The sequence below is a fragment of the Paraburkholderia phymatum genome (genome assembly GCF_040965635.1).
In the GTDB taxonomy this organism is placed as follows: Bacteria; Pseudomonadota; Gammaproteobacteria; order Burkholderiales; family Burkholderiaceae; genus Paraburkholderia; species Paraburkholderia phymatum_B.
Window position 1 is genome coordinate 55,993 of record NZ_JBFRCH010000026.1, and the last position, 46,333, is coordinate 102,325.

Annotated in this window: 41 protein-coding genes and 1 pseudogene (1 of these 42 cut by a window edge); 24 read left to right on the forward strand and 18 right to left on the reverse strand. The window is 64.5% G+C overall.

The window, feature by feature from the left end:
• Together AB4Y32_RS30365 and AB4Y32_RS30370 are read right to left on the reverse strand one after the other, a co-directional pair.
• Window positions 1–64 carry the start of an MFS transporter gene (locus tag AB4Y32_RS30365; protein WP_368724861.1) on the reverse strand. 1,205 nt of this gene lie to the left of the window's left edge, so only the first 64 of its 1,269 coding nucleotides appear in the window; it begins with the start codon at window positions 62–64; its stop codon lies off the left edge, out of view.
• Window positions 61–1,095 (reverse strand): PRC-barrel domain containing protein, encoded by a 1,035-nt coding sequence (locus tag AB4Y32_RS30370; RefSeq protein ID WP_368724862.1) that lies wholly within the window; start codon window positions 1,093–1,095, stop codon window positions 61–63. Before AB4Y32_RS30370 ends, AB4Y32_RS30365 begins: the two co-directional genes overlap by 4 nt.
• 602 nt (window positions 1,096–1,697) lie before the next feature.
• Between AB4Y32_RS30370 and AB4Y32_RS30375 the strand changes: the two genes are divergently transcribed.
• The 4 genes from AB4Y32_RS30375 (at window position 1,698) to AB4Y32_RS30390 (ending at window position 4,808) form a co-directional block, all read left to right on the forward strand.
• Window positions 1,698–3,092: an NCS2 family permease gene (locus tag AB4Y32_RS30375; protein ID WP_368724863.1), complete on the forward strand. Its 1,395-nt coding sequence runs from the start codon at window positions 1,698–1,700 to the stop codon at window positions 3,090–3,092.
• A 111-nt stretch (window positions 3,093–3,203) separates the two neighbouring features.
• Entirely contained in the window at window positions 3,204–3,626 is a 423-nt protein-coding gene (locus AB4Y32_RS30380; protein ID WP_368724864.1) for an ArsR/SmtB family transcription factor, read from the forward strand.
• Entirely contained in the window at window positions 3,533–3,961 is a 429-nt protein-coding gene (locus tag AB4Y32_RS30385) for an SRPBCC domain-containing protein (RefSeq protein WP_368724865.1), read from the forward strand. The genes AB4Y32_RS30380 and AB4Y32_RS30385 overlap by 94 nt, the downstream gene beginning before the upstream one ends.
• 73 nt (window positions 3,962–4,034) lie before the next feature.
• Window positions 4,035–4,808: a DUF899 domain-containing protein gene (locus tag AB4Y32_RS30390; RefSeq protein ID WP_368724899.1), complete on the forward strand. Its 774-nt coding sequence runs from the start codon at window positions 4,035–4,037 to the stop codon at window positions 4,806–4,808.
• 40 nt (window positions 4,809–4,848) lie between these two features.
• Here AB4Y32_RS30390 and AB4Y32_RS30395 read toward each other — a convergent pair whose 3' ends face one another.
• From AB4Y32_RS30395 to AB4Y32_RS30415, 5 genes and pseudogenes are all read right to left on the reverse strand, one after another.
• On the reverse strand, window positions 4,849–5,031 hold the full coding sequence (locus tag AB4Y32_RS30395; RefSeq protein WP_368724866.1) for a hypothetical protein: 183 nt from the start codon (window positions 5,029–5,031) through the stop codon (window positions 4,849–4,851).
• Window positions 5,032–5,163: 132 nt separating this feature from the next.
• Window positions 5,164–6,081, reverse strand: a complete 918-nt coding sequence (locus AB4Y32_RS30400; RefSeq protein ID WP_368724867.1) for an NAD-dependent epimerase/dehydratase family protein — start codon at window positions 6,079–6,081, stop codon at window positions 5,164–5,166.
• Between the two features lie 77 nt (window positions 6,082–6,158).
• Window positions 6,159–6,320 (reverse strand): hypothetical protein, encoded by a 162-nt coding sequence (locus AB4Y32_RS30405; protein ID WP_368724868.1) that lies wholly within the window; start codon window positions 6,318–6,320, stop codon window positions 6,159–6,161.
• Window positions 6,321–6,701: 381 nt separating this feature from the next.
• Entirely contained in the window at window positions 6,702–7,109 is a 408-nt protein-coding gene (locus tag AB4Y32_RS30410) for a hypothetical protein (RefSeq protein WP_368724869.1), read from the reverse strand.
• A 137-nt stretch (window positions 7,110–7,246) separates the two neighbouring features.
• Window positions 7,247–8,776, reverse strand: a pseudogene (locus AB4Y32_RS30415) (cholesterol oxidase substrate-binding domain-containing protein); the annotation flags it as partial.
• Between the two features lie 250 nt (window positions 8,777–9,026).
• Between AB4Y32_RS30415 and hutH the strand changes: the two are divergent.
• From hutH to AB4Y32_RS30455, 8 genes are all read left to right on the forward strand, one after another.
• A complete protein-coding gene (hutH, locus tag AB4Y32_RS30420) occupies window positions 9,027–10,550 on the forward strand; it encodes a histidine ammonia-lyase (protein ID WP_368724870.1) in 1,524 nt (507 codons plus the stop codon).
• Window positions 10,551–10,588: 38 nt separating this feature from the next.
• Entirely contained in the window at window positions 10,589–11,284 is a 696-nt protein-coding gene (gene hutC / locus AB4Y32_RS30425) for a histidine utilization repressor (RefSeq protein WP_368724871.1), read from the forward strand.
• 72 nt (window positions 11,285–11,356) lie between these two features.
• The gene (gene hutU, locus AB4Y32_RS30430; protein WP_368724872.1) at window positions 11,357–13,045 is read left to right on the forward strand and encodes a urocanate hydratase; all 1,689 of its coding nucleotides are present in this window, start codon (window positions 11,357–11,359) and stop codon (window positions 13,043–13,045) included.
• A 2-nt stretch (window positions 13,046–13,047) separates the two neighbouring features.
• Entirely contained in the window at window positions 13,048–13,710 is a 663-nt protein-coding gene (locus tag AB4Y32_RS30435; RefSeq protein WP_368724873.1) for a HutD family protein, read from the forward strand.
• A gap of 45 nt (window positions 13,711–13,755) precedes the next feature.
• Entirely contained in the window at window positions 13,756–14,973 is a 1,218-nt protein-coding gene (gene hutI / locus AB4Y32_RS30440) for an imidazolonepropionase (protein ID WP_368724874.1), read from the forward strand.
• 118 nt (window positions 14,974–15,091) lie between these two features.
• Window positions 15,092–16,495 carry a formimidoylglutamate deiminase gene (locus AB4Y32_RS30445; RefSeq protein ID WP_368724875.1) on the forward strand — a complete coding sequence of 468 codons (1,404 nt, stop codon included), beginning with the start codon at window positions 15,092–15,094 and terminating at the stop codon, window positions 16,493–16,495.
• Window positions 16,496–16,550: 55 nt separating this feature from the next.
• Entirely contained in the window at window positions 16,551–17,363 is an 813-nt protein-coding gene (gene hutG / locus AB4Y32_RS30450; protein ID WP_368724876.1) for an N-formylglutamate deformylase, read from the forward strand.
• Between the two features lie 303 nt (window positions 17,364–17,666).
• Complete coding sequence (locus tag AB4Y32_RS30455; protein ID WP_368724877.1) at window positions 17,667–18,329, forward strand: hypothetical protein; 663 nt, start codon at window positions 17,667–17,669, stop codon at window positions 18,327–18,329.
• Between the two features lie 34 nt (window positions 18,330–18,363).
• Here the strand turns inward: AB4Y32_RS30455 and AB4Y32_RS30460 are convergent, their stop codons facing one another.
• Together AB4Y32_RS30460 and AB4Y32_RS30465 are read right to left on the reverse strand one after the other, a co-directional pair.
• Window positions 18,364–19,140 (reverse strand): helix-turn-helix domain-containing protein, encoded by a 777-nt coding sequence (locus AB4Y32_RS30460; RefSeq protein WP_368724878.1) that lies wholly within the window; start codon window positions 19,138–19,140, stop codon window positions 18,364–18,366.
• A gap of 128 nt (window positions 19,141–19,268) precedes the next feature.
• Complete coding sequence (locus AB4Y32_RS30465; protein ID WP_368724879.1) at window positions 19,269–19,916, reverse strand: response regulator; 648 nt, start codon at window positions 19,914–19,916, stop codon at window positions 19,269–19,271.
• A 639-nt stretch (window positions 19,917–20,555) separates the two neighbouring features.
• On the opposite strand from AB4Y32_RS30465, the gene AB4Y32_RS30470 reads away from it, so the two are divergent.
• On the forward strand, window positions 20,556–21,479 hold the full coding sequence (locus AB4Y32_RS30470) for a LysR family transcriptional regulator (RefSeq protein ID WP_368724880.1): 924 nt from the start codon (window positions 20,556–20,558) through the stop codon (window positions 21,477–21,479).
• 9 nt (window positions 21,480–21,488) lie between these two features.
• Here the strand turns inward: AB4Y32_RS30470 and AB4Y32_RS30475 are convergent, their stop codons facing one another.
• The gene (locus tag AB4Y32_RS30475; protein WP_090861606.1) at window positions 21,489–22,343 is read right to left on the reverse strand and encodes a LysR substrate-binding domain-containing protein; all 855 of its coding nucleotides are present in this window, start codon (window positions 22,341–22,343) and stop codon (window positions 21,489–21,491) included.
• Between the two features lie 143 nt (window positions 22,344–22,486).
• On the opposite strand from AB4Y32_RS30475, the gene AB4Y32_RS30480 reads away from it, so the two are divergent.
• Window positions 22,487–23,758 carry an aminotransferase class I/II-fold pyridoxal phosphate-dependent enzyme gene (locus AB4Y32_RS30480; protein WP_368724881.1) on the forward strand — a complete coding sequence of 424 codons (1,272 nt, stop codon included), beginning with the start codon at window positions 22,487–22,489 and terminating at the stop codon, window positions 23,756–23,758.
• A gap of 123 nt (window positions 23,759–23,881) precedes the next feature.
• Complete coding sequence (locus AB4Y32_RS30485; protein WP_368724882.1) at window positions 23,882–25,270, forward strand: DHA2 family efflux MFS transporter permease subunit; 1,389 nt, start codon at window positions 23,882–23,884, stop codon at window positions 25,268–25,270.
• Window positions 25,271–25,280: 10 nt separating this feature from the next.
• On the opposite strand, the gene AB4Y32_RS30490 is transcribed toward AB4Y32_RS30485, so the two are convergent.
• A complete protein-coding gene (locus AB4Y32_RS30490) occupies window positions 25,281–25,829 on the reverse strand; it encodes a hypothetical protein (protein ID WP_368724883.1) in 549 nt (182 codons plus the stop codon).
• A gap of 136 nt (window positions 25,830–25,965) precedes the next feature.
• On the opposite strand from AB4Y32_RS30490, the gene AB4Y32_RS30495 reads away from it, so the two are divergent.
• Together AB4Y32_RS30495 and AB4Y32_RS30500 are read left to right on the forward strand one after the other, a co-directional pair.
• Window positions 25,966–26,904, forward strand: coding sequence for a helix-turn-helix transcriptional regulator (locus AB4Y32_RS30495; RefSeq protein WP_368724884.1), 939 nt, complete (start codon window positions 25,966–25,968; stop codon window positions 26,902–26,904).
• Window positions 26,901–28,793, forward strand: a complete 1,893-nt coding sequence (locus AB4Y32_RS30500; protein ID WP_368724885.1) for a DUF3857 domain-containing transglutaminase family protein — start codon at window positions 26,901–26,903, stop codon at window positions 28,791–28,793. The genes AB4Y32_RS30495 and AB4Y32_RS30500 overlap by 4 nt, the downstream gene beginning before the upstream one ends.
• Before the next feature lie 958 nt (window positions 28,794–29,751).
• Here the strand turns inward: AB4Y32_RS30500 and AB4Y32_RS30505 are convergent.
• The 5 genes from AB4Y32_RS30505 to glgC form a co-directional block, all read right to left on the reverse strand.
• Window positions 29,752–30,906, reverse strand: coding sequence for a branched-chain amino acid ABC transporter substrate-binding protein (locus tag AB4Y32_RS30505; RefSeq protein ID WP_368724886.1), 1,155 nt, complete (start codon window positions 30,904–30,906; stop codon window positions 29,752–29,754).
• A 530-nt stretch (window positions 30,907–31,436) separates the two neighbouring features.
• Window positions 31,437–31,898, reverse strand: coding sequence for a hypothetical protein (locus tag AB4Y32_RS30510; protein ID WP_368724887.1), 462 nt, complete (start codon window positions 31,896–31,898; stop codon window positions 31,437–31,439).
• 115 nt (window positions 31,899–32,013) lie between these two features.
• Window positions 32,014–32,877, reverse strand: a complete 864-nt coding sequence (pdxY, locus tag AB4Y32_RS30515; RefSeq protein WP_368724900.1) for a pyridoxal kinase PdxY — start codon at window positions 32,875–32,877, stop codon at window positions 32,014–32,016.
• A gap of 335 nt (window positions 32,878–33,212) precedes the next feature.
• Window positions 33,213–34,673 (reverse strand): glycogen synthase GlgA, encoded by a 1,461-nt coding sequence (glgA, locus tag AB4Y32_RS30520; protein WP_368724888.1) that lies wholly within the window; start codon window positions 34,671–34,673, stop codon window positions 33,213–33,215.
• A 73-nt stretch (window positions 34,674–34,746) separates the two neighbouring features.
• The gene (gene glgC / locus AB4Y32_RS30525; protein WP_368724889.1) at window positions 34,747–36,021 is read right to left on the reverse strand and encodes a glucose-1-phosphate adenylyltransferase; all 1,275 of its coding nucleotides are present in this window, start codon (window positions 36,019–36,021) and stop codon (window positions 34,747–34,749) included.
• 433 nt (window positions 36,022–36,454) lie between these two features.
• On the opposite strand from glgC, the gene AB4Y32_RS30530 reads away from it, so the two are divergent.
• The gene (locus tag AB4Y32_RS30530) at window positions 36,455–37,552 is read left to right on the forward strand and encodes an alpha/beta fold hydrolase (RefSeq protein ID WP_368724890.1); all 1,098 of its coding nucleotides are present in this window, start codon (window positions 36,455–36,457) and stop codon (window positions 37,550–37,552) included.
• Window positions 37,553–37,678: 126 nt separating this feature from the next.
• Here AB4Y32_RS30530 and AB4Y32_RS30535 read toward each other — a convergent pair whose 3' ends face one another.
• Window positions 37,679–38,671 carry an LLM class flavin-dependent oxidoreductase gene (locus AB4Y32_RS30535; RefSeq protein ID WP_368724891.1) on the reverse strand — a complete coding sequence of 331 codons (993 nt, stop codon included), beginning with the start codon at window positions 38,669–38,671 and terminating at the stop codon, window positions 37,679–37,681.
• A 971-nt stretch (window positions 38,672–39,642) separates the two neighbouring features.
• On the opposite strand from AB4Y32_RS30535, the gene AB4Y32_RS30540 reads away from it, so the two are divergent.
• Together AB4Y32_RS30540 and AB4Y32_RS30545 are read left to right on the forward strand one after the other, a co-directional pair.
• Window positions 39,643–40,182, forward strand: coding sequence for a hypothetical protein (locus AB4Y32_RS30540; protein WP_368724901.1), 540 nt, complete (start codon window positions 39,643–39,645; stop codon window positions 40,180–40,182).
• A gap of 195 nt (window positions 40,183–40,377) precedes the next feature.
• Window positions 40,378–41,382: a patatin-like phospholipase family protein gene (locus AB4Y32_RS30545; protein WP_368724892.1), complete on the forward strand. Its 1,005-nt coding sequence runs from the start codon at window positions 40,378–40,380 to the stop codon at window positions 41,380–41,382.
• Between the two features lie 21 nt (window positions 41,383–41,403).
• Here the strand turns inward: AB4Y32_RS30545 and AB4Y32_RS30550 are convergent, their stop codons facing one another.
• A complete protein-coding gene (locus AB4Y32_RS30550; protein WP_368724893.1) occupies window positions 41,404–42,021 on the reverse strand; it encodes a class I SAM-dependent methyltransferase in 618 nt (205 codons plus the stop codon).
• Between the two features lie 513 nt (window positions 42,022–42,534).
• On the opposite strand from AB4Y32_RS30550, the gene AB4Y32_RS30555 reads away from it, so the two are divergent.
• The 4 genes from AB4Y32_RS30555 to AB4Y32_RS30570 all read left to right on the forward strand — a co-directional run bounded on the left by AB4Y32_RS30555 (window position 42,535) and on the right by AB4Y32_RS30570 (window position 45,969).
• Complete coding sequence (locus AB4Y32_RS30555; protein WP_368724894.1) at window positions 42,535–43,224, forward strand: ABC transporter permease; 690 nt, start codon at window positions 42,535–42,537, stop codon at window positions 43,222–43,224.
• Between the two features lie 28 nt (window positions 43,225–43,252).
• Complete coding sequence (locus AB4Y32_RS30560; RefSeq protein WP_368724895.1) at window positions 43,253–43,966, forward strand: ABC transporter permease; 714 nt, start codon at window positions 43,253–43,255, stop codon at window positions 43,964–43,966.
• Between the two features lie 114 nt (window positions 43,967–44,080).
• The gene (locus AB4Y32_RS30565) at window positions 44,081–44,872 is read left to right on the forward strand and encodes an ABC transporter ATP-binding protein (protein WP_368724896.1); all 792 of its coding nucleotides are present in this window, start codon (window positions 44,081–44,083) and stop codon (window positions 44,870–44,872) included.
• A 38-nt stretch (window positions 44,873–44,910) separates the two neighbouring features.
• On the forward strand, window positions 44,911–45,969 hold the full coding sequence (locus AB4Y32_RS30570) for a GlxA family transcriptional regulator (RefSeq protein ID WP_368724897.1): 1,059 nt from the start codon (window positions 44,911–44,913) through the stop codon (window positions 45,967–45,969).
• Window positions 45,970–46,333 lie beyond the last annotated feature (364 nt).

Genomic DNA, 46,333 nt, shown 5'->3' on the forward strand with positions numbered 1-46,333 from the left:
CGAAGAAGTTGAGCCAGTCGAGGGCGCGGAGACTGCGTGCGTTGACCATGAGACGGCTCGTCATCGTGAAGTGCGTGCGGTCGATGCCGCCGCAGCGGACGACGAAGGGCCAGCCGTTGCGGCAGGCGCGGAGGCGGGAGGCGGCGCGGGCGAAACGGCGTGAATCGGCTTGTCCGTCTCGTAGGATGGCGACGCCTTGATCTGCGCGTCATTGAGGTCCATCAACGGGCGCAGCGTCTTGTCCTTCGTGACGAAGCGCAGCGCCGACCAGTTCGCGGCGATCATCCGGCGATCGGGGCTGATGATGCCGCTCACGTCGAGCACGACGGCCTGCGGCTGCGCATTCGCGTCGATCAGCACGTCGATCACGCGGCCGACCTTGCCGCCGTTCGGACGCTCGACATCCGCGTCCATCAGCTCCAGTTGACCGGGCGGCACGGCGGGCGGGGCCGTTACGGCAGCGAGCGGCGTCGCGAGCGCGGCCGACGGCTTGGGCTGGCTGGCCGCCGACAGTTGATTGGGCGGCACGGTGATCGTGATCGGCGCGCCTTTCGCGTTCGGCGTGAAGCGAAACGCCGTCCACGGAAATCCGACCTTGCGGTCGCCGACGCCGAGAAAGCCCTGCAGGTTCACGATCATCAGGCGCGGCGTGCCGCTCGCGTCCGCCGTCATGTCGACGGCGCGGCCAAACACCTTGCCGTCGCTCTTCTGCACTTCGCTGTCGAGCAGGCCGTGCGTCGTGCTGCGCTCGATCACGCGCGTCGTGATGATCGGCGCGGGAGCGGGCGGCGGGGGCGGCGGAGGCGGCGGGGGCGCGACGACGGGTGGCGGCGGTTCCGGCTTGCGCGGACGCACCACAGGGGGACGCGGCTTCTTCGGTTCCTTCGGCTCGACGGTTTCGACGGGCTCGGGCTCAGGCTCGGATGCGGCGACGGGCGCGGGGACGTTCAGCAGCGTCACCGTCGCTTCGCTGATGGGCGCGGGCGGCTGTTCGGTGGGCCCGAACAGACTGCATCCCGACAGGATGGCGATGAAGGCCGCAAAAACGGCCAGAAACAAAAGACGGAAGGCTGGACGTAGGAAACCGCCGTTCATCAAGTGGGACTCCGTGGCCAGGGCGGCAGGCCGATGCAGGTGCTGTCGCAAACAAACGATCGAGAGACTCATGCGGGCATCGAAAGCCTCGCCGGCAGTGCATTAAAGGCGCGGTTTGCCGAGAGTTTAACCCGTGACCGCCGCGCGTCCCTTGTTTCGTCTGCGATTGCGGCGCGCGAAACGCACCGCGGCACTTCGCAAACCACGCATGTCGACGCGGTGGCTGCGCGAGCGCGCCGGCTGCATTCAACATCGGCTTCAAAGCGCTGTCAGCGGGGCTTCTGCGCCCGTCGAACCGCGCGAAGCGCGTAGGTGTTAACACGCGGGTCGCGAGCGCGCGTTGCCGTGATTCAAACGATATAAGGATCGCGACATGCCCGGCATCTTTTTATCGCGATGGGACTTATAAGGCGATTCGCCTAACCTTCGCCTCAACACAAAAAGAACAACGGCGCGACAGGCGGCATCACCGACGACGTCCACGGGCGCGCCGAGGGCCGGAAAGCGCAACACATACCGACTACTCAACGAGACGAACCTGATGACGGCGCCGCCGATTGAGCGGCCGCCGTTTCAGCATGCTGATAAAGGAGGCACTCATCATGATGGAACCCCAGGCCCAAAGCATCGCGGAAGCAGGCAGCGAGGTGTTCGAAGGCACACGCGGCGGGCAGACGTTCATCGACCGCTTTTTCGACATCACCGCGCGCGGCAGCACGGGGCGTCAGGAGATCATCGCAGGCATCACGACTTTTCTGGCGATGGTGTATTCCGTGTTCGTCGTGCCGGGCATGTTCGGCAAGGCGGGCTTCGACACGAGCGCCGTGTTCGTCGCCGTGTGTCTGACGACGGCCTTCGGTTCGCTGTTGATGGGCATCTGGGCGCGCCTGCCGATCGCGATCGGCTGCGCGATCTCGCTGACGGCATTTACCGCGTTCGGCCTCGTGCTCGGCAAGGGCTTGCATCCGAACGTCGCGCTCGGCGCTGTGTTCCTGATGGGCCTCGTTTTCACGGCGATTTCGGTGACGGGCGTGCGCTCGTGGATTCTGCGCAATCTGCCTGCGGGCGTCGCGCACGGAACGGGTATCGGCATCGGGCTCTTTCTGCTGCTGATCGCGGCCAACGATGTCGGCCTCGTCGTGAAGAATCCGGGGCCGGGGCTGCCCGTGTCGCTGGGCCATATTACGTCGCTGCCGGTGCTGATGTCGGTGGGCGGCCTCGCTGCGATCTTCGGTCTCGTGCGCCGTCGCGTGCCGGGCTCGATCCTGATCGTGATCGTCGCGATCTCGGCGCTCGCGCTGCTGATCGATCCCGCCGTCGCGTTCCATGGCGTGTTCGCCTTGCCGTCGCTGAGCGCGCCGGGACATGCTTCGCTGATCGGCGCGATGGACATCAAGGGCGCGTTGTCGCTTGCCGTGCTGCCTAGCGTGCTCGCGCTCGTGATGACGGCCGTGTTCGACGCGACGGGGACGATACGCGCCGTCGCAGGGCAGGCGGGCCAGCTCGACGAGAACGGCCGCATCATCAATGGCGGCCGCGCGCTGACAGCCGACTCGCTCAGCTCGATATTCTCCGGCCTGATGGGCGGCGCACCGGCCGCCGCGTACATCGAATCGACGGTGGGCGTCGCGGCAGGCGCGAAGACGGGGCTGGCGGCTGCCGTGGTCGGCTTGCTGTTCCTCGTCGTGATGTTCTTCTCGCCGCTCGCCGCGCTCGTGCCTTCGTATGCGACGGCGCCCGCGCTGATGTACGTCGGCCTGCTGATGCTCTCCAGCGTGAGCAAGCTGCACATGGACGATATGGTCGATTCGATGTCCGGCCTCGTGTGCGCCGTGTTCATCGTGCTGACGGCCAATATCGTCACGGGCATCATGCTGGGCTTCTGCACGCTCGTGATCGGCCGCGTGGTCAGCGGCGAATGGCGCAAGCTGAACGTGGGCACAGTGGCGATCGCCGTCGTGCTGGCTGTGTTCTATCTTGGCGGCTGGGCGATCTGATTCTTCCGGCTGTCTCCTGCTCGTCTGCGGCGCGTAAAGCAAAACACACAAAAGCTGTCGCAGACGAAACACGGCCTTGACACCTCGCGTCAGCCGTCTACACTTAACCTCATGGTTAAGTTTCAGGACGACACGCTCGATCGCACATTCGCGGCGCTGGCCGACCCCACGCGCCGCGCGATGTTGTCGCGTCTGTCCGATAGCGTGGATCTGTCCGTCTCCGATCTCGCCGAACCGTTCTCGATGTCGCTGCCCGCCGTGATGAAGCACCTCGCCGTGCTGTCGGAAGCGGGCCTCGTCACGCGGACCAAGACGGGTCGCACGGTCGCGTGCCGTCTGTCGGCGGGGCCGATGGAGGAGGCGATGGAATGGCTGCGCCGCTATCAGCGGTTCTGGTCCGAAGCGCTCGATCAACTGGCCGCCTACGTGGAGGAACAGTCATGCCCGACCGCCCCAGTCTTACGCTCCAGCGACACATCAACGCGCCCCCGGCGAAAGTCTTCAGCGCGTGGACGGACCCGCGGCAAATCGTGAAGTGGCTGCATCCCGGCGGCTGCAACGTCGTTCACGCCGAGATGGAACTGAAGGCGGGCGGCCGCTTTCACTTGATCATGCGCGCGCCCGATGGCGAAGAGCACGACGTAAGCGGCGTCTTTCGCGAAGTCGCGATGAACGAAAAGCTCGTCTACACGTGGGCGTATCGCTCGACGCCGGAACGTGAGTCCGTCGTCACATTCATGCTGAAGCCTGATGGCGACGGCACCTGGCTCACGCTGAAGCACGAACAGTTCTTCGACGAAGCCGCGCGCGATGCGCATCGAGGCGGATGGACGGAAGCGCTGGACGGACTCGAACACTATTTCTCGTGAAGGTTTCGCTCGCCTGCATGGAGCGAACGCAGAGCAAATGCAGAGCAAACGGGCCGTGCAACCGGAGGAACAGATGGAACAGCACAAGATCGTTTCACGCGAAGAATGGCTTGCCGCGCAACGCGCGCATCTCGTCGAAGAAAAGGCGTTCACGCGTGCACGCGATGCGCTTGCGAAAAAACGCAGGGCACTGCCATGGGTGAAGGTCGACACGACCTATACGTTCGATACGCCCGATGGCAAGAAGACGCTCGCGGATCTTTTCGCCGGGCGCAGCCAGTTGATCGTGTATCACTTCATGTTTGGGCCGGACTGGGAGCAGGGGTGTCCCGGCTGTTCGTTCCTGTCCGATCATATCGACGGCGCGCTCGTGCATCTCGCGCATCGCGATGTGACGTATGTGGCCATCTCGCGCGCGCCGCTCGAAAAAATCGAGGCGTTCAAAGAGCGCATGGGCTGGCAATTCCCGTGGGTATCGTCGTTCGGCAGCGACTTCAACTACGACTTCAACGTGTCGTTCACGCCGGAGCAGGAAGCCGAAGGCAAGGTCGTCTACAACTTCGACACGCAGGATTACGCGTGCGACGAACTGCCCGGCATGAGCGTGTTCTACAGGAACGACAAAGGCGAAATCTTCCGCACGTTCTCGTCGTATGCGCGCGGCGGCGAGCCGCTGATCGGCACGTATACGCTGCTCGATTACGTGCCGAAGGGCCGCGACGAAGACGAGAACAAGATGATGGGCTGGTTGCGCCGCCACGACAGCTACGAAGACGGCGTGACGGGTACATCGCTGGCTGAAGGAAAAGAAGCGGATGCGTGCTGCCATTCCGCGGCGCACAAGTGAACGTGCACGCGTAGCCGGGGCAGTCGAATCGGGCCCGCGATTACAGCGACATTTCGAACGCGGGCTTGAGAAAAACTTCGATGGCCATCACGACGAGGCCCATCGCGGCTGACGCGAGCGTGAGCGTGCCGTATTCGTCGTAACGCGAGTCGTACAGGCACGCGATCACGAAGAGAATCGCGAGCAGATTCGTCAGCCAGTCGAAATTGAGTGCAAGCAGCATTGAATGATCCGGGCTCGTGCCGATAGATCAAAATCGTCGTGATCCTGATCGAACGGATTCTAGCGGCGCGAGCTTACGGATAAGCAACAGCCGGGCTTACAGCGTGTGCGCTGGACAACGGTCTACGCGCTTCTACGCATCCTTCTGCCCGTCTTTCATCATGTCGTTCTCGATCCAGTCGATCACCGATGTGCGCGCCGGTTGCCAGCCGAGCAGGTCGCGCGCGCGGGTGCCACGCACGCGGCTATTCGAGCCGAGTCCATAGGACGCCATTTCGTAGCCCCATTCGGCGATTGCCTGATCGAGCGGCCAGTCTTGCGCGGGACCGAGATGCAGTGCCTTCGCGATGGCCTCGCTCATGTCGCGGAACGACGCTTCGCCGCTTTCTACGAAATAGAACGTGCCCGCCGGGCTCTTCTCCAGCGCGAGACGATACAGCTCGACGACGTCGTTGATGAAAACGTTCGACCAGATGTTGCCGCCGCTGCCGACATGCCGCACGACGCCGCTTTTTTGCGCCTGACGCACGAGGCGCGGCAACTGCACGCTCGCGCTGCCTTTGACGGCGCCGTGTCCGTAGATCAGCGTGTTGCACAGCACCGACGAACGGATGCCGCGTTGCGCCGCGTCGAGCACGAGCCGATCGATCGCGACGCGCGGCGCCTTGTCGGCCGTCGGCTCGGGCAGCGCGTCTTCCGTGTAGATCTTCGCGTCGCCGCGTTCGCCGCCCGACGCATCGCCGACGATGCTTGATCCGCTCGTATGCAAGAGCGGCTTGCCGGAGCCTGCGAGTCCGTCGATCAGCGCAACGACTGCGCCGCGATGGTCGCTGCTCGCCGCGTTGATGACGGCGTCGGCTGCCTTTGCTTGCGCGGTCAGCAGGTCGCGGTCGTCGAGGGTGCCGACTAAGGGCTCGATGCCGAGGCGTTCAAGTTCGGCCACATGTTCCGGGTTGCGGATCAGGCCCGTCACGCGATGGCCCGCGCGCACGAGCCCCGCCGCAATCGATCCGCCGATAAAGCCGCTTGCACCTGTCACGAAGATGTTCAACACGTTCTCCTTGTGAGAAAAGACTTGGGACGGCGTCAGTATGGCGGCGCAAGGGGCTTGCAAAAAGCGTGCGGGCTTCAAATCAGTCTTGATTCGAAATCAACAATGGATAGGTCTGCCGCTGGGTTGGCGGCGTTCGTCGCGGTGATCGACAGCGGGTCACGACCGCCAGAAGAGATCGCGAGGGCATCCGAGGCGATGTCAACGGAAGTGGGCAGGGCGGCGTATCGGAAGGCCATGGCGGATCCGAAGCAGCGCGTGCAGGTCGAGTTCACTGCACCGTTCGGCGCGCAATCCCTGGGAGAGGCGGGCCGTTATCAGGCGAACCTGCTCAGGCCACTGGGGGCACGGTTTGACAACGCAAAGTCGCCTGCCGAACGTGGTTCGCTGCAAGGGGCGGCGTTGAGATGTATCCATGCAGTTTTTATGAAGCAGTCACCTGGCCACGGATTTGCGTTCCACGCCGGCTCCCCGGTGCGCCCAGCGCCACCTGGCGCTCGCGCATCTGATGCTGGCGCATCGCTGCTTACATTGCCGGATAGCTCCAGCAATACCCGCTTCGCTGCTTCCCACGCAGTGATTTCGTGGCACGGCAGAACTATGTGCGACGCCACTCTTTGTCAAAGTGATAGTCCCGGTGACCCCTTGCCGCCGAGCGCTTCTCCAATACCCGCGACCGATTTGAACGTCGCATATCCGGCCAGGTCAGCCCCGAAGTGTGTAAGTCGCCCACATGGCCCACATTTGTTGAATATCTGACCGACCGACGAGATCAACCGTGTATTGAGCAAGTCGTTGCACGCCGATACGCAGTCGATGAGTCCTGAACCGAGCGAGCCCAGGAGTCCTTTTTCACAGCCGTTGGATTTTGGCGTCTGATCACAATGCTCGTGGTCGTCATAGATGCTTTGGGTATGGCGGTTCGCGTGTGACGTCGCCAATGACGCAGCGGTCGACGAAAGCGTTGATATGGGCGTCTCGTTGAAACTCGAAAATGCAGCGAAGTTCGTTGCGGTGACTGATTCCATTGTGATTTCCTGGTTGATGCCAGATAGCCCGTCTGGCCGGGTATCGGCCGGTGGCACCGCTCGGCGCGCCGCCCGTCAATGCTCGTCTCTCATCGGCTGAGGACGTGCTGTTCGCGCATACATATGCCGCGTCGCGATCAGGGAAGCAGCCGGTCAAGCAGGTTCGACGAGAAGATGCGGTGCGGGTCGTACCGGTTAAGCGTCGCACGCGCGGCGTCCCATCGGTCGCTCGAAGGTTGTCCTTCGCTGAACAAGCTGGGAGTCGTCGTGTTGATCATTACTTCGTCCATCCACGGCGCCGAGTCGGTATAGGCCCAGCCTTTCGACCATTCCGGGCGCACGGTCGCATAAGCGCCGGCGTAGTTCGAGGTCATCCATTGTTCGACTTCGCGATAGAAGCGGTTCGCCGACGGCGTGCCGGGCAGCGTCAGGATGTCGAAGCAAATCGCGACGTTCCATCCCGGCTTGTCCGGGCGAGGCTTCAAGACGGACAGCGACGGTGTAACCGCGCCGTCGAATGCGTCGGCCGGACGGTCGAGACCTGTTACGCGGATCTCTACAGGGCCATTCATCGGGTAGTCGCCGCGTTGCTGATAAGCGGCGACCCGATTCTGATAGAACTGGACAAATTCACCGATGGCGCGCTGCACGTCCGCCCGTCGTGTTAGCACCGCGTAGCCGTTTGCTGTCACCCGCAACGTTGTCGGACGGACGTACTGCAGCAGGTTGCGCGACCAGCCCCAAATGTCGCCGCTCAACGTGAGGCCGAGTCCCGCCACGACGATCGACATCTGTGTCTGTCCAAAGAGCGGTGTCAGATGCCGTTCCCCCGTCACTATGCGCCTGATGAGTTCCGCGATCGGCTGGGGGACCGAGTCCGAAAACGGGTAATTGAAGGGCTGGTTGACGGCGCGTGAAAAGAAAGGCTTCGCCGGTTGCACGGTCCATACTTTGAGCCATGGACACGGTGTAAAGGGAAACCAGATCACCTCCATTCGCCCGGATTGGTCGAGAAACGACTGGATCGTACGGCCGCCCGACCCGGGCGCCGCAAAAAGTTCGGAGGCGGGAATAGTGACGTGGCTCTGGCAGCGCAACCGCTGGTTGACGCCTGCTTCGAGTGCCACCTCGACGATGAGCGCGCGGCCGAGATGCACGAGAAACGCACCGATATCGCGATCGGCTCGCGTGAACGTGCGCAACTCATACCGCGGCCTTGCATTGTCGAACACTACCGCCGTGAGTGACAGGATCAGGTTGCTCAGCGTCCCATATGTTTGGCCTGGCGACTGCACTTCGCCGGCGGCGGGTATCGCGGTGCCGTGCGCACCGATTGCAAGCGCCCCGCCTAGCGTGATGTCACCAGGCGCAGGGGCGGCCGTTACACCCAGGCCGTACTTTTCGAGCGTCGCGAGCAGCGTTTCCATCGAGACGCCTGTTTGTGCAGTGACGCGAGCGGGGCGCGGCGACGCGTCCACCGATACGGCAGTCAGCGACTTTGTCATGTCGAGCAGCACGACTTGCGATGGCCGGACTCCCGGATCGAGCGTCAGTGGCGACCAGTTGTGCATGTGGCCGCGAGGGCGAATGCGATAGCCCCTTGCGCGCGCCCAGTTGACGATCGCGACGATGTCGGCTGGTTTCGTGGGTGCAGCCGTCCATACGTCGCGTTTTTATCCGGTTGCCAGCGCCCGAAACCAGCGTGTATATACAAATCTTCGGCATCGATCGGCGAGGGAACCAGGCAGTCGGCATACCGCGCAGAAAGCCGTCAAGTCGTCGAAGACTGCTCGAAACATGCCAGTGAGCCTTATCCCATCTAATGGAAACCCCTTACCCGAATCTGCGAAATTTGGGTTGTATATACAAGCTGCCACGGCTACACTTCTCGAAATTGTATAGACAGGAACTCACATCATGATCCTCACGCCCGGCTCCCTGACTCTGCCCCAACTGCGCCAGATCGCACACGAACAGGTGACGTTGCAACTCGATCCCGCGAGCTTCGCCGCCATCGACGCCTGCGCTCAAGCCGTCGCGGACATCGCCGCCAAAGGCGAGCCGGCGTACGGCATCAACACGGGTTTCGGCCGCCTCGCGAGCACGCACATCCCGCACGATCAGCTCGAACTGCTGCAGCGCAATCTGGTGCTCTCACATGCTGTCGGCGTCGGCGAGCCGATGTCGCTGCCCGTCGTGCGTCTCTTGATCGCGCTGAAGCTGTCGAGCCTCGGACGCGGCCATTCGGGCATTCGCCGCGAAGTGATGGACGCGCTGATCAAGCTATTCAACGCCGACGTGTTGCCCGTGATCCCCGTGAAGGGCTCGGTCGGCGCATCGGGCGACCTCGCGCCGCTCGCGCATATGTCGGCCGTGCTGCTCGGCGTCGGCGAAGTGTTCGTGAAGGGCGAGCGCATCCCCGCGACGGAAGGTCTGCGTCTCATCGGCCTGAAGCCGCTGACGCTGCAAGCAAAGGAAGGCCTCGCGCTGCTGAACGGCACGCAGGCATCGACGGCGCTCGCGCTCTATAACATGTTCGCGATCGAAGACCTGTACCGCGTCGGCCTCGTGGCGGGCGCGCTGTCCGTCGATGCGGCGGCCGGTTCCGTCAAGCCGTTCGACGCGCGCATTCACGCATTGCGCGGCCATCAAGGCCAGATCGATGCGGCCGCTTCGTACCGCACGCTGCTCGACGGTTCCGCGATCAATCTGTCGCATCGCGATTGCGGCAAGGTGCAGGACCCGTACAGCCTGCGCTGCCAGCCGCAGGTGATGGGTGCGTGCCTCGACCAGATGCGTGCCGCCGCGCAAGTGCTGCTCGTCGAAGCGAACGCCGTGTCCGACAACCCGCTGATCTTCCCGGATACGGGCGAAGTGCTGTCGGGCGGCAACTTCCACGCCGAGCCCGTCGCATTCGCCGCCGACAATCTCGCGCTCGCCGCATCGGAAATCGGCGCGCTCGCCGAGCGCCGCATCGCGCTGCTGATCGACGCGACGCTGTCGGGCCTGCCGCCGTTTCTCGTCAAGGATGGCGGCGTGAACTCGGGCTTCATGATCGCGCACGTCACGGCGGCCGCGCTCGCATCGGAGAACAAGACGCTGGCTCACCCGGCGTCCGTCGACTCGCTGCCCACGTCGGCGAACCAGGAGGACCACGTGTCGATGGCGACCTTCGCCGCGCGCAAGCTCGCCGACATCGCCGACAACACGGCGAACATCCTGTCGATCGAACTGCTCGCCGCCGCGCAGGGCGTCGATCTGCGCGCGCCGCACAAGACGAGCCCGGCGCTGCAAAAGGTGATGGACACAGTGCGTGCGCACGTCGCGCATTACGAGCTCGACCATTACTTCGCGCCGGATATCGCGGCGATCACGAAGCTCGTGCAGGACGGCACGATCGCGGCGCACAGCCCGTTCTCGTTCGTCTCCGAGCAACGCTAAACCCCTTGCACAGCGGCAGAGCGAGAGAGATGCCCAGCATGAACGCACCGGCCTATCAGGGAATCAAGGACTTCATCCTCGCCCGCATCCACGCGGGCGAATGGAGTGAAGGGCATCAGGTTCCATCGGAGAACGAGCTTGCGCGCGAGTTCAACGTCGCGCGCATGACGGTCAACCGCGCGCTGCGCGAATTGACGGCCGAGCAGGTGCTCACGCGCGTTCAGGGATCGGGCACGTTCGTCGCGCGCCCGAAGTACGAGTCGACGCTGGTGGCGATCCGCAGCATCTCCGATGAGATCGTCGCGCGCGGCCATCGCTATCACGCGAACGTGCTGCACGTGGGCGCCGCGATCGCCGACGAAGAGCTTGCCGCCGAAATGCAGGTGAGCGCGGGCAGCCCGATCTTTCATTCGCGCGTGCTGCATTTCGAGAACGACGAGCCGGTGCAGCTCGAAGAACGCTGGGTCAATCCCGCATCCGCGCCCGAATACGCACTGCAAGACTTCACGAACACGACGCCGAACCAGTACCTCGTGCGCGTCGCGCCGTTGCAGCGCGTCGAATACCGCATCGAAGCGTCCGCGCCGGACGCCGACACGCGCCGGCTTCTGACCATGGACGACACCGAGCCGTGCCTCGTGCTGCATCGTCGCACGTGGTCGCAGAGTGTGGTCGCGTCCATTGCGAATCTCTGGCATCCGGGCAATCGTTACCGGTTCACCGGGCATTTCTGATTTCGTTCCGATCAATCCATTCGCTCAGTCATCACCTCAGTCATCACTGTTACTAGCGCTTCCGAGGGCAACATGAACAACCCGAAACACATCGACCCGCGTCTCGACCCGACCCGCACGATCCGCGCGCCGCGCGGCAGCGAGAAAACCTGCAAGACCTGGATCGCGGAAGCCGCGTACCGGATGATCCAGAACAACCTGGACCCGGAAGTGGCCGAGCATCCGCATGCGCTCGTCGTGTACGGCGGCATCGGCCGCGCGGCGCGCAACTGGGATTGCTTCGATCAGATTCTTGCCTCGCTGAAGGACCTCGAAGAGAACGAGACGCTGCTGGTGCAATCGGGCAAACCCGTCGGCGTGTTCCGTACGCATGCTGATGCGCCGCGCGTGCTGCTCGCGAACTCGAACCTCGTGCCGCACTGGGCGAACTGGGACCACTTTCACGAACTCGACCGCAAGGGCCTGATGATGTACGGCCAGATGACGGCGGGCAGCTGGATCTATATCGGCAGCCAAGGCATCGTGCAGGGCACGTATGAGACGTTCTTCTCCGTGGCTAACCAGCACTTCGACGGCAATCCGAAGGGGCGGTGGATTCTGACGGGCGGTCTTGGCGGCATGGGCGGCGCGCAGCCGCTCGCCGCGACGATGGCGGGCTTCTCGATGATCGCCGTCGAATGCGACGAGACGCGCATCGACTTCCGCCTGAAGACGCGCTACGTCGACAAGAAGGCGAAGACGCTCGACGAAGCGCTCGCGATGATCGACGAAGCGAAGAAAGCGGGCACGCCCGTTTCGATCGGCCTGCTCGGCAATGCCGCCGATGTGTTCGCCGAACTCGTGAAGCGCAACATCACGCCCGATTGCGTGACTGATCAGACGAGCGCGCACGACCCCATTCACGGCTATCTGCCGCAAGGCTGGACCATCGAAGACTGGCGCCAGCGTCAAAAGACGGACCCGCAGAGCATCGTGACACCCGCGAAGCAGTCGATGGCCCAGCAGGTGCAGGCGATGCTCACGCTGCAGCAACGCGGCGCGGCGACGCTCGACTACGGCAACAACATCCGTCAGATGGCGCTCGAAATGGGCGTGCAGAACGCGTTCGATTTCCCCGGCTTCGTGCCCGCGTATATCCGTCCGTTGTTCTGCGAAGGCAAGGGCCCGTTCCGCTGGGTCGCGCTGTCGGGGGACCCCGAGGACATCTACAAGACGGACGCGAAGGTCAAGGAGCTGATCCCCGATGATCCGCATCTGCACAACTGGCTCGACATGGCGCGCGAGCGCATCGCGTTCCAGGGCTTGCCGGCGCGCATCTGCTGGGTCGGCGTGAAGGATCGCTATCGTCTTGGCCAGGCGTTCAACGAAATGGTCAGGAAGGGCGAGCTGAAGGCGCCTGTCGTGATCGGCCGCGATCACCTCGATACGGGATCGGTGGCGAGCCCGAACCGCGAAACGGAAGCGATGAAGGACGGCTCGGATGCCGTCAGCGACTGGCCGCTGCTCAACGCGCTGCTGAACACGGCGGGCGGCGCGTCGTGGGTGTCGCTGCATCATGGCGGTGGCGTCGGCATGGGCTTTTCCCAGCATGCGGGCGTCGTGATCGTCGCCGACGGCTCGGATGCCGCGCATGAACGCCTCGGCCGCGTGCTGTTCAACGATCCTGCGACGGGCGTGATGCGTCACGCGGACGCCGGCTACGAGCTCGCGCAGAAGACGGCGCGCGAAGCCGGCCTCAAGCTGCCGATGCTGGGCCGCTGATCGTGAGCGCGACGTCATTGTCCGCAAGCGTGTCGCTGATCCGCGGCGCGGATCTCGTGGCGTCGCCGTGGAAGAACGGCGGTGGCGTCACGCGCGAAGTCGCGGCTCATCCCGCGGGCGCGGCGCTCGATGCGTTCGTGTGGCGCGTGAGCGTCGCCGATGTCGGCGCGGCCGGTCCGTTCTCGCGCTTCGCGGGCATCGACCGGACGCTCGTGCTGCTGTCGGGCGCGGGCATGCTGCTCGACGAAGCGGACGAAGCGGACGAAGCGGACGAAGCGGACGAAGCGGACGAAGCGCAACGAGTGTCGCATGCGCTGCGCGAGCCGCTCGACGTTGCGCGCTTCAACGGCGAGACGGCCATCGACGCGCGTCTCGTCGGCGGCCCGACGCGCGACTTCAACCTGATGGTGCGGCGTGGCGCGGCAACGGGCGACGTCGCGATCTGGCGCGACGAAGCGCGCGCGCAACTCGATGCCGACGTCGTGCTGCTGTTCTGCGCGCAAGGTTCGCTCGATGTCGCGCTCGGCGGCGAGATGAACGCAGCCACGCTCACGTCCAACGACACCTTGCGCATCGACAACGCACGCGCATTGCGCTGCGAGGTAAAAGGCAAGGGCGCGTTGCTCGCCGTCAGCATTCGTTATACGGAACCAACGCAAGCCTGAGCATCGCGGCCTGCTTCGAACGGACAGCCCTCGACGAAACCCGCAATGAAGCCAACCGTCTGGAATCATCTCAAGCTCTGCGCGCAGGGCAACCCCAACGAAACGATCGACGATGCCGCGATCGCCGTCGAGAACGGCCGCATCGCGTGGCTCGGCGTGGCGCGCGAGCTGCCCGCGCAGTATGCGGCGTGGCCGCGCGAAGACCTGGGTGGCGCGTGGGTGACGCCGGGGCTCGTCGATTGCCATACGCATCTCGTCTACGGCGGCCAGCGCGCCGACGAATTCGCGCAGCGTCTCGCGGGCGTGAGCTACGAAGAAATCGCGAAGCAGGGCGGCGGCATCGTGTCGACGGTGCGCGCGACGCGTGCCGCCGACGAGGCATCGCTCTTCGGTCAATCGGCGGCGCGGCTCGAACCGATGCTCGCCGAAGGCATGACGGCCATCGAAATCAAATCCGGCTACGGGCTCGATCTGCAGACCGAGCGCAAGATGCTGCGCGTCGCGCGGCAACTGGGCGAGCGTTATCCCGTGACCGTCTACACGACGTTTCTCGGCGCGCATGCGTTGCCGCCTGAGTTCGCGGGCCGCGCGGACGACTACATCGATGAAGTGTGCGAGCGCATGCTGCCCGCGCTCGCCGACGAAGGACTCGTTGATGCCGTCGACGTGTTCTGCGAGCGCATCGGCTTTTCGCTCGAACAGAGCGAGCGCGTGTTCAACGCTGCCGCGCGCCGCGGATTGCCCGTCAAGATGCACGCGGAGCAGCTGTCGAACAGCGGCGGCACGGCACTTGCCGCGCGTCATCGCGCGTTGTCGGCGGATCATCTCGAGTTTCTCGACGAAGCGGGCGTCGCCGCGATGAAGGAAGCGGGCACCGTCGCCGTGCTGCTGCCGGGCGCGTTCTACTTCATCCGCGAAACGCAGTTGCCGCCGCTCGACCTGCTGCGCCGCTACGATGTGCCGATTGCGATTTCGACTGACAGCAATCCGGGCACATCGCCCGCGACTTCGCTGCTGCTGATGATGAACATGGCGACGACGCTCTTCCGGATGACTGTGCCTGAAGTGCTGCAAGGCGTGACGCGCCATGCGGCGCAGGCGCTCGGCAAAGCGGATACGCACGGCGCGCTCGCGGTTGGGCGTGCCGCCGACTTCGCGGTGTGGTCGGTGCAATCGCTTGCGGAGCTTGCGTACTGGATCGGGCGTCCGCTGTGCGAGCGCGTCGTGCGCGGCGGCGAGACGGTTTATACGCGGCGCGGCTGACCCCCGCGCGGGAACACGCGCACAGGCATAGAAGCACGCACAGAAACACGCATACGCCCGGACGCACGCTCACGCACGCGATCACGCGCACGCCAACGCAACGAGATCCCAACACGACATGACTCAAGCCACTCAATCGCTCTTCGCCGATCACGCGTTCCTGCCCGAAGGCTGGCGCCGCAATGTGCTGCTGCAATGGGACGCGCACGGCGCGCTGCTTTCCGTCGCGCCCGACACGCAAGCGCCCGCAGGCGTCACGCGCGCGAGCGGCCCCGTCTTGCCCGGCATGCCGAATCTTCATTCGCATGCGTTTCAGCGCGCAATGGCAGGCCTCACCGAATACCGCGCCGCCTCGGACACAGGCGCTACCGACAACTTCTGGAGCTGGCGCGACCTGATGTATCGCTTCGCCGCGCGCATCACGCCGGAAGGTCTCGCTTCGATTGCGCAATGGCTCTACATCGAAATGCTGAAGGCGGGCTACACGTCCGTCTGCGAGTTCCATTACGTGCATCACATGCAGGACGGCAGCCGCTATGCGAACGCCGCTGAACTGGCGCAACGCGTCGTCGATGCGGCAGGCGCGAGCGGCATCGGCATCACGATGCTGCCCGTGCTCTATCAGTACGCGGGCTTCGGCGCGCAGCCGCCGCGCGATGATCAGCGCCGCTTCATCAATACGCCGGAGAGCCTGCTTGCGTTGCTCGATACGCTGCGCGGCGCACGCCCCGAACATGGCGCGCTGCGTTACGGCGTCGCGCCGCATTCGCTGCGCGCGGTGTCGAACGATACGCTGCGCGCGCTGCTCGATGGCCTCGATGCGATGTTGCCGGGCGCGCCTGTGCATATCCATATCGCCGAGCAGACGGCGGAAGTGGACGCGTGCATCGAAACGGAAGGCGCGCGGCCCGTGCAATGGCTGCTCGATCGTTTCGACGTCGACGCGCACTGGTGCCTCGTGCACGCGACGCATATCGATGCCGACGAAACCGCCGCGCTCGCGAAGAGCGGAGCCGTCGCGGGGCTGTGCCTGACGACGGAAGCGAATCTCGGCGACGGCATCTTTCCCGCGCACGATTATCTCGCTCAGAACGGACGCATCGGCGTCGGCAGCGACAGCCATATCGGCGTCGACTGGCGCGCGGAACTGCGGCTGCTCGAATACGGCCAGCGTCTGTCGAAACGGCAGCGCAACGTGCTCGCATCGGCGGACATGCCGCGCGTCGCGGACCGCCTGTTCGCCGCGTCGCTGGAAGGCGGCGCGCTCGCGACGGGGCGCGCGGTCGGCGCGTTGCGGGCAGGCGCGCGCGCCGATTTCATCGTGCTCGATGCGAATCATGCGAGCATCGCGGAGCACGCGAGCGACGCGTGGCTGTCAGGTGTCGTATTCTGCGAGCACGGAGAAACGCCCATCCGCGATGTGTACGCGGGCGGTAAGAAGGTCGTCGACGACCGCAAGCATCGCGACGAAGAGCGCGCGTACGCGCGATATCGCGCGGCGCTTTCCGATCTGCTGAAATGAAGCCAGCCGCCGGCGCTCCAGCCGGCACGAATCAACTTTGAGAAGCACTGACGACATGACTGCGACGCACACCTTGCCTGTCTTCTCGCTGCATCGGGGAAGCCTGCCGATGCTGATCTCGATCCCGCATCTGGGCACGCGCATTCCCGACGACATCGCCGCGGCGATGACCCCCGTCGCCGCGCGCACCGACGATTGCGACTGGCATCTCGACCGCCTGTACGCGTTTGCGAAACGCATGGGCGCGTCGATTCTCACGCCCACCTACGCGCGCTACGTAATCGACCTGAACCGTCCGCCCGATGGCGCGAACCTCTATCCGGGGCAGGACACCACGGGCCTGTTGCCCGCCGATACGTTCGACAAGGAGCCGCTCTATCGCGACGGCCATCTGCCCGACGATGCCGAAGTCGCGCGCCGCCGCGACGCGTACTGGAAGCCGTATCATGTGGCCTTGCAGGGCGAGCTTGCCGCGCTGAAAGCGCAGCACGGCAACGTGCTGCTGTGGGAAGCGCACTCGATCCGCTCGCAGGTGCCGCGCTTCTTCGACGGGCGGCTGCCCGATTTCAACTTCGGCACGTCGAACGGCGCGAGCGCGGTCGAAGGGCTCGCCGAAACGCTGGCGAATATCGTCAACGTTCATGGCGGCTATACGGCTGTTGCAAACGGCCGCTTCAAGGGCGGCTATATCACGCGGCATTACGGACAGCCCGCGCGGAACGTGCACGCCATCCAACTCGAACTGTCGCAAATCACGTACATGCAGGAGCAGATGCCGTACGCGTACGACGAAGCACTTGCCGCGAAGGTCGAGCCGTTGCTCGAAACGCTCGTGAAGACGGCGCTCGAACGCGTCGCGGCCGCCTGATCCTCCTTCTTGCCCGCCACACGGCGAAATCCATGTGGCGCCGTCTCTATCGTGTCGTGCGGAACGCCGCTTGCTTTCGGCAGTCACTTGCTGAGTGAGGTGCGCGTCTGGTGCGCGCCACTGTTGTCTTTGCCGCAGCGTGCGGGCGAATCCGGTTGCGCGCCGCATGGCGATGCGACTATCTTTGTCGGACACAGCGTCAGGGCATGCGTCTTGCGCCGCGAGGTCGTCCGGCGAAGCATCGTGCATCGGCGTGCCGCGCCGCATGCGCTGGCAGCGAGACTGACGAAGGAAGACCCAGCGATGGAATATTCCGACGAATACCTGCTTCCTGTCTGGCGAACGAATCTGGCCTTGCTGACGCGTGAGGTCGGCGCGTCGACGCGTCTTGCGCGGATGATGACGTTCTCCCCGTCATACCTGAAGCTGATGCTCGCGGGCCAGCGAGACTTCAGCGAAGAGTTCGTGCGCGGCGTCGAAGCGGTGACGGGCTTGCCGCCCGGCTGGATGGATACGCCGCATGAATCGCACGACGTGCCCGACAATGCGCGCGATGCAATCGACAACGAAACGCCGCTTGCGCGCTTTCGCGGCACCGCTCATCCCGTGCGCAAGAAGTCGGTGCTGCGTCCGCCGGAACCGATCTTCGGTCAGCAGCCGCAACGCCGTCCCGAAGACGACACTCACGAAGCCGAACAGCATCGGCGTCAGGCGCACTTTCGCAAGGTGCGCGATCTCGCCGTGCAGGAAGTGCGGCGCTTCGAACGCTACTTGACGCATCCGCCCGTCGAACTGGCGTTGGTGCGCGCGAAAGTCGAAGACGTGATGGCCGCCGGCGATCTCGACGAACGGATCGGTGCCGATCTCGCCGGCCGTCTCGAACAGATCGACAAGCATCGCCATATGCTGCTGCGTCACACGGAGCGCTTGCGCGCATTGCTCGCACAGCTAGGCGAAGACGACTGAACGCCTCCCGCAACAGTCGGTAGCGCATGATGTGTCAGAGCCGCGCGAGCGCGGCGCTGTCGAGAATGCGGATCTGCTTGCCGCGCGCATCCACGAGCCGTTCCTGCTGCAGCTTCGAGAACATCCGGCTGGCCGTTTCGAGCGTGATGCCGAGATAGCTGCCGATCTCGCAGCGCGTCATGCGCATGTTGAACTCGGTCGCGGAGTAGCCGCGCGTGCCGTAGCGTTCCGCGAGATTCAGCAGAAACGCCGCGACGCGCTGCTCGGCGCGCATCGTGCCGAGCAACAGGATCATGTTCGTTTCGCGCACGATTTCCCAGCTCATCATTCTGTGCAGATGCCGCTGCATCGGCTTGATTTCGCGGCACAGGTTCTCGAGCGGCTCGAACGGAATCACGCAGACGGTGCTGCGTTCGAGCGCGACCGCGCCGCAACGATGCTGCCCGCCGGCGATGCCTTCCAGCCCGAGTATTTCCCCTGAGATCTGGAATCCCGTCACCTGCTCGCGTCCTTCGCGATGCATGACGACGGTCTTGAACGAGCCGCTGCGCAGCACGTAGACGCTGTGAAACGGATCGTTCGCGCGATAGAGGTTTGCGCCGCGCTGCACGGTGCGCACTTCGCAGACGAGCGAGTCCATCTGCGCGAGTTCTTCGGCGCTGAGATCGGCGGGATTGGACAGCGTGTTGATCGCCCACTGCGAGGCGCGCGGCGCCGGGTGCAGTGCCGCGCCCGCGCTTAACCTGCGCGCAAGGTCCGGTGCCTGGCTGAATGGGAAGGGCGTGGTCGTCGGCGCGTCGGCAAACAGCATGATGATCTCCTTCAAGGTAACGCGCATGCGGGCCATGATGCACGCGCGGTAGCGTTGTCCCGCCTTCGCGTCATTGCAGAAGAGCGGCGCGGACGGGCGATGTCGATGTTGTATCGAGCGTGGCGCGCTCAGGGTTCCTCGCTGTCGTCGAACAGTCTGTGGCGCAGCGCGTAGCGGACGAGCGCCGTGCCGTGCGGCATCCGCATCTTCTCGAGGATGCGGGCCTTGTAAGTGCTGACGGTCTTCGTGCTCACGCGCAGTTGCGTCGCGATCTCGGCGATTCTTTCTCCCGCCGTGATGCGCCGGAACACGTCGAACTCGCGCCTGCTGAGCCGCTGATGCGGCAGCGTTTCGACGGGCTCGGGCGGATTGCGCCCGATCTGCCCGGACATCGCGGCGCTCATGTGGATACCGCCGCTGGCAATCGCCGTCAGCGCGCCGATCAACTCGCCGCTCGTGCTTTCGCTGGTCAGATAGCCCGATGCGCCCGCCTTGAATGCGCGCATCGCGTACTGCTCGTCGGCGTTCATCGTCAGCACGAGTACCTGGATGCCCTGATTGATTTCCCTGATTTCGCGGATCAACTCGACGCCGGTGCGGCTCGCGATCGACGTGTCGAGTATCAGGATGTGCGCTTGCGTCGAGCGCGCCAGTGCGATCGTGCCGGCAGGATCGGCTGCTTCGCCGGCGACTTCGAAGTCCGGCAAGCGCAGCAGAATGTGGCGAATGCCTTCGCGTATCAACGCGTGATCGTGTGCAATGAGGATGCGGATCATGAGTGCGGCTCTTGGGGTTGAATGGGCATTCAAAGGGAACGCGTTCTCACGCGCGGGCAGCACGATTCAAGTGTCGTCGCGCGCAATGTCATTTCGTTTCGCGTTGTCGATTAATTAATGCGTTCACTATGTTTGATATCGCTTATGTAACTACCGAATAGCCAGCATTTCATCATTGAAAACAAAGCGAATTGATCGTGCATGGGAATAATTTATCCCCCTCCAAACGGAGGGTGCCACTTCATTTTTCTCGGCATAGACTCTCTGCTAATCGGTCGGAGATGTAACCGGATGTTGCCGGGAAGCGCGCCGCGAGCGGCGCGCGCCATCGCCTGGAAGCGCGCGATTCAACGATGTATTCGGCGCTCCGCCACATGTCGTTTTGCACACGCGCAATCAAACGCGCGAAGGAAAAAGATCTCCGCGTTAAGGCCTGCGACTCACAATCGCGTTCTCCATGTTTTCGCTTGCTCATCGATGCCTCCATTGCGATAGCGAGTTGGCAATGCAAAACGGCGCTTTGCCGTATCGCGAGTCGAGATGTATATGATTTTTCCTTAAAAATAATATGTCCCATAGGATAACTAATAAATAGACGTAGTTGAAAACAGTACTCTCATTTTTGAAAAAGGTTTACTTATGGATCTAAACGCGACTCGTATGTTCGTTACGGCAGTGCAGACGGGCACTCTTTCTGCTGCGGCAGCACGCCTTAACGTTCCGTTGCCTACGTTGAGCCGGCGCATCAGGCGGCTCGAGCGCGACTTGCGCGTGCAACTGATCGAGCGCGGCACACGGGGCGTGACGTTGACGCGCGCCGGCATGCAGTTCTATGAAACGACGGACTTCGGCATCGACTCGCTGCTCAAAGCCGAGGACGCGCTGAGATCGGGGCAGGCTCACTACGAAGGCGTGTTCAGGCTTTCGTTGCCGCCTTCGTTCGAGCCATGGTGGGACATGCTCGGCGATTTTCAGGAGCGGTATCCGGCGATCAAGGTGTGCGTGTACACCAGCGAGCGCAATGTCGATCTGCGGCACGAGGGCATCGACGTCGCGCTGCGGGTTGGGCGGGTCGTCGACGACAGCATGGTGGCGCGGCGGCTCGTCAGCTACCGGCATGTGCTGGTGGCGAGTCCGTCGCTCGCCGAGCGCCTCGATATCGATTCTCCCGAGGCGCTGCATTCGTGTCCGTGCGCGGTCTGGTCGAACCAGCCGAACGACGAGAGCAGCTGGCGCCTGGGCGACCAGGCGCTGCGCGGCAGTGTGAGGCTCGTCACGAACGACTACCTTCATTTGCGCATTCGCGCGTTGCGTGGCGAGGTCGTCACGGAACTGCCGCCGTTTCTCGCGGCGGACGCAATCCGCAATGGCACGCTGCGCGCTGTTTTCCCGAATCTCGTGATGCCCGAGCAGTACATCAGTCTCGTGTACCCGTCGCATCGCCATCCGTCGAGCCTCGTGAAAGCTTATCTCGACCATTGCGAGGAATACGTCGCTTCGTTCGAAGGGCTTGCCAGGCAGGGGATGCACGCATCCGCAGCTGAGCGGCCGCCTCGCGCGTGAAGCGAGCCTTCAGGCGCGCAGTTCGCTCAGGATCTGTTCGGCGAGATAGTCGCAAGGCGGACGATTCGAACGAGCGCTGCGCGCCAGAATGATTTCGAGTTCCGGCAGTTTCGGCAGGCCATGCTGCCGACCGAGCGTGACGAAGCGCTCGGGAACCGCGCACCGCGCGAGCGGCGCGACGGCGAGCCCCGCGTCGACCATGCTGAAGAGGCCCATCAGGCTCGGGCTTTCATACGACGTGCGATAGGCGATCTTCGCACGCTCCAGCGCGTGAAGCGCGTTCGCGCGCGCGACGCTGCCTGTGCCGAATACGGCGATGGGAAGCGGGCGTTCCTTCCACACTTCGCGTCCCGCAGCGGACGTGCCCGCCCAGACCATCGGTTCGAGCCGGATGAACTCACCCGCGAGACCCTTGACGCGCGTCACGCACGCGAGATCGATCTTGTTGTCCTTCAGGAGCGGCGCCAGCGCATTGCTGGGCAGGCCGACCACCTGGATTTCGACTTTCGGATACGTCGCCGAAAAGTTGCGCAACACGGAGGGCAGCAGCGACGACGCGTAATCGTCCGGCACGCCGATCGCGACGCGTCCTTTCACATCGGGATGCACGACGGACGCCCACGCCTCGTCGCGCAGCGCGAGCATGCGCCGCGCGTACGCGAGGAGCGTCTGGCCGTCCTGCGTCAGCGTCACGCTGCGCGGTCCGCGTATGAAGAGCGGCTTGCCGAGCGCCGCTTCGAGAGAACGTATCTGCATGCTCAGCGCCGATTGCGAGCGATGCACGAGCGTCGCGCCGCGCACGAAGCTGCCCGTGTCGGCGATGGCGACGAACATCGCGAGCACGTCGAGGTCGAGGGCTTTCATTCGCTGTTATCCGCCGTTGTTGGTTGCTATCCGTTGATAGTGGACATCAGAAATATTGATCGAAATGTTCAATATAACGCGTTTGCCTGAAGTCAGTCGCGGCGGGCATACTGATTTCGATCCGACACCTTTCACCCGACACCATGACGACGCCCTCCACCTACGACGAATTCAAGCGCCTGAACATGCGGCTCGACATGTCGCGCGGCAAGCCTTCGCCCGGGCAACTGGACCTGTCGCGAGCGTTGATCGACGAAGCGGGGACGGCGGGCTTCGAGTCGCGCGATGGAATCGACTGCCGCAACTACGGTCATGTGCTGGGCTTGCCGGAAGCGCGCGAGTTCGGCGCGCAACTGCTGGACATCGACGCGGTGCAGGTCGTCGCGGCGGGCAATTCGAGCCTCGAACTGATGCACGATGCGCTCGTGTTCGCGATGCTGCACGGCGTGTCCGAATCTGCGTCCGAATCTGCGTCTGGTCGTGCGTCCGATCACGCGCCGTGGAGCCGGCAGGGCGAGGTCTCGTTTCTGTGTCCTGTGCCCGGCTACGACCGGCATTTCGCGATCTGCGAGGCGCTCGGCATTCGCATGATCGCCGTGCCGATGACGCAGGACGGCCCCGACATGGACGCCGTCGAAGCGCTCGTCAAGCACGATGCGTCGGTGAAGGGCATCTGGTGCATGCCGCTCTACAGCAACCCATCGGGTGCGATCTGGTCGCGCGCGACGATCGAGCGTCTCGCCGCGATGCCGACGGCCGCGAACGATTTCCGGCTCTTCTGGGACGACGCCTACCGTTTTCATCACCTGACGGACACGCCGCACGCGACGCCCGACATCATCGAACTCTGCGAGCGGGCGGGGCATGCGGATCGCGCGCTGGTGTTCGCGTCGCTGTCGAAAGTGACGCTCGCGGGCGGCGGCGTTGCGTTCCTCGCGTCGTCGCGGCGCAATATCGGCTGGTGGCAGCGGCATGCCAGCATCCGCACGATCGGTCCGGACAAGCTGAACCAGTTGCGGCACGTGCGCTATCTGCGCGACCGCGAAGGGCTCGAACATCTGATGGCGAAGCATCGTGCGCTGCTGCGCCCGAAGTTCGACGCAGTGGTGGCCGCGTTCGACACGCTTCTCGCCGATGTGCCCGATGTATCGTGGAACCGGCCGCAAGGCGGTTACTTCATCAGCCTGTATGCACCGAAGGGCCATGCGAAGCGCACGGTCGCGCTCGCGGCCGACGCGGGACTCGTGTTGACGCCCGCTGGCGCTGCGTATCCGTACGGACGCGACGACGAAGACCGGCATCTGCGCATCGCGCCGTCGTTTCCGTCGCTCGATGAGGTAACGCTCGCGGCGCGCGGCATCGCGCTGTCGCTGCGCCGCGCGCTGGAAGAGAGCGCCGCCCGCGCGACGAGGTGAAGAGCGCCCTCCTGCATGCGCAAGCCACATGCGGCGCGAAACCGGTAGCGCGCGCAACAAACTGTAATGACGGGAACGCGGTGGAACTCGCCATCGCCGGCGCTTTTGCGGTAAAAGAAAAGGATGACCGACCGCGCCCGCATCATTCCGCTGATCGTTGCCTGTCCGCTGTTCCTGCAAAACCTCGATACGTCGATCATGGCGACCGCGTTGCCGTCGATCGCACGCTCGCTCGACGTCGAGGCGCTGCATCTGAATCTCGCGATCACCTCTTATCTGCTGAGCCTCGCGGTGTTCCTGCCCGCGAGCGGCTGGCTCGCCGACCGCTTCGGCGCGCGCCGCGTGTTCTGCTCGGCGATCGGCCTGTTCTCGTTCGCCTCCGCGCTGTGCGGACTCGCCACGTCGCTGCCGCAACTCGTCGTGTTCCGCGTGCTGCAGGGCATGGGCGGCGCGATGATGGTGCCCGTCGGCCGCCTGATCCTGTTGCGCAGCGTGCCGCCCGCGCGGATGGTCGCGGCGATGGTGTGGTTCACGGTGCCGGGCGCCGTCGGGCGGCTGGCGGGGCCGCTGCTCGGCGGCTTCGTCGTGACGATCACGTCATGGCGCTGGATCTTCCTGCTGAACGTGCCGTTCGGCGTGGTCGGCGTGCTGTTCGCGCTGGCCTTCGTCGATGACACGCATGAGCACATCGACGAGCGTTTCGATGTGCCCGGTTTCATCCTGCTGTCGGCGGGGCTCGTCGGGCTGGTCGGCGGGCTCGACACGGCGGGCCGCGGACTCGTGCCGAAATGGGTGACGTTCGCGTTTACGGGCACGGGCGCGCTGTCGATGCTGCTGTACTGGCTCTATAGCCGCCGCCACGCGGACGCGATCATCGATCCCTTGCTGCTGCGCTTCAAGGCGTACCGGACGGCCGTGCTCGGCGGGATGCCGCTGCGCATCGGCATCGGCGCGTCGCCGTTCCTGATGCCGTTGATGCTGCAACTGGGCTTCGGTCTATCGCCGCTCACATCGGGGTCGCTGAGCGTCGCAACGGCCGTTGGCTCACTCGCCGTGCGCGGCGTGATGGGCCTCGCGATTCTCCGCATCGGCTTTCGCACGGTGCTGATCGGCGCGACCTGCATGACGGGCTGCTTCTACGCAAGCTATGGCCTTTTCCGGCCGGGCACGCCGCATCTGCTGATCTTCTGCGTGCTGCTGGTGGGCGGCCTTTTCAATTCGCTGGCGATGGTCACGCTCAACACGCTCGGCTACTCCGATATGCCCAAGCCGAAGATGAGCCGCGCGACGGCGCTCTCCGGCATGGCGCAGCAGCTCTCCGTGAGCGTGGGCGTCGCGTTCGGAGCGTCGCTGCTCGCGCTGACGGCGCATCTGCACGGCGGCAGCGCCGCGCATCTCGCCGCGCGCGACTTCTCGCCGGCGTTTTTCGTCGTCGGCGCGGCGGTGCTGTGCTCGCTGTTCTTCTTCGTGAAGCTGTCGAAGGACGAGGGCGCGGAGTTGCGGCAGCGTTAGCCGGTTCACATTAGCCGCGACGGCGCCGCGCGACGAACTCCCCTTGGAGATTCCACGTGATGCCGTCATCGGCGAGCGCGACGCCTGTCCAGCGGAATGAGTCGTCGGTGATCTCGGTGAAGTTCCAGCGGATCGGCGTGCCGTTCGCACGCGTGCCGACCTGCACGATATCGCGGCCGACTTTCCTGCCGATCAGCTCGTCGCGCTGGCCGTTCACCGGATTGATATACGTGACGCGCCACGCGCCGATCGACGGGTCCCAGACGCGCAGCGTCGTGCCGTACATGTCGAGGCCGGGCTCGCGTTGCGCGCTACGGTCTGCGCGGCGCGGCATGATCCAGACGTCCTGCACCGCGCGCCCTTCGAGCGCCCAGCCGAAGTGAATCTCGCCCGTGAGGCGCCGCTCGCGTACATCGACGCGATAGTGCAAAACGTCCATGTCCCAGCTGCCGACGAGCCAGCCATACAGATCGTCGGCGGCATCGATGTCGGCTGCGCGGCCAGGCGCGGCGAGCGCGGCGTGAAAGCCTGAAGCAAGCCCATGGTCCAATGCGTTCATTGCATGTTGCTCCGTTTGACAGGTCCGGTTGAAGGGGCGGGCTGAAGAATCCGGTCGAAATGCGCAGCGGGGCGTGGCTCTGTGCGCGTCTCGCCGATGTGATAAAACAATCGTACGGACCCGGCGAGGTGACATCTTGGGAAAAATTGCCGTCGATCTCGAAGCCGCGCTACACCGGCGCGACGTGCTCGGCACGCGCGGCGACACACACATGCGCACGCTCGCACCAGGCGATGGCTGGACCGTCGTCGATGTACTGTGCACGTTCGGTCCTCGCGACCGTCCCTTCGAAGAGCGGCACGCTGGCGTCTGCATCGCGATGGTGGTGGCGGGCGCATTCGGCTACCGCTCGACGAAAGGGCGCGAGTTGCTGACACCCGGCTCGCTGCTGCTCGGCAACGCGGGCGAATGCTTCGAGTGCGGGCATCGTCACGCATCGGGCGATCGCTGCGTGTCGTTTCACTATCAGCCTGCGTACTTCGAGCGGCTCGCCTCCGACGCGGGCTTCTCTCGCACGGACATCCCGTTCCGGCACGGCTGCATGCCGCCATTGCGCGCGTTTTCCGGGCTGATCGCGAAAGCGTGCGCGGGCGCAACCGATGCGACAACGTTCGCAGCTTGGGACGAGCTCGCCGTCGATCTCGCCGAAGCCACGTTGCGCTCGACGCAAGCCGATGTGAAACGCCGCGCCCCGGAGACAAGCGCATCGGCATGGGCGCGTGTCACGCAGGTCGTTCGCGTGATCGACGAAGCGCCCGATGCGCCGCATACGCTCGCGAGTCTCGCGCAGATGTGCGGGCTGTCCGATTTCTATTTTCTGCGCACCTTCGAACGCGTGACGGGCATCACGCCGCATCAGTACGTGCTGCGCGCGCGGCTGCGTCACGCGGCGCTGCGCCTGGCCGGCGAGGACACGAAGATCGTCGATATTGCCCTCGATAGTGGCTTTAACGATGTGTCCAATTTCAATCACGCGTTTCGCGCCGAATTCGGCATGAGTCCGCGCGCGTGGCGTGTGCAACGCGGCTCGCATGGGGATGGTGTGACTCGCATCCGCGAGGCATCGAAAGCATGAGTCAGCGTGTGCACCGGTTGCGCGCGGCTGCCGTGCTGCCGCTGATCGTCTGCGCGTGCGGCGCGGTCGCCGTGCGCGCGCAGGAGCGCGTCGCGCCCGACGATGTGCCGCCGTCGACCATGGAACGCGACGTGCATCTGTTCGTCGTGCAGAAGGACGGCTCGGTCGAGGAGCACGACGATACGATCTTGCGCGCGAACACGACGAGCGGCGTCGACGAAATCGCGCAGCGCTATGTGTGGTTCAACAAGGACATCGAGCAGGTGCAGCTGCTCGCGGCGGAGACGATCGACGGCAATGGCGTCGCGCATCCCGTCGGACCGGACGGCATTCGCGACGTGCAGGAGCCGCGTTCGGCGGGCGCGCCGACCTTCGAGGACGGCGTGCTGCGCACGGTGATCTTTCCGGGCGTCGAGCCGGGCTCGCGCGTGCATCTCGCGTTTCGCAAGACGCGCACGGTGCCGTTGCAGGCGGGCACGTTCGCGTATTTCGTCGAGCCCACGCGTGGGCCTGTCGACATGCAGCAGCTGATCTTCGATCTGCCCGCCGACGTGCCGCTCTACGCCGACGCTCGCGGATACACCGCACAGCCGCCCGTGACGGAGAACGGCCGCACGCGCTACACGTTCGAATACCATCATGGACCCTATGCGCCCGTCGAGTCGGGCGCAGTCGGCTATTCGACATGGGGCGACCGCCTGATGGTCTCGACGACGCGTGACTTCGCTGCTTTCGCCGAGCGTTATCGTTCGGCGGCAGACGATCCGACCTGGCGCGACCCGAGCGTCGTGCAGTTCGCGCAATCGCTGACGGCGCTGACCGACGATCCGCGCACGAAGGCGCAAATCCTTTATGACTGGGTACGTCTGAACATCCGCTATGTCGCGCTTTTTCTCGGCGAGACGGCGGCGATGCCGCACAAGGTGAGCGACATCCTGCGCAACCGCTACGGCGACTGCAAGGACCATGTCGCGCTCTTCGGCGCGATGCTGGCCGCCGTCGGCATCGACAGCCAGGCCGTGCTGCTCAATCTCGGGCCTGTCTATACGCTGCCCGACGTGCCGGGCTATGGCGCGAGCGCGATCAATCACGCGATCACGTGGATTCCGTCGTTGCAGATGTACGCGGATACGACGGCGGGCGGAATCGGCTTCGGCTATCTGCCGCCGGGCGCGATGGACCGGCCCGTGCTGCTCGTCGACGACGGCGTGCTCGCGCGCACGCCCGCGACGCAGGAGCGCGGCCGCAACGTTCGGCTCGCCATCGACATCGATCGCACGGGCACGGCGGGCTTCACGTATCGCGTCGAGGATGCGGGCGTGTCCGCCGAACTGGAGCGCAACGTGTTTCGCCGCGCGACGCGCCAGCGCTGGCAGCAGATCGCCGCCGACCGCTTGCGGCAGACGGGACTGCACGGCATCGCGCGCTTGCAGCCGGGCGAAGTACGGGCGACCACGGGTCCTTTCTCGACGACGATGCAGGGCACGCTCGAGCACTTCACATGGTCCGACGGCACGACTGCGCTGCCCGCGTTGACGAGCCTGTCGGGCGGCATCGCGACTCAGGTGCAGGCGTGGCTCGCGGAGCCGGCGCGCACGCAGCCGTGGGTGTGCATCGGCGGCGACTTCGACGAGACGTCGCAGATCACGCTGCCCGATACGGTGCGAGTGACCGACATGCCGCAGGACACATCGGTGCGCGACCGCTTCTTCGATTACGAATCGCACTATGTGTACGATCCGTCGTCGCGGATCGTGCAGATTACGCGGCGGCTGCATGCGCGCTTCGGGCATCAGGTGTGCAGCGCGGATGAATTTGCGCAGACGCGGGCGTCGCTGGTGAGGATCGAACGCGATGCGTTGTCGCAGATCGTGGTGAGGGTGGGCTAGGGTGCCTGAGGTGTGGGTTTCTCAGGTTCGTTTAGCCTGCCGCTGGCATACGCGTATGCGCCTCGCGGCGCGGGCGTTTGCCCCTGTGCGGGGCGGCACTTGCTTTTGTTTGCAACGGCTTTTGTTTTGGTGTTTTTGCCGTTGCGCTGGCATCCGCATTAGCGCCTCGCGGCGCGGGCGTTTGCCCCTGTGCGGGGCGGCACTTGCTTTTGTTTGCAACGGGTTTTGTTTTGGTGTTTTTGCCGTGCGCTGGCATCCGCATTAGCGCCTGGCGGCGCGGGCGTTGCCCTTGTGCGGGGCGGCACCTACTTTTCTTTGCCGCCGCAAAGAAAAGTAGGCAAAAGAAAGCGGGCTAACACCGCCAGTGCTTGACGTTTACCCACGGGCCCTCAACGTCCCCGCATTTCTTGCGGCAGTGTGCTGGCTTGAGTTCGTTGCCAATGTTCTCGCTAAACGCCTCACCCGCTTCATGCACGCGTGGCACGGCCAAGGGTATCGCTGTTCCAGCGCCGCATGTCGGTAGTGAATGTGGGTTGCTGCGTCGTACAGGGCAACGCCCGCACTTGTGGCCGCATCGCGTCGCGAGGGCTTCCTGTGCGGTGCGAATGCCTACACACAGTTTGCCGCTATGGGGCCGGGGATATTCGATGTCGCGGGCCGTAACGTAGGTGCAGGAAGCAGGTGAGGCGTTCAGGTAGTGCGCTGGCAACGAACATGAGCCATGTGTGCTGCCGGCTGAAGGATGGGGACGTTGAGGGCCCGTGGGTAAGGGTCAAGCACTGGCGGTGTGAGCGGCTTTCTTCTGCCTACTCTTCTTTGCCGCGGCAAAGAAGAGTAGGTGCCGCCCCGCACAGGGGCAACGTCCGCGCCGCGAGGCGCATCGCGGATGCCAGCGGCAGGCTGAGCCAACCACAAAAAAACAGCCGTCCGCCGACACAACTAGCAACCGCGGCGACCGCTACACGCCGCTCTTCGTCACGACAGGCACCCAAACCCCGTTCTTGACCTGATACAGCGTCGATGCTGCGCTCTTCAGCGCCCCCGTGCTGTCGAACGAGATCGTGCCCGTCACGCCTTCGAAGTTGATGCTCTTGAGAGCCGGGCGATACACCTTCGGGTCCGACGATTTCGCCGTCTGCATCGCCTTGATCACAGCCCACGCCGCGTCATAGCCGAACGGCGCATACGACAGGATGTCGTCGCCGAAGCGCTTCTTGAACTTCGCCGAGAAGTCCTTGCCGCCGGGCAGTTGCGCGAGCGGGCGGCCATATTCCCAGGCCATCGCGCCTTCGGCCGCTTCGCCCGCGAGCTTCACAAACTCGGGATCTTCGACACCGCCGCCGCCGAGCAATTGCGCCGTCATGCCGAGCTGCTTCATCTTCTTCGCGATCGCGGCAGCCTGCGTGTCGAGTCCGCCAAAGAAGATCAGATCGGCGTTGGTCGCCTTGATCTTCGTGAGCTGCGTGCTGAAGTCGACGGCCGTGTTGCTGGTGAACTCGCGCGCGACGATATTGCCGCCCGCCGCCTTCACCGCCTTTTCGAACTCGTCCGCCTCGCCCTGGCCGAACGCCGTGCGGTCGTCGATGATCGCGATGCGCTTCGCCTTCGTCACCTGCACGGCGTACGTGCCCGCGTTGCCGGCGTTTTGCGCATCAGTGGAGATCACCATGAACGTGTTCGCGAAGCCGCGGTTCGTGATGGTCGGGTTCGTCGCGGCGGGATCGATCATCGGAATGCCCGCCTGCTCATAGATCTGCGAGGCGGGAATCGTCGTGCCCGAGTTGAAGTGGCCGACGATGCCGGACACGCTCTGGTCCACCAGTTTCTGCGCGGCCTGGACGCCGATGCGCGGGTCGGCCTGATCGTCCTCCGAGACCAGCTCGAAATGCACGACCTTGTCGCCGATCTTGATCTTCTGCGCGTTGGCTTCCTCGATGGCAAGCCGCACGCCGTTCTGCAGGTCCTTGCCATACCCTGCGTTGGGACCCGTCATCGGCGCGGCGAAGCCTATTTTTACGGGCATTTCGTCTGCGGCGAAACTGGTGAGCGGCGCGATGGACAGCACGGCGCCCAACATCACGGCAAACGGATTCAGCGTCTTGCAAAGGCTCATGGTTTCTCCTTACATCGGCAGACAGGGATGGGAAAAACAGCCGGCTTGCAGTGCACGCTTTACGTCGGCTCGACGTCTGGTCTTACCTCGAATGACGCAAAGCGCTACCGGTCGGATTGCTCGATGCAGTGTGTCGGCAGGTCTCCTTCGTGACGAAATCGGACAAATGCACGGACGAGAGTACGGACGATGCAGCACCGACGGCAATGCTGGAAAACACCGAAGCCGCATCGCTTGCATGCCCTCTACCGACGGACCTGCGACCTCGCGCAACCCGCGTGCTGCAGCCGATCCGTGGCGCGAATATAGAAAGCCAATATGCGTGCGTCTTGGCAGTTCGCGGCATGTTGAATGCGCATTTCAGCACAGCGCGTGTGCTGGCTGTCGAGCGAGGGCAGCGAAGGTGCGCGCGCGCCTGGCCGCGCAAGGGGAGGGAAGGTGGGAATGTCGCGCGTCATGCACGCATCGCGCGCTCGCGATCACGCAGCGCCCGTTGATGCATGCCGCGCTTGAAAATCAGCGTGATGCGCTTACTGCTCGCCTTGCATGCGCAGCAGTTCTTCGCGCAGACGCAGAAGCGGTTCTTTCAGGTCGTCTTCGGCCCACGTGTCGAGATCGTCGATTGCGCGCTGGCAACCGTCGAGCACCACGTCGAGATCGACGGGCACGCCGTTCGCAAGCGCGAAGTGAATGGTCTCGGCGAACTGCTGGCATTCGTCCGCGCCATACGAGATGTCGAGATTGTCGCCGATCACTTCGGCGATGTTGCTGCGCGCCTTGTCGTCGGGCGTGACCATGTCGATGATGCCGCGCGCGACGGCAGGCGAATAGTAGAGCGCGATATCGAGCCATTGAGCCGCGTCGAAATCCGCTTCGCCGAACTGCGATTCGAAGAACTCGATCGCTTCCTGCTCGTGCGCTTCGTCTGCATCGACGCTAATGCACAACTCTTCAAACTGCTCTTCACGTTCGCTGCGGATAGTGCCGTCCATCGGTGCCTCGTCTGCCAGTGCCAATAAGAATGCTGCGCGGTTTCGCGCGGCACGCATTATAGGACGTCAGGCTGACAGGTAAAGTTCGCGGCGACGCTCGATGTATCGCCGGACCCTATGCCGACTCCACCACCCACGCATCGAACCAGTCGCGTGGATGCGCGATATCGTCTTGCGCGGCGATGATCTCCAGTTCGTAGCGCCCCGCATCCCACGTCGCGCGCACGACCGCGTTGACGGCGGCCATCGTATGTTCGAACGCGCCGCGCACGGAATCGCCGTGCAGCGTGCGCGCGACGAACACGGCGCTCGTCAGGTCGCCGACGCCGACGGGCTGGCGCGCGAACGGATAGAGCGGGCGCTGGCCCATCCACGCTTCGCGCTCGGTGACGACGAGCATGTTGAAGCGATCGGCGGCGCTGTTGCGATCGAGCAGATGCTTGACGAGCACCGTATTCGGTCCGCGCTCCATCAGGTCCCGGCACGCGGCGACGGCTTCTTCGACGGTTTCGATTTCGCGGCCCACGAGCCGCTGCAATTCGCTGTGATTCGGGCACATCACGTCGGAGACTTCGGGCATCGTCCGCACGAGAAACTGCTGGATGCCGGGCTCGACGCGGCAGCCCGTCGCCGTGCCCATCACGGGGTCGCAGATATAGCGCGCGTGCGGATTCGCGGCCTTCACGGCGCGCACGATTTCGATTACCGCCTGCGCCTGCTCGGGTGTGCCGAGGTAGCCCGACAGCACGGCATCGCAGCGCGGCAGCACGCCGATCGCGCCGATGCCTTCGACGAGCGCGAGCATCTGCGATGCGTCGATTGCGCTGCCTTCCCAATGGCCGTATTGCGTATGGTTCGAGAACTGCACCGTGTTGAGCGGCCACACGTTGACGCCGAGACGCCGCATCGGAAACACCGACGCGCTATTGCCTGCGTGCCCGAACACGACATGTGACTGAATGCTCAGAACGTTTTTCATGTTGAACCGATATGGCGCGGCGAAAGCGCTGGTCGAATGCGGATCGGATGTATTGACGGGCACCCGGCGCCCGGCAGGCAGCTCGCGTTGGCTCATGCGCCAAAAGGCCTGTCGAATAGCCGCGCGCGCGGGCGTCCTTGCACCGTTTTGGCGTCTATGCCCATCGATACATGGACAGCATGCGCGCCATGCCCTGATCAGCACAAGATACATGAGTTTTCGCGCGACTGAAGCGATCCGGCCCTGTCGTGTTGCGCCGAACCATCACCGCGAAGGCCGATGGCACAGCCGCTTGCGCCCGGTCACGTGGCGCTGCAGCACGCCTTGACGCGCGCTCAGACCAGCTCGCGATACAGCGCGAGATAGCGTTCCGCCGACGCTCCCCAGCTGAAGTCCTGGCGCATCGCGCGACGCTGCGCCGCTTTCCAGTCGGTGCGCCGTGCGTAGAGCGCGAAAGCGCGGCGGATCGCGCCCGCCAGCGCCTCGGGCTCGAAGCGCTCGAACACGAAGCCCGTCGCGAGATCATCGGCGATGTTTTCGAGCGACGCATCCGTGACGGTATCCGCGAGCCCGCCGACGCGATGCACGAGCGGCAGCGACCCGTACGCGAGCGCATAGAGCTGCGTCAGGCCGCACGGCTCGAAGCGCGACGGCACGGCGATCACGTCGCTGCCCGCCACGATCTGATGCGCGAGCGCCTCGTCGAAGCCGAGCTCGACGGCGACGCTTTCCGGATGCGCGTGCGCGACGCGCTGCAAGCCGTTCTCGAGCGCCGGATCGCCCGTGCCGAACACGACGAGCTGGCCGCCGCGCTTGACGATCTCCGGCAGCGCCGCGAGCAGCAGGTCGAGACCTTTCTGCTCCGTCAGCCGGCTGACGACGCCGAATAGCAGCGCGTCGCTCTTCTGCGCGAGATGGAAGCGCTCCTGCAACGCCGCCTTGCATGCGCGCTTGCCGGCAAGGCGCGTGTCGGTGTAGCGCGCGCCGATCAGCTTATCGGCGGACGGATGCCACACCGTGTAGTCGACCCCATTCAGAATGCCCGACAGATCGTGCGAACGCTGGCTCAACAGCCCGTCGAGCCCGCCGCCTTGCGCGAGCGTCTGGATTTCGTACGCATAGGTCGGGCTCACCGTCGTGATGCGGTCGCTGTAGAAGAGGCCTGCTTTCAGAAACGACATCTGTCCGTAGAACTCGACGCCGCTCATGTGGAAGAAATCGGCGGGCAGCCTCAGCTGGCCGAACTGATGCGCTGGGAAGATGCCCTGATACGCGAGGTTGTGGACCGTGAACACCGTGCGCGGCAATGGCTTGCCGCGCTCGCGCGCGGCGGCTTTCAGATACGCGGCCGTTAGCCCGGCGTGCCAGTCGTGCGCGTGGACGATCTGCGGGGCCCAGTCGGGATCGAGATGCTGCGCGAGCTGCGCCGCCGTCCAGCCGAGCGTCGCGAAACGCTGCGCGTTGTCGCCGTAGGGCACGTGCTCGGCGTCGAGATACGGATTGCCCTCTCGGTCGTACAGCGTCTTCGCGCGGATCACATACACGACGAGGCCATTCGCGGGCAGCGTGCCGCGCTCGAGCGTCACGTCGGGCGCGCCGAAGCGCTCGCCGATCGGCGCGACGGGCTGCAGGTCCGACAGCCCGGCGACGACGGCGGGAAAGCCCGGCAGCAGCACGCGGACGTCGGCGCCCAGCTCGATTAGCGCGGGCGGCAGCGCGCCCACGACATCGGCGAGGCCGCCCGTTTTCAGAAGGGGATACAGCTCGCTTGCGACGTGCAGCGCGCGGATCGTCATGGGCCGGGTCCTGTTCGCAATGGGTTGGGTTCGTCGTTCCAGTGCAGCGATCGGCGCGCCCGCCGCGCGTCCGCTATTGCACCGCCGCCGCCTGGCGCCTGAGCGCTTCCGCCGTCACGAGCACGACGCCGCTATCCGTGCGATAGAAGCGCTCGCCGTCGCGCACCGGGTCTTCGCCGATCACGGTGCCGTCGGGAAGCCGGCAGCCGCGGTCGATCACGACCTTGCGCAGGCGGCAACTCGCGCCGATCGTCACCTGTGGCAACAAGACTGCCTCAGCGATGTTACAGAACGAATTCACGACGACATTCGACGACAGCACCGAGCGCGAAATCTGCGAGCCGGAGATCACGCAGCCGCCGCACACGATCAGGTTGGTGCCCGAGCCTTGCAGTCCGTTCAGATCGCGTACGAACTTGGCGGGCGGCAACTGCTCCTGATGCGTCCAGATCGGCCAGTTGCGGTCGTAGAGATCGAGCGCGGGTATCGTCGACGCGAGATCGAGATTCGCGGCCCAGTAAGCGTCGATCGTGCCGACGTCGCGCCAGTAAGGCTCGACGCTCGGGTCCGACGACACGCACGACATGCTGAACGGATGCGCGATCGCATGCCCCGACGTGACGACGCGCGGAATGATGTCCTTGCCGAAGTCGTGATCGGTCGCGACGCTGGTGATGTTCTCCTCGAGCAGCGAGTACAGGTACTCGGCGTTGAACACGTAGATGCCCATGCTCGCGAGCGCGATGTCGGGGCGGCCGGGCATCGCGGGCGGATCGGCGGGCTTTTCGACGAAGCCCGCCACTCGGCGCTGTTCGTCCACATGCATCACGCCGAACGCGACGGCATCCATGCGCGGCACCTCGATGCAGCCGACCGTGCAATCCGCGTGCGACTCGACGTGGTCCATCACCATCCGCGTGTAGTCCATCTTGTAGATGTGGTCGCCCGCCAGCACGACGACGTACTTCGGACCGATCGAGCGGATGATGTCGAGGTTCTGGAACACCGCGTCGGCCGTGCCGCGATACCAGTGCGCGCCTTCGACGCGCTGCTGCGCGGGCCACAGGTCGATGAATTCGTTGAACTCGCCGCGCAGGAAGCCCCAGCCGCGCTGCACGTGGCGGAGCAGCGAATGCGCCTTGTACTGGGTGACGACGGCGATGCGCCGGATGCCTGAATTCAGGCAGTTCGATAACGCGAAGTCGATGATCCGGTATTTGCCGCCGAAATGGACGGCGGGTTTGACGCGCTTGTTCGTCAGGGGCCCGAGGCGCGTGCCGCGTCCACCAGCGAGAACGATGGCGAGTGTCGTGTGCTGAAGATCGTTGAGGCTTGCCGGCGTATCCATGTGCGTCTCCTTATGGGTGAGCCCTGGTGGAAGCTTTCTGTCTTCGCCTACTTTGCCCCGGCGTTTTTGTTGTTATGGCCTGGCCCCTGGTGTTGTTGTCGTCGGCTGCGCCAGCCAGCATTTAGTCTGGACCATGCGCATGCGGCGCGCAACGTTGGGTGTCGGCCTGTTGCGCGTCGCGCGTTCGGCACGCCACATTGTGCGCCCGGCTGCGATGCGAGACCGCCCCGCATCCGGCAGAAACGGCGCCCATGCAATGCGGGATGAAGCGCGTAGGGTAATTGATGCCGTAGTCAAACGCGTGTTTGGACCGCGCTTGCCGCTCCGCGCAGTGGCCCTTGCGCGCGGCGCTGCAAAGCGGCCGCGACGCGGGCATCATGCGGGCTAGCCTGCCCTTTTCCCTGTCTTGTGCTTCGCCGCACGCTCACTGCCTATGAGATTGCCTTCATCCTTCGTTGCCGTCGCCTTGTCTGCATGCGCCGCCGCTCTGGGCGCGAATGCCTTCGCTGTCGATGCCGCGGGTGCGTCGAATTCCTCTGCCTCATCCGCCACGTCTTCGCCGAATGCGGCCGCGAGCGACGATGGTCCCGCGTATGGCCCCGAACTGCAGGGCTTCGACTATCCGGCGCCCGTGCGGCAGTTCGAATTCGCGTCGCAAGGCGAAGCGCTGCACATGGCCTACATGGATATTGCGCCCGCGCATCCGAACGGCCGCACGGCCGTGTTGCTGCATGGCAAGAATTTTTGCGCCGCGACATGGGAAGGCACGATAGAGCGTCTGTCGGCAGCGGGCTATCGCGTGATCGCGCCCGACCAGATCGGCTTTTGCAAGTCGAGCAAGCCGCAGCACTATCAGTTCAGCTTTCAGCAGCTCGCACGGAACACGCATGCGCTGCTCGAATCGCTTGGCGTGAGCAACGCGACCGTCATCGGCCATTCGACGGGCGGCATGCTCGCGATCCGCTATGCGTTGATGTATCCGTCGCAGACGCAGCAACTGGTGCTCGTCAACCCCATCGGGCTCGAGGACTGGAAGGCGAAGGGCGTGCCGTCGCTTTCCGTCGATCAATGGTACGAGCGCGAACTGAAGACGACGGCGGACGGCATCCGCCGATATGAACAGGCCACGTACTACTCAGGCCAGTGGCGCAGCGATTTCGAACCGTGGGTGCAGATGCTTGCGGGCATGTATCGCGGGCCGGGCAAGCAGGAGGTCGCGTGGGACTCGGCGCTGCTGTACGACATGATCTACACGCAGCCGGTCGTCTATGAACTCGGTCAGCTGAAGACGCCCACGCTGCTGCTGATCGGCGATAAGGACACGACGGCCATCGGCAAGGATGCGTCGCCGCCCGACGTGCGCGCGAAAATCGGCCACTACCCGGAACTGGCGAAGCTGACCGCGAAGGCTATTGCGCACGCGAAGCTCGTCGAGTTCGACGAGCTGGGCCACGCGCCGCAGATGCAGGACCCGCAAGCCTTTCACAAGGCGCTGCTCGACGGGCTCGCCGCCGCGCCGGCCGATCACTGAACGCGCAGATTCGATGATGCGAAGGCGGTGCTGCCGCCTTCGCACGCGTCTCGTGTGCCTGTTATTACGCTGCCGCCGCTGCCTCGCACATAGCACACGCCGGCCGCATCGCAACCGCTGGAGACTTCACTTCCCGCCGATCTCGTCGCGCACCTGCGCGCCGATCTCGAACGAACGCAGCCGTGCCGCGTGGTCGTAGATCTGCGCGGTCAGCATCAATTCGTTCGCGCCCGTCTGCTCGATGATCGATTGCAGGCCTTCACGCACCGTATCGCGATCGCCGATGACCGAGTACGCGAGCGAATGCCGCACGCTGCCCAGTTCCATCTCCGATGCGTCGATGCGATCGACGGGCGGTTGCAACTGGCCCGGCGTGCCGCGCCGCAGATTGATGAACTGCTGCTGCAGCGACGTGAAGAGGCGTTGCGCCTGATCGTTCGTGTCGGCGGCGAACAGATTCACGCCGACCATCACGTATGGCTTCTTGAGCGTCTCCGACGGCTGGAACTGCGCGCGATACACATGCAGCGCCTGCATCATGTAGTCGGGCGCGAAGTGCGAGGCGAACGCGAACGGCAGGCCGAGCGCCGCCGCCAGTTGCGCACTGAAGAGGCTCGACCCGAGCAGCCACAGCGGCACGCGCAGCCCCGCGCCCGGCACCGCGCGCACGCGCTGGCCCGGCACGGGATCGGCAAAATAGCGCTGCAACTCGACGACGTCGTCGGGAAACGAATCGGCGCTGCCGTGCAGATCGCGACGCAGCGCGCGGGCCGTCGTCTGGTCCGTGCCGGGCGCGCGGCCGAGGCCGAGATCGATGCGGTCCGGAAACAGCGACGCCAGCGTGCCGAACTGCTCGGCGATCACGAGGGGCGCGTGATTCGGCAGCATTACGCCGCCCGAGCCGACGCGGATCGTCTTCGTGCCGCCCGCTACGTGCGCGATCACGACGGACGTCGCCGCGCTCGCGATGCCCGTCATGTTGTGATGCTCGGCGAGCCAGTAGCGCTTGTAGCCCCATTGCTCGGCGTGCCGCGCGAGATCGAGCGTGTTGCGCAACGCGTCGGCGGCGCTCGCGCCGGCCGTAATGGGAGAAAGATCGAGAACCGAAAAAGGAATCATGGCAATGGATGTGCGGCCAACCATCGTCCGCCGCAAGGGGCGGCGATGAGCGGGCCGGCTCGGCAGGGCAAAAGCGGATTGTGCCAAAGCACCCCCAATCGTGCTGGTGGCGTGATCATGCCCCTGACGGCGACAGGGTCGCAGCGATTGCTGGCTGCAAGCCCGGCAATTGCGGAAGAGCGAGGCCACACGCCGACGGCAGAAAGACCCCTGAAAACAGGCTCGAAATGCGTTGCCATCTGCTTCGATGCGTGTGTCCTGGCACAGAGTGACGCGCGTCCTCGCGCTAGGGTGAAGGCGTCGCTGTCGACGACGCGGAACTGCGCGGCGCGTTCTCGCGTGACGAGGCGGCGGCCTCCACGGACCTCGACGCCGGTCGGTCCGTCACGCCACGCGTAGGTCGGCTACGCAGCGCACACCCGGGCGAACCGGGCCGGCCGGGTCAGCCGGGCACGCATCGCCCGCCTGCTATCTTTGCGCGTGCCCGCGAAATCAGTGCCTCCGGCGCGCGATTCATCAGCCGATTCGGTGTAAACGCGCTCTCGCGCAATTCGCGCGCGGACGCTAGATTGTCAGCACTTGCGGGATAGTCGAGGGGCCAGTGGCCGCTGCTCCGGCGGCCGATCATAGTGGTGAAACTGCGTGACGGCCAGACGCGCGAGGGGCTTCTGGCCGAAACGCTAGTTGCGTTGCGGCTCGACTCCGCGGCTTGTGTTCTTCGCAGCGAACGGGTTGCGTCGGCCGGGCCCTCGCTCATGCACGCGCTCGTGCAACGGACTATCTATCCCCCGCATTTCTCCGCACTTATTTGCACGCTCGAAATCTCGCGTAGCAATTCTTTAACTTTCCAAACACATCCGCCTCGTGTCCGCTCACGGTTTCGCCGTCGAGCGGGTTATCCTCTCTGTCGTTCACACCATGTGATTGACATGTCATCGAAGATGGTTATCCGCACCTCGTTGCGCAACGTGATGCTTTTCGTAGCCGTGGCGGGCGCGTTGTCCGCGCTTGCCGGCTGCGACCAACAAGAAAGCGATCAGGCCGTGCAAAAACTCAAGGAATTTTTCAACGCCGTCAAACCGGATGCGCTGCTTCTGAAAGGCCTCACGCCCGGCGTCACAAAGGAAGCGCAGATCCGCGACCAGATGGGCAAGCCCGAAACCGAGCGAGATTTCACCGACGGCTCGAAGCGGCTCGAATATCCGCGCGGCCCGCAAGGCCTGAACACGTACATGGTCGACATCGGCCCTGACGGCACGCTGCAAGCGATCACGCAAGTGCTGACGGCCGTGAACTTCGCGAAGATCCGCCCGGGCATGACCGAGGACGAAGTGCGGCGGCTGCTCGGCAAGCCCGGCGAAGTGGCCGTCTATCCGCTCAAGCCCGAGACGGTATGGAGCTGGAAGTGGCGTGAAGGCGGCGTCACCCAGGAGGGCTATTTCAATGTGCATTTCGACGTCAATCACGTCGTCTACACGACGTCGCGCTCGGATGTGATGCGCGGCCACTGACGAAGCACGAAGCGCAAAGCACGAAGCACGCGAGATCACGAGACCGCGAACGAAGCGGAGGACAACACACGCCAGGCGACAACCAGAACCGGATACCAGGCGCGAAATTCCGGGCGCGAATGCGGCCGATTAAAACAAACGCCGAAAACGCTGGTCCAACCATAAAAATGCCTGCAAACAAGGGAGAAAATAACGGTGTCAACTCATAGACGCTACCGGCGCATCGGCCTCGTGCTCGGCGGGGGAGCCGCGCGCGGCTGGGCGCATATCGGCGCGATTCGCGCGCTGCACGATGCGGGGATCAGACCGGATCTCGTCGTTGGAACGTCGATCGGCGCGCTGGTCGGCGCTGTCTATGCGAACGGCGATCTCGACTGGCTCGAGGAATGGGTGTCGCGGCTCACGTGGCAGACGGTGGTGCGGCTGCTCGATCTGCGTATCTCGGGCGGCCTGCTGGGCGGCAAGAAAGTCATCCAGGTGTTTGCGAACCGCTTCAACGGCCGCGAGATCAGCCAGCTGGACATGCCGTTCGCCGCTGTCGCGACCGAGCTCGATTCGGGCCGCGAGACGTGGCTGCAGGATGGCGGCGTGGTCGATGCGGTGCGCGCGTCGATTGCGATCCCCGGCATCTTTACGCCCGTGCTGCACGATGGCGTGTGGCTCGTCGACGGCGGGCTGTCGAACCCCGTGCCCGTGTCGGTTGCGCGCGGCATGCGCGCCGACTACGTGATCGCCGTCGATCTCAACAACGATATTCTCAATGGCCGCGATTTCGGCGGCGCGGTGGTCGATCTGCCGCCCGTGCCCGTCGAAGAAGCGGAGCCCGTCGGCGTCGATCCCGATGCGCCCGCGCACGAGATCGCCACGGCTGAGCCTTCGCCGCTGCTACGGCGCAACGGCAAGCCGTTTCCGAACTGGCTTCAGCCTTCGCCGGAATATTCGCCCGACGTGCGCGTGCCGCCCGCGCCGAGCGCGCGCGTGCCTTCGTTGCTCAGCTCGATCGCGCAAAGCATCGACATCATGCAGGTGCGGATCACGCGCAGCCGCCTCGCGGGCGAGCCCGCCGACATCCTGATCCAGCCGCGCCTGGGCGGCATGAGCATTTTCGATTTCCACCGCGCGGAGCCCGCGATCGAGGAAGGGCGCGCGGCCGTCGAGGCGATGCTGCCCGCTATTCGCGCGCGTCTTGCGATCGATTGACGGACCTGAGCCGAACCGGCTTCAACCCCCGGTGCCTTCCGTGCGTTTGGCCGCAATGATGCGGCACACGCGCTTGCCCGAACTGGCGCTCGTCGTGTCGTCGGCGAACAGGATCACGCAGGCGCTCAGCGCATTCGTGACGAGCGCAGGCTCGAACGCCGAATACAGGCGCCCGTCCGGCTGGCGCCGATCCTCGCCCTCGGTGACGCGCCACGACAGATACAGCATGCCGCTCGGGCGCAGGATGCGCACGAGGTTGTCGACGGCATCGGTGATCGCGTCGGGGGCGAGATGCATCAGCACGGTTTCGCAGACCACGGTGTCGAACTGCTCGTCGATCTCGGCCAGCGACGGCAGCGTCGCCGTGCGAAACGCGATGTGCGGATAGAGCCGGCGCGCTTCGTCGAGCAGCCCCTTCGATGCATCGAAGCCCGTCACCCGATAGCCGTGATCCGCGAGCCATGCCGTATCGCGGCCGTTGCCGCAGCCGATGTCGGCCGTCTTGCCCATCGGCAGCAGGTGATCTTGCCACAGTGCGTACATGTCGTCGGGCGGCGGCTGGTCCAGCCATTCTCGCGAGTAGCGGGCGGCGTCGCGCGTGTACGCGTCGAGCGTCGCGGAGTCGGGGCGAAGTGTCATGCGGCGATCCTGGTCCGGTGATGGGATGCGACGGCGAGCGCAAGAGGGCATCGGCAAGTCTAGCGCGCGAGGGCAAATGGGGCTTCAACGGGACGCACAACGCCGCACGAGTGTTGTCTGTCACTCAGGGAAAGCCCCAATGGGCGCGGGTTTGCGGGCTTTTCGCACGGCTCGCGCGTCTATCGAAAAAGCGACCCAAAACTTGTGAAATCGCGGCACGCGGATTGCGCACGCGGCCCGCTTACAAACGGACAGCACTCGATTCCGTGGGCGTTCAACGCCAGCCGTCCGCCGGCATCGGGGATGTTGCGATGCACAAGAGTCGGCTGGTCTGATTTGAAAAAGTGTTTTTGCCTGCGAGTATCCGCGCCATGCCGCAGCGGATGCGGTTTTCGAACACTCTGCTTTGCATGGGACGGGGGTAGGTGCTCTGCACCAACTCTGGTCGACAGCTTTGCATGGGACCAGAGTAAGGCGCTAAAGCGCCAACTCTGGTCGACACAGGAGACGCGCGTGATTCTCTATGGCTTTGGCCCGGTGCTTCTCGACGGCACGATCAAGACGATCGAGCTGTCGGTTCTTTCGCTGGCGGCGGCCGTCGTGCTCGGCCTGATCGGCGCGGCCGCGAAGCTGTCATTCAACCGACCGCTGCGCGCGATCGCGACGGGCTACACCACGCTGATCCGTTCGGTGCCCGATCTCGTGCTGATGCTGCTGCTCTTCTACAGCATCCAGATCGCCATCAACAATCTGACCGACGCGCTCGGCCTGCCGCAATTCGACATCGACCCGTTCGTCGCGGGCGTGCTGACGCTCGGCTTCATCTACGGCGCGTATTTCACCGAGACGTTTCGCGGCGCGTTTCTCGCCGTGCCGCGCGGCCAGCTCGAAGCGGGCGCGGCGTACGGGATGAGCGGCGCGCGCGTGTTCGCCCGCATCCTGTTTCCGCAGATGATGCGCTTCGCGCTGCCCGGCATCGGCAACAACTGGCAGGTGCTCGTGAAGGCGACGGCGCTCGTGTCGATCATCGGGCTCGCCGATGTCGTCAAGGCCGCGCAGGACGCCGGCAAGAGCACGTTCAATATGTTCTTTTTCATCCTCGTCGCCGCGCTGATCTATCTCGCGATCACGACCGTGTCGAACCTCGTGCTGATCTGGCTGGAGAAGCGCTATTCGATCGGCGTGCGGCACGCCGAACTCTGACTGCCCGAATCCGCAGGAGACGACGACCATGATCGACATTCTCAACCAGTTCTGGCGCGCGTTCCTCTATTGGGACGGCCAGCGCATCTCGGGGCTTGCCGTCACGCTGTGGCTGCTGGTCGCATCGATCGGCATTGGCTTCGTGACGTCGATACCGCTTGCCGTCGCGCGCGTGTCGAAGAAGCGCTGGCTCTCGACGCCCGTGCGTTTCTACACCTACGTGTTTCGCGGCACGCCGCTCTACGTGCAGCTGCTGCTGATCTACACGGGCATGTATAGCCTCGAGTTCGTGCGCTCGCATGCGCTGCTCGATGCGTTTTTCCGCAGCGGCTTTCACTGCGCGATCCTTGCGTTCGCTTTGAACACGTGCGCGTACACGACGGAGATTTTCGCAGGCGCGATCCGCGCGACGCCGCATGGCGAAGTCGAAGCCGCGCGCGCCTATGGGATGAGCTGGTTCACGATGTATCGGCGTATCGTGATACCGTCCGCGCTGCGCCGTGCGTTGCCGTTGTACAGTAACGAAGTGATCCTGATGCTGCACGCGACCACCGTGGCCTTCACGGCCACCGTGCCCGACGTGCTGAAGGTCGCGCGCGATGCGAACTCGGCGACGTACCGCTCGTTCGAGGCATTCGGGCTCGCGGCGCTGATCTATCTTGCTGTATCGTTCGCGCTGGTTGCGCTGTTCCGGCGCGCCGAGCGTCACTGGCTCGCGTATCTGGCCGTGCGCCGGCATTGACGGGACTTCACGCCGCAGAGCATGTGCGCATCATCGTTCGCATCGCATCGATCGATAAGCGGCCCGATCACACCGAAGCATCCGTTTCACCCGTCTTCACTCTGGGAGAGCATCTTGCTCCACACGACTCAAACGGAAGCCTGCAAGCTCGCCGTGCAGGACATCCACAAGCGCTATGGCGATAACGAAGTGCTCAAGGGCGTTTCGCTGAACGCCAACAAGGGCGACGTGATCAGCATCATCGGTGCGAGCGGGTCGGGCAAGAGCACGTTCCTGCGATGCATCAACTTTCTCGAGCGGCCGAATGCCGGACAGATCGTCGTCGACGGTGAAGCGGTGCGCACGAAGGTCGACCGCCACGGCAACTTCGAAGTCGCGGATCACAAGCAGTTGCAGCGCATTCGCACGAAGCTCGCGATGGTGTTCCAGCACTTCAACCTGTGGGCGCACATGAACGTACTGGAGAACGTGGTCGAGGCGCCCATCCACGTGCTCGGCGTGCCGCGCAAGGAAGCTGAAGACCGCGCGCGCGAATACCTCGAGAAAGTGGGCCTCGCGCCGCGTCTCGAGAAGCAGTATCCGTCGCATCTGTCGGGTGGCCAGCAGCAGCGCGTTGCGATTGCGCGCGCGCTGGCGATGCAGCCCGATGTGATGCTGTTCGACGAACCGACGTCCGCGCTCGACCCCGAACTCGTCGGCGAAGTGCTGAAGGTGATGCAGAAGCTCGCCGAAGAGGGTCGCACGATGATCGTCGTCACGCACGAAATGGGCTTCGCGCGCAACGTGTCGAACCATGTGATGTTCCTGCATCAGGGCCGCACGGAGGAAGAGGGCGTGCCGTCCGAGGTGCTGGTCGCGCCGAAGAGCGAGCGGCTCAAGCAGTTCCTCTCCGGCAGCCTCAAGTAGTCCCGCCATCGCGCGGCACTACTTTGCAGCACACATCAATGGCACGCCCGTCGTCCAGTCCGGCACGCACGACCCAGGTCGCGATCGTCGCGTTGCCGCCCGTCTCGATGTCGGGCGTGGGTCCCATCGTCGACGCTCTGAATCTTGCCAATGAAATCGACGGCCGCGCGCTGTACCGCTGGCAGGTGTGCTCGTGGGACGGCCGGCCCGTGCCGCTCGCGGGCGGCGCGCAATGGCCCGCCGACGCCGCGTTCGGCGATGCCGTTTCATGCGACTGGCTGATCATCGTCAGCGAGCGCTTTCAGCAATTCGCGGACTATCGTTTGTTCCTCGCGAGCCTGTCGCGCGTCGGCCAGCGCACGCCGCTCGTGACGGGCATTCATCATGGCGTCTGGTGGCTCGCGATGGCGGGGCAGTTGTCCGGCTATCGCGTGTGTGTGAACTGGGAGACGTACCAGCAGTTCACGGAGCAATTCGAGCGCTCGATCGTCACGCAGCAGATCTTCGAAATCGACCGTGACCGCGCGACCTGCGCGGGCGGCCAGGCGACCGTCGATTTCATGCTCGCGATGATCGGCCGCGAGCATGGCCCTGAACTGGCGGAACGGATCGCGGACACGATGGGCGTCGGCACGCTGCGCTCGGGCGAGGAGCGCCAGCGCATTCCGTTCGTGACGGCGCCGGGCGAGCGTCATCCGCGTTTGAATGACGCGTTGCTGCTGATGGAAGCGAACATCGAAGACCCGCTGACCTCGGACGAGATAGCGGGGCTGGTCGGCGTTTCGCGTCGGCAGTTGGAACGTCTTTTTCGCCAGTACCTCGGCTCGATGCCGTCGAAATACTACTTGGGCCTGCGCCTTGCGAAGGCGCGAACGCAGTTGCAGCGCACGAGCAAGTCGGTCGTGCAGATCAGCCTCGCGTGCGGGTTCTCGTCGGCGGCGCACTTTTCCAATGCTTATCGCGAGCGGTTCGGCGTGACGCCGCGCGAAGAGCGGCGCAACTGGATCGAGAAGCAGCACGGAGTTGGGGTTGCCCGTGCGGGCATCGATGAGCCGCGGCCGGCGGCGTTGATTGAACCGCCTGATCAGCGCATTTAAGTCTTGGTATTGTCTGCGACGCTGTTGGGTCTTCGCCTTTGTCGCGGGCATCCGCGAATGCGTGGCTAGGTTTGCCTTGCCCTGCGCTGGCATCCGCGATGCGTTGGTTTGCCTTGCCCTGCGCGGGCATCCGCGATGCGTTGGTTTGCCTTGCCCTGCGCGGGCATCCGCGATGCGTTGGTTCGCCTTGCCCTTCGCGGGCATCCGCGATGCGCCTGGCGGCGCGGGCGTTGCCCCTGTGCGGGGCGGCACCTACTTTTCTTTGCCGCCGCAAAGAAAAGTAGGCAAAAGAAAGCGGGCTAACACCGCCAGTGCTTGACGTTTACCCACGGGCCCTCAACGTCCCCGCATTTCTTGCGGCAGT

Excerpts from the sequence above, each read along its gene's own strand:
- AB4Y32_RS30370 (WP_368724862.1), bottom strand. The coding sequence starts at position 1,095 with ATGAACGGCGGTTTCCTACGTCCAGCCTTCCGTCTTTTGTTTCTGGCC.
- AB4Y32_RS30375 (WP_368724863.1), top strand. The coding sequence starts at position 1,698 with ATGATGGAACCCCAGGCCCAAAGCATCGCGGAAGCAGGCAGCGAGGTG.
- AB4Y32_RS30380 (WP_368724864.1), top strand. The coding sequence starts at position 3,204 with ATGGTTAAGTTTCAGGACGACACGCTCGATCGCACATTCGCGGCGCTG.
- AB4Y32_RS30385 (WP_368724865.1), top strand. The coding sequence starts at position 3,533 with ATGCCCGACCGCCCCAGTCTTACGCTCCAGCGACACATCAACGCGCCC.
- AB4Y32_RS30390 (WP_368724899.1), top strand. The coding sequence starts at position 4,035 with ATGGAACAGCACAAGATCGTTTCACGCGAAGAATGGCTTGCCGCGCAA.
- AB4Y32_RS30395 (WP_368724866.1), bottom strand. The coding sequence starts at position 5,031 with ATGCTGCTTGCACTCAATTTCGACTGGCTGACGAATCTGCTCGCGATT.
- AB4Y32_RS30405 (WP_368724868.1), bottom strand. The coding sequence starts at position 6,320 with ATGGCCTTCCGATACGCCGCCCTGCCCACTTCCGTTGACATCGCCTCG.
- AB4Y32_RS30410 (WP_368724869.1), bottom strand. The coding sequence starts at position 7,109 with ATGGAATCAGTCACCGCAACGAACTTCGCTGCATTTTCGAGTTTCAAC.
- hutH (WP_368724870.1), top strand. The coding sequence starts at position 9,027 with ATGATCCTCACGCCCGGCTCCCTGACTCTGCCCCAACTGCGCCAGATC.
- hutC (WP_368724871.1), top strand. The coding sequence starts at position 10,589 with ATGAACGCACCGGCCTATCAGGGAATCAAGGACTTCATCCTCGCCCGC.
- hutU (WP_368724872.1), top strand. The coding sequence starts at position 11,357 with ATGAACAACCCGAAACACATCGACCCGCGTCTCGACCCGACCCGCACG.
- hutI (WP_368724874.1), top strand. The coding sequence starts at position 13,756 with ATGAAGCCAACCGTCTGGAATCATCTCAAGCTCTGCGCGCAGGGCAAC.
- AB4Y32_RS30445 (WP_368724875.1), top strand. The coding sequence starts at position 15,092 with ATGACTCAAGCCACTCAATCGCTCTTCGCCGATCACGCGTTCCTGCCC.
- hutG (WP_368724876.1), top strand. The coding sequence starts at position 16,551 with ATGACTGCGACGCACACCTTGCCTGTCTTCTCGCTGCATCGGGGAAGC.
- AB4Y32_RS30455 (WP_368724877.1), top strand. The coding sequence starts at position 17,667 with ATGGAATATTCCGACGAATACCTGCTTCCTGTCTGGCGAACGAATCTG.
- AB4Y32_RS30460 (WP_368724878.1), bottom strand. The coding sequence starts at position 19,140 with ATGCTGTTTGCCGACGCGCCGACGACCACGCCCTTCCCATTCAGCCAG.
- AB4Y32_RS30465 (WP_368724879.1), bottom strand. The coding sequence starts at position 19,916 with ATGATCCGCATCCTCATTGCACACGATCACGCGTTGATACGCGAAGGC.
- AB4Y32_RS30470 (WP_368724880.1), top strand. The coding sequence starts at position 20,556 with ATGGATCTAAACGCGACTCGTATGTTCGTTACGGCAGTGCAGACGGGC.
- AB4Y32_RS30475 (WP_090861606.1), bottom strand. The coding sequence starts at position 22,343 with ATGAAAGCCCTCGACCTCGACGTGCTCGCGATGTTCGTCGCCATCGCC.
- AB4Y32_RS30480 (WP_368724881.1), top strand. The coding sequence starts at position 22,487 with ATGACGACGCCCTCCACCTACGACGAATTCAAGCGCCTGAACATGCGG.
- AB4Y32_RS30485 (WP_368724882.1), top strand. The coding sequence starts at position 23,882 with ATGACCGACCGCGCCCGCATCATTCCGCTGATCGTTGCCTGTCCGCTG.
- AB4Y32_RS30490 (WP_368724883.1), bottom strand. The coding sequence starts at position 25,829 with ATGAACGCATTGGACCATGGGCTTGCTTCAGGCTTTCACGCCGCGCTC.
- AB4Y32_RS30500 (WP_368724885.1), top strand. The coding sequence starts at position 26,901 with ATGAGTCAGCGTGTGCACCGGTTGCGCGCGGCTGCCGTGCTGCCGCTG.
- AB4Y32_RS30505 (WP_368724886.1), bottom strand. The coding sequence starts at position 30,906 with ATGAGCCTTTGCAAGACGCTGAATCCGTTTGCCGTGATGTTGGGCGCC.
- AB4Y32_RS30510 (WP_368724887.1), bottom strand. The coding sequence starts at position 31,898 with ATGGACGGCACTATCCGCAGCGAACGTGAAGAGCAGTTTGAAGAGTTG.
- pdxY (WP_368724900.1), bottom strand. The coding sequence starts at position 32,877 with ATGAAAAACGTTCTGAGCATTCAGTCACATGTCGTGTTCGGGCACGCA.
- glgA (WP_368724888.1), bottom strand. The coding sequence starts at position 34,673 with ATGACGATCCGCGCGCTGCACGTCGCAAGCGAGCTGTATCCCCTTCTG.
- glgC (WP_368724889.1), bottom strand. The coding sequence starts at position 36,021 with ATGGATACGCCGGCAAGCCTCAACGATCTTCAGCACACGACACTCGCC.
- AB4Y32_RS30530 (WP_368724890.1), top strand. The coding sequence starts at position 36,455 with ATGAGATTGCCTTCATCCTTCGTTGCCGTCGCCTTGTCTGCATGCGCC.
- AB4Y32_RS30535 (WP_368724891.1), bottom strand. The coding sequence starts at position 38,671 with ATGATTCCTTTTTCGGTTCTCGATCTTTCTCCCATTACGGCCGGCGCG.
- AB4Y32_RS30540 (WP_368724901.1), top strand. The coding sequence starts at position 39,643 with ATGCTTTTCGTAGCCGTGGCGGGCGCGTTGTCCGCGCTTGCCGGCTGC.
- AB4Y32_RS30550 (WP_368724893.1), bottom strand. The coding sequence starts at position 42,021 with ATGACACTTCGCCCCGACTCCGCGACGCTCGACGCGTACACGCGCGAC.
- AB4Y32_RS30560 (WP_368724895.1), top strand. The coding sequence starts at position 43,253 with ATGATCGACATTCTCAACCAGTTCTGGCGCGCGTTCCTCTATTGGGAC.
- AB4Y32_RS30570 (WP_368724897.1), top strand. The coding sequence starts at position 44,911 with ATGGCACGCCCGTCGTCCAGTCCGGCACGCACGACCCAGGTCGCGATC.